This window comes from Paraburkholderia sp. Clong3, from assembly GCF_050436485.1.
In the GTDB taxonomy this organism is placed as follows: domain Bacteria; phylum Pseudomonadota; class Gammaproteobacteria; order Burkholderiales; family Burkholderiaceae; genus Paraburkholderia; species Paraburkholderia tuberum.
Genome location: NZ_JBNDMH010000002.1, coordinates 229,344 through 287,014, shown reverse-complemented (window position 1 = coordinate 287,014; position 57,671 = coordinate 229,344). Strand labels below are relative to the sequence as shown.

Annotated in this window: 45 protein-coding genes and 4 pseudogenes (1 of these 49 only partly in view); 28 read left to right on the top strand and 21 right to left on the bottom strand. The window is 65.1% G+C overall.

Annotated features, from left to right (window positions below; translation table 11 throughout):
* The first annotated feature begins 150 nt into the window (after positions 1-150).
* Positions 151-696 carry a LuxR C-terminal-related transcriptional regulator gene (locus OKW30_RS05635; RefSeq protein ID WP_018421157.1) on the top strand — a complete coding sequence of 182 codons (546 nt, stop codon included), beginning with the start codon at positions 151-153 and terminating at the stop codon, positions 694-696.
* Positions 697-740: 44 nt separating this feature from the next.
* Here the strand turns inward: OKW30_RS05635 and OKW30_RS05630 are convergent, their stop codons facing one another.
* Both OKW30_RS05630 and OKW30_RS05625 read right to left on the bottom strand, forming a co-directional pair.
* On the bottom strand, positions 741-1,172 hold the full coding sequence (locus OKW30_RS05630) for an acyl-CoA thioesterase (protein WP_090800991.1): 432 nt from the start codon (positions 1,170-1,172) through the stop codon (positions 741-743).
* A gap of 56 nt (positions 1,173-1,228) precedes the next feature.
* Entirely contained in the window at positions 1,229-2,005 is a 777-nt protein-coding gene (locus tag OKW30_RS05625) for an SDR family oxidoreductase (protein ID WP_018421159.1), read from the bottom strand.
* A 186-nt stretch (positions 2,006-2,191) separates the two neighbouring features.
* On the opposite strand from OKW30_RS05625, the pseudogene OKW30_RS05620 reads away from it, so the two are divergent.
* Positions 2,192-3,866: pseudogene (locus OKW30_RS05620) on the top strand (electron transfer flavoprotein-ubiquinone oxidoreductase).
* A gap of 175 nt (positions 3,867-4,041) precedes the next feature.
* Here OKW30_RS05620 and aroC read toward each other — a convergent pair.
* The 3 genes from aroC to OKW30_RS05605 all read right to left on the bottom strand — a co-directional run bounded on the left by aroC (position 4,042) and on the right by OKW30_RS05605 (position 7,913).
* On the bottom strand, positions 4,042-5,142 hold the full coding sequence (gene aroC, locus OKW30_RS05615) for a chorismate synthase (protein ID WP_429346208.1): 1,101 nt from the start codon (positions 5,140-5,142) through the stop codon (positions 4,042-4,044).
* A gap of 163 nt (positions 5,143-5,305) precedes the next feature.
* Positions 5,306-7,243, bottom strand: a complete 1,938-nt coding sequence (locus OKW30_RS05610) for an MFS transporter (RefSeq protein WP_429346207.1) — start codon at positions 7,241-7,243, stop codon at positions 5,306-5,308.
* 202 nt (positions 7,244-7,445) lie between these two features.
* Positions 7,446-7,913 carry a CBS domain-containing protein gene (locus tag OKW30_RS05605; protein WP_018421164.1) on the bottom strand — a complete coding sequence of 156 codons (468 nt, stop codon included), beginning with the start codon at positions 7,911-7,913 and terminating at the stop codon, positions 7,446-7,448.
* A gap of 272 nt (positions 7,914-8,185) precedes the next feature.
* Here OKW30_RS05605 and OKW30_RS05600 point away from each other — a divergent pair, with 272 nt between their 5' ends.
* The 3 genes from OKW30_RS05600 to OKW30_RS05590 all read left to right on the top strand — a co-directional run bounded on the left by OKW30_RS05600 (position 8,186) and on the right by OKW30_RS05590 (position 10,940).
* Positions 8,186-9,580 (top strand): O-acetylhomoserine aminocarboxypropyltransferase, encoded by a 1,395-nt coding sequence (locus tag OKW30_RS05600; RefSeq protein WP_429346206.1) that lies wholly within the window; start codon positions 8,186-8,188, stop codon positions 9,578-9,580.
* Positions 9,577-10,410 (top strand): alpha/beta fold hydrolase, encoded by an 834-nt coding sequence (locus OKW30_RS05595; protein ID WP_429346205.1) that lies wholly within the window; start codon positions 9,577-9,579, stop codon positions 10,408-10,410. Before OKW30_RS05600 ends, OKW30_RS05595 begins: the two co-directional genes overlap by 4 nt.
* A 209-nt stretch (positions 10,411-10,619) precedes the next feature.
* A complete protein-coding gene (locus tag OKW30_RS05590) occupies positions 10,620-10,940 on the top strand; it encodes an Mpo1-like protein (protein WP_184006183.1) in 321 nt (106 codons plus the stop codon).
* 35 nt (positions 10,941-10,975) lie between these two features.
* On the opposite strand, the gene OKW30_RS05585 is transcribed toward OKW30_RS05590, so the two are convergent.
* Positions 10,976-12,289 carry a YihY family inner membrane protein gene (locus OKW30_RS05585; protein ID WP_429346204.1) on the bottom strand — a complete coding sequence of 438 codons (1,314 nt, stop codon included), beginning with the start codon at positions 12,287-12,289 and terminating at the stop codon, positions 10,976-10,978.
* Positions 12,290-12,431: 142 nt separating this feature from the next.
* Here OKW30_RS05585 and wrbA point away from each other — a divergent pair, with 142 nt between their 5' ends.
* From wrbA to OKW30_RS05565, 4 genes are read left to right on the top strand one after another with little or no spacing between them, the layout of a single operon-like run.
* Entirely contained in the window at positions 12,432-13,034 is a 603-nt protein-coding gene (gene wrbA, locus OKW30_RS05580) for an NAD(P)H:quinone oxidoreductase (protein ID WP_090801006.1), read from the top strand.
* A gap of 10 nt (positions 13,035-13,044) precedes the next feature.
* Positions 13,045-13,626 carry a DUF2069 domain-containing protein gene (locus OKW30_RS05575; RefSeq protein ID WP_429346203.1) on the top strand — a complete coding sequence of 194 codons (582 nt, stop codon included), beginning with the start codon at positions 13,045-13,047 and terminating at the stop codon, positions 13,624-13,626.
* A 32-nt stretch (positions 13,627-13,658) separates the two neighbouring features.
* Entirely contained in the window at positions 13,659-15,077 is a 1,419-nt protein-coding gene (locus tag OKW30_RS05570) for an FAD-binding oxidoreductase (RefSeq protein ID WP_429346202.1), read from the top strand.
* Between the two features lie 52 nt (positions 15,078-15,129).
* Entirely contained in the window at positions 15,130-15,936 is an 807-nt protein-coding gene (locus OKW30_RS05565; RefSeq protein ID WP_429346201.1) for a metallophosphoesterase, read from the top strand.
* A gap of 43 nt (positions 15,937-15,979) precedes the next feature.
* Here OKW30_RS05565 and OKW30_RS05560 read toward each other — a convergent pair whose 3' ends face one another.
* Positions 15,980-16,132 carry a hypothetical protein gene (locus OKW30_RS05560; protein ID WP_167544144.1) on the bottom strand — a complete coding sequence of 51 codons (153 nt, stop codon included), beginning with the start codon at positions 16,130-16,132 and terminating at the stop codon, positions 15,980-15,982.
* Positions 16,133-16,358: 226 nt separating this feature from the next.
* Complete coding sequence (locus tag OKW30_RS05555; protein WP_184071131.1) at positions 16,359-17,297, bottom strand: LysR family transcriptional regulator; 939 nt, start codon at positions 17,295-17,297, stop codon at positions 16,359-16,361.
* Positions 17,298-17,452: 155 nt separating this feature from the next.
* Between OKW30_RS05555 and OKW30_RS05550 the strand changes: the two genes are divergently transcribed.
* From OKW30_RS05550 to OKW30_RS05535, 4 genes are read left to right on the top strand one after another with little or no spacing between them, the layout of a single operon-like run.
* Entirely contained in the window at positions 17,453-19,072 is a 1,620-nt protein-coding gene (locus OKW30_RS05550) for an efflux transporter outer membrane subunit (RefSeq protein ID WP_429346200.1), read from the top strand.
* Between the two features lie 8 nt (positions 19,073-19,080).
* A complete protein-coding gene (locus OKW30_RS05545; RefSeq protein WP_429346199.1) occupies positions 19,081-21,300 on the top strand; it encodes an FUSC family protein in 2,220 nt (739 codons plus the stop codon).
* Positions 21,290-21,490, top strand: a complete 201-nt coding sequence (locus OKW30_RS05540; RefSeq protein WP_018421177.1) for a DUF1656 domain-containing protein — start codon at positions 21,290-21,292, stop codon at positions 21,488-21,490. The genes OKW30_RS05545 and OKW30_RS05540 overlap by 11 nt, the downstream gene beginning before the upstream one ends.
* A gap of 13 nt (positions 21,491-21,503) precedes the next feature.
* Positions 21,504-22,397, top strand: a complete 894-nt coding sequence (locus OKW30_RS05535) for an efflux RND transporter periplasmic adaptor subunit (protein WP_429346198.1) — start codon at positions 21,504-21,506, stop codon at positions 22,395-22,397.
* Between the two features lie 261 nt (positions 22,398-22,658).
* Here OKW30_RS05535 and OKW30_RS05530 read toward each other — a convergent pair whose 3' ends face one another.
* Together OKW30_RS05530 and OKW30_RS05525 are read right to left on the bottom strand one after the other, a co-directional pair.
* Positions 22,659-23,477, bottom strand: a complete 819-nt coding sequence (locus OKW30_RS05530; RefSeq protein WP_184063622.1) for an ankyrin repeat domain-containing protein — start codon at positions 23,475-23,477, stop codon at positions 22,659-22,661.
* 14 nt (positions 23,478-23,491) lie between these two features.
* Positions 23,492-24,808 carry a hypothetical protein gene (locus OKW30_RS05525; RefSeq protein WP_429346197.1) on the bottom strand — a complete coding sequence of 439 codons (1,317 nt, stop codon included), beginning with the start codon at positions 24,806-24,808 and terminating at the stop codon, positions 23,492-23,494.
* Between the two features lie 115 nt (positions 24,809-24,923).
* On the opposite strand from OKW30_RS05525, the pseudogene OKW30_RS05520 reads away from it, so the two are divergent.
* A pseudogene (locus OKW30_RS05520) lies at positions 24,924-25,325 on the top strand (HlyD family efflux transporter periplasmic adaptor subunit); the annotation flags it as partial.
* 15 nt (positions 25,326-25,340) lie between these two features.
* Here OKW30_RS05520 and OKW30_RS05515 read toward each other — a convergent pair.
* The gene (locus OKW30_RS05515; protein WP_184071156.1) at positions 25,341-26,942 is read right to left on the bottom strand and encodes a methyl-accepting chemotaxis protein; all 1,602 of its coding nucleotides are present in this window, start codon (positions 26,940-26,942) and stop codon (positions 25,341-25,343) included.
* A 483-nt stretch (positions 26,943-27,425) separates the two neighbouring features.
* Here OKW30_RS05515 and OKW30_RS05510 point away from each other — a divergent pair, with 483 nt between their 5' ends.
* The 3 genes from OKW30_RS05510 (at position 27,426) to OKW30_RS05500 (ending at position 32,574) form a co-directional block, all read left to right on the top strand.
* Positions 27,426-28,691: an MFS transporter gene (locus tag OKW30_RS05510; RefSeq protein ID WP_184071138.1), complete on the top strand. Its 1,266-nt coding sequence runs from the start codon at positions 27,426-27,428 to the stop codon at positions 28,689-28,691.
* 728 nt (positions 28,692-29,419) lie between these two features.
* Positions 29,420-31,783 carry a UvrD-helicase domain-containing protein gene (locus OKW30_RS05505; RefSeq protein ID WP_429346196.1) on the top strand — a complete coding sequence of 788 codons (2,364 nt, stop codon included), beginning with the start codon at positions 29,420-29,422 and terminating at the stop codon, positions 31,781-31,783.
* Complete coding sequence (locus OKW30_RS05500) at positions 31,780-32,574, top strand: 5'-methylthioadenosine/adenosylhomocysteine nucleosidase (RefSeq protein WP_187631437.1); 795 nt, start codon at positions 31,780-31,782, stop codon at positions 32,572-32,574. The genes OKW30_RS05505 and OKW30_RS05500 overlap by 4 nt, the downstream gene beginning before the upstream one ends.
* A 56-nt stretch (positions 32,575-32,630) precedes the next feature.
* Here the strand turns inward: OKW30_RS05500 and OKW30_RS05495 are convergent.
* Positions 32,631-34,534: pseudogene (locus OKW30_RS05495) on the bottom strand (propionate--CoA ligase).
* Between the two features lie 271 nt (positions 34,535-34,805).
* Here OKW30_RS05495 and OKW30_RS05490 point away from each other — a divergent pair.
* Both OKW30_RS05490 and OKW30_RS05485 read left to right on the top strand, forming a co-directional pair.
* A complete protein-coding gene (locus OKW30_RS05490) occupies positions 34,806-35,291 on the top strand; it encodes a tlde1 domain-containing protein (protein WP_429346195.1) in 486 nt (161 codons plus the stop codon).
* A 1-nt stretch (position 35,292) separates the two neighbouring features.
* Complete coding sequence (locus OKW30_RS05485) at positions 35,293-35,535, top strand: hypothetical protein (RefSeq protein ID WP_184063607.1); 243 nt, start codon at positions 35,293-35,295, stop codon at positions 35,533-35,535.
* A 37-nt stretch (positions 35,536-35,572) separates the two neighbouring features.
* Here the strand turns inward: OKW30_RS05485 and OKW30_RS05480 are convergent.
* Together OKW30_RS05480 and OKW30_RS05475 are read right to left on the bottom strand one after the other, a co-directional pair.
* A protein-coding gene (locus OKW30_RS05480) for an IS3 family transposase (protein WP_429346194.1) occupies positions 35,573-36,750 on the bottom strand; the annotation gives its coding sequence in 2 pieces (ribosomal slippage) (positions 35,573-36,483 and positions 36,483-36,750; 1,179 coding nt in all).
* A gap of 114 nt (positions 36,751-36,864) precedes the next feature.
* Positions 36,865-38,049 (bottom strand): annotated as a pseudogene (locus OKW30_RS05475) (IS3 family transposase).
* 881 nt (positions 38,050-38,930) lie between these two features.
* Here OKW30_RS05475 and OKW30_RS05470 point away from each other — a divergent pair.
* Positions 38,931-41,810 (top strand): valine--tRNA ligase, encoded by a 2,880-nt coding sequence (locus tag OKW30_RS05470; RefSeq protein ID WP_429346193.1) that lies wholly within the window; start codon positions 38,931-38,933, stop codon positions 41,808-41,810.
* A gap of 61 nt (positions 41,811-41,871) precedes the next feature.
* Positions 41,872-42,753 carry a UTP--glucose-1-phosphate uridylyltransferase GalU gene (gene galU / locus OKW30_RS05465; protein WP_090801031.1) on the top strand — a complete coding sequence of 294 codons (882 nt, stop codon included), beginning with the start codon at positions 41,872-41,874 and terminating at the stop codon, positions 42,751-42,753.
* Positions 42,754-42,862: 109 nt separating this feature from the next.
* Here galU and OKW30_RS05460 read toward each other — a convergent pair whose 3' ends face one another.
* The 4 genes from OKW30_RS05460 to OKW30_RS05445 form a co-directional block, all read right to left on the bottom strand.
* Positions 42,863-43,090, bottom strand: a complete 228-nt coding sequence (locus OKW30_RS05460; protein ID WP_026225937.1) for a sulfurtransferase TusA family protein — start codon at positions 43,088-43,090, stop codon at positions 42,863-42,865.
* A 136-nt stretch (positions 43,091-43,226) separates the two neighbouring features.
* The gene (locus tag OKW30_RS05455; protein ID WP_429346192.1) at positions 43,227-44,297 is read right to left on the bottom strand and encodes a Gfo/Idh/MocA family oxidoreductase; all 1,071 of its coding nucleotides are present in this window, start codon (positions 44,295-44,297) and stop codon (positions 43,227-43,229) included.
* Positions 44,297-45,313: an inositol 2-dehydrogenase gene (gene iolG, locus OKW30_RS05450; RefSeq protein ID WP_429346191.1), complete on the bottom strand. Its 1,017-nt coding sequence runs from the start codon at positions 45,311-45,313 to the stop codon at positions 44,297-44,299. Before iolG ends, OKW30_RS05455 begins: the two co-directional genes overlap by 1 nt.
* Entirely contained in the window at positions 45,306-46,190 is an 885-nt protein-coding gene (locus OKW30_RS05445; RefSeq protein ID WP_429346190.1) for a MurR/RpiR family transcriptional regulator, read from the bottom strand. Before OKW30_RS05445 ends, iolG begins: the two co-directional genes overlap by 8 nt.
* A gap of 278 nt (positions 46,191-46,468) precedes the next feature.
* Between OKW30_RS05445 and OKW30_RS05440 the strand changes: the two genes are divergently transcribed.
* The 7 genes from OKW30_RS05440 (at position 46,469) to iolB (ending at position 55,514) form a co-directional block, all read left to right on the top strand.
* The gene (locus OKW30_RS05440) at positions 46,469-47,515 is read left to right on the top strand and encodes a sugar ABC transporter substrate-binding protein (RefSeq protein WP_429346189.1); all 1,047 of its coding nucleotides are present in this window, start codon (positions 46,469-46,471) and stop codon (positions 47,513-47,515) included.
* Positions 47,516-47,691: 176 nt separating this feature from the next.
* Complete coding sequence (locus OKW30_RS05435) at positions 47,692-48,882, top strand: ABC transporter permease (RefSeq protein ID WP_429293578.1); 1,191 nt, start codon at positions 47,692-47,694, stop codon at positions 48,880-48,882.
* Between the two features lie 13 nt (positions 48,883-48,895).
* Positions 48,896-49,702, top strand: a complete 807-nt coding sequence (locus tag OKW30_RS05430; protein ID WP_184071727.1) for an ATP-binding cassette domain-containing protein — start codon at positions 48,896-48,898, stop codon at positions 49,700-49,702.
* 86 nt (positions 49,703-49,788) lie between these two features.
* The gene (locus OKW30_RS05425; protein ID WP_184071725.1) at positions 49,789-51,813 is read left to right on the top strand and encodes a bifunctional 5-dehydro-2-deoxygluconokinase/5-dehydro-2-deoxyphosphogluconate aldolase; all 2,025 of its coding nucleotides are present in this window, start codon (positions 49,789-49,791) and stop codon (positions 51,811-51,813) included.
* Positions 51,810-53,789, top strand: coding sequence for a 3D-(3,5/4)-trihydroxycyclohexane-1,2-dione acylhydrolase (decyclizing) (iolD, locus tag OKW30_RS05420; RefSeq protein ID WP_429346188.1), 1,980 nt, complete (start codon positions 51,810-51,812; stop codon positions 53,787-53,789). The genes OKW30_RS05425 and iolD overlap by 4 nt, the downstream gene beginning before the upstream one ends.
* Before the next feature lie 19 nt (positions 53,790-53,808).
* Complete coding sequence (iolE, locus tag OKW30_RS05415) at positions 53,809-54,717, top strand: myo-inosose-2 dehydratase (RefSeq protein WP_429293581.1); 909 nt, start codon at positions 53,809-53,811, stop codon at positions 54,715-54,717.
* Positions 54,714-55,514, top strand: a complete 801-nt coding sequence (iolB, locus tag OKW30_RS05410; protein ID WP_184006209.1) for a 5-deoxy-glucuronate isomerase — start codon at positions 54,714-54,716, stop codon at positions 55,512-55,514. The genes iolE and iolB overlap by 4 nt, the downstream gene beginning before the upstream one ends.
* Positions 55,515-55,535: 21 nt before the next feature.
* On the opposite strand, the gene OKW30_RS05405 is transcribed toward iolB, so the two are convergent.
* The 3 genes in view from OKW30_RS05405 to OKW30_RS05395 are tightly spaced (each overlapping or abutting the next) and all read right to left on the bottom strand, a layout consistent with a single transcriptional unit that may run on beyond the window.
* Positions 55,536-56,261, bottom strand: coding sequence for an ABC transporter ATP-binding protein (locus tag OKW30_RS05405; protein ID WP_429346187.1), 726 nt, complete (start codon positions 56,259-56,261; stop codon positions 55,536-55,538).
* Complete coding sequence (locus tag OKW30_RS05400) at positions 56,258-57,058, bottom strand: ABC transporter ATP-binding protein (protein ID WP_429346186.1); 801 nt, start codon at positions 57,056-57,058, stop codon at positions 56,258-56,260. The genes OKW30_RS05405 and OKW30_RS05400 overlap by 4 nt, the downstream gene beginning before the upstream one ends.
* Positions 57,055-57,671 carry the 3' portion of a branched-chain amino acid ABC transporter permease gene (locus tag OKW30_RS05395; RefSeq protein ID WP_429346185.1) on the bottom strand. It continues 730 nt past the right edge of the window, so only the last 617 of its 1,347 coding nucleotides appear in the window; its start codon lies off the right edge, out of view; its stop codon occupies positions 57,055-57,057. Before OKW30_RS05395 ends, OKW30_RS05400 begins: the two co-directional genes overlap by 4 nt.

The window sequence follows — 57,671 nt, the reverse complement described above, 5'->3', positions numbered from 1 at the left end:
CGCAACGGGTGAACTTCACGTCGCCTCACGATACCGCTACGTCATTCTAGTCGTCCGCGGCTTGAGCCGCGTTGTCATCCGCCCGAAAGAGTACGCTGGGCCCGCCATGCGGCACAATACGCAAAAATACATAAGTACTTGCCGCCCCCCATGCCCGCCCTGGATTACCGCACTGCGTTTCACCTCGCGCCGATCGGACTCGTGCTGTCCCGCGAGCGGACCATCGAAGACTGCAACGACGAGCTAGCGTCGATATTCGGCTACGCGCGCGACGCGCTGATCGGTCAGTCGTTCCAGGTGTTGTATCCATCGGCGGACGAGTTCGAGCGGATCGGCGCGCGCATTCCGCCGATCATGACCGCGCAAGGCAGCTACGCGGACGACCGGATCATGAAGCGCGCGAACGGCGAGCTGTTCTGGTGTCACGTGACGGGCCGCGCGCAGCAGCGCACCGACCCGCACGCGGCGGGTGTCTGGACCTTCGAGGATTTGAGCGCAACCCGGCGGGTCGCGGTGGAGCTGACGCCACGCGAGCGCGAAATCGCCGCGCAACTGGTGACGGGCAAGACCAGCAAGCAGATCGGCCGCGTGCTCGACATCAGCCCGCGCACGGTCGACGTCTACCGCGCGCGGCTCATGCGCAAATACGATACGGGCAATGCGACCGAGCTGTTGCAGCGGCTGCTCGGGGACTGAGAGAGGGCGTTTGAAGCGCGCGACAGCGCTGTCAAGCCGCGCGCTCAGGCCGCCTTGACGAGCGCCGCGCTCTCGATGGCCGCGCGCAGTACGTCAGGCACCGGCACCGACTTGCCCGCCGCGTAGTCGATCCACACGCATCGCGCGGCGCCTCGCGCATAGAGCGTATCCGGCTCATCGGCGCGCAGGAGCTCGAAAGCCGTATCGAAGCTGCTGCGCCCCGGTGTCGCCACCGACATCCGGCCGATCACGTCCCCCGGATAGTGCAGCTGCTTCAGAAACTCCATCGACGCATTGACGATCACCGGCCCCTGCCCGTGCGCGCGCTGGCCGACGAAGTCCATGTGCTCGAACCAGGAAATCCGCACCTGCTCCATGTAGCGGAAATAAACCGTGTTGTTGACGTGACCGAAGGCGTCCATGTCGCCCCAGCGGATCGGCATCGTCATTTCGAAAACTGCGTGAAAATCGCTCATTCTGTACTTCCGTTCTTCCTTTTTCTGCCTGACTTTTGAAACTTTGGACGACCCGCTCACGCGAGTCCGAAGCCGTCGTCGGCGACGATCACCGAGCCGTTGATGAACTGCGATTCATCCGCCGCGAGCAGCAGGAGCAGCCCGTCGAGATCCTCCGGCTTGCCGACCCGATGACGCGGCAGCATCGCCACGAGTTTCTGGCCCTGATCGGTCGACCAGTGGTGATGGTTGATCTCGGTGTCGATATACCCGGGGCAGATCGCGTTCACATTGATGCCGTGCTTGCCCCACTCGAGCGCCATCGCCTTCGTCATGTGGACGACCGCGGCCTTGCTCATCGAATACAGGCCGATTTGCGGCAGCACGCGCAAGCCCGCCATCGACGCGATGTTGATGATCCGGTACGACGGCTTCTGCGCGTTGTTGCCGCGCATGATCATGCGCTTGGCGACTTCCTGCGCCACGAAAAACGCGCCGCGCGTATTCGTGTCGAACACGTATTCGAAGTCCGCCGGCGTGACCTCGGACAGCTTCTGCGTGGTCGACACGCCCGAGTTGTTGACGAGGATATCGATGGTGCCGGCCTCGGTCTCCGCATGCGCGACCGCCGACTTGATGCTCTGATAGTCGGTCACGTCGAGCGACACGACGTGCGCGGCGCCGCCGGACGCCTCGATTTCCGCGCGCAGCTCCTTGAGCCGCTCCGTACGTCGGCTCGCCAGCACGACCTTCGCGCCCGCCTGCGACAGCACCTGCGCGAAGCGCTTGCCCAGCCCGCTCGAGGCGCCCGTAATCAGCGCGACCTTGCCTTCCAGATTGATCGAACGGCCCATTGTCTTTCCTTGTTCGGTTGTGGTGACAACTGCGGTTGACGGGTTCGGTAGGACCCGACTAAGGGTCTATACCGTATCATGAAATAGTACGGTCGTGCTAATCTGTGGCTTTCGGGTTGCGGCGCGGGAATCGATCGCCCACAATACGAACCCGAAAAAAGCATTCTAACGGTAAGAGGAGCATCAATGACCCCCGCAAGTCTCATTGAGCAGTACGGCCCGCGCGAGTCGATGGAGTATGACGTCGTCATCGTCGGCGGCGGCCCTGCGGGCCTGTCGGCGGCCATTCGCCTGAAGCAGCGCGCCGCCGAACGAGGCGCTGACATTGGCGTGTGCGTACTCGAAAAAGGCTCTGAGATCGGGGCCCATATCCTCTCGGGCGCGGTGATGGACCCGCGCGCGATCACCGAACTGATTCCGGACTGGAAGGAAAAAAGCGCGCCGCTGACGGTCGACGTGACCGAAGACCGCTTCCTGTTCCTGTCGGAGACGGGCGCGAAGAGCGTGCCGACCTGGGCGCTGCCGGACAATTTCAAGAACCACGGCAACTACGTGATCAGCCTCGCGAACGTGACGCGCTGGCTGGGTCAGCAGGCCGAGGCGCTCGGCGTCGAGATATTCCCGGGCTTTCCGGCGGCCGAAGTGCTGTACAACGACGACGGCTCGGTCAAGGGCGTCGCGACCGGCAACCTCGGCATCGGCAAGGACGGCGAACCGACCGGGAACTTCCAGCTCGGCATGGAGCTGCACGCGAAGTACACGCTGTTCTGCGAAGGCGCGCGCGGCCACCTCGGCCGCCAGCTGAACGAGAAGTTCAAGCTGCGCGACGGCGTCGATCCGCAGGTGTACGGCATCGGTATCAAGGAGCTGTGGGAGATCGATCCCGCCAGGCACAAGCCGGGTCTGGTGATGCACACGGCCGGCTGGCCGCTCGAAAACGACACCTACGGCGGCTCGTTCCTCTACCACATGGACAACAACCAGGTCGTGGTCGGCTTCGTGGTCGGGCCTCGGCTATTCGAATCCGTATCTGTCGCCGTTCGAGGAATTCCAGCGCTACAAGACGCATCCGGCGATCCGCGCGATTCTCGAAGGCGGCAAGCGCGTGTCCTACGGCGCGCGCGCGATCACCGCGGGCGGCCTGATGTCGTTGCCGAAGCTGGTGTTCCCGGGCGGTGCGCTGGTCGGCGACGACGCGGGCTTCCTGAACGCGTCGCGCATCAAGGGTTCGCACGCCGCGATCAAGACCGGCATGCTCGCCGCCGATGCCGCGTTCGACGCCGTCCAGGCCGGCCGTCAGTCGGACGAACTGAGCGCCTACCCGGAAGCGTTCAAGACGTCGTGGCTCTACACCGAGCTGTATCGCGCGCGTAACTTCAAGCAGTGGATGAGCAAGGGTCTCTACCTTGGCACGCTGATGGTCGGTCTCGAGCAGAAGCTGCTCGGCGGCAACGTGCCGTGGACGCTGCATCATCAGCATTCCGATCATGAAATGCTGAAGCCGGCTTCGCAGTGCAAACCGATCACGTATCCGAAGCCGGACGGCAAGCTGACGTTCGACCGGCTGTCCTCGGTGTTCATCTCGAACACGAATCACGAGGAAAATCAGCCGGCGCACCTGACGCTGAAGGATCCGACTGTGCCGGTCAACGTGAACTGGCAGACCTACGCGGGACCGGAGGCGCGTTATTGCCCCGCTGCAGTGTACGAGTTCGTGAAGAACGACGATGGCAGCGAGCGGCTCGTCATCAATGCGCAGAACTGCGTGCACTGCAAGACCTGCGATATCAAGGACCCGACGCAGAATATCGTGTGGGTCACGCCGGAAGGCGGTGGCGGTCCGAACTATCCGAATATGTGATTGATGTGCCGTCTGCCTGTGCGGCGCTGCGCGATAACCGGCAGCGTCGCGCAGGCAAATTCCGATAGCGCGCTCGCGCTTTCGTCTGCGCGCATTCTTGCGCGTTTCGTTGGTCCCCTTCCCTATTCTTTTTTATGGCGGCTCGTTCGCCGCCAATCGCGGGACCGCGTCAGGGTTACGGCGCGCTCGCCGCGATCTTCGGCGTGCTCACGGCCACATCGCCGCATTGCGCGCGATGGCGCAGCGCGTGATCGATCAGCACGAGCGCAAGCATCGACTCGGCGATCGGCGTCGCACGAATGCCGACGCACGGGTCGTGCCGCCCGAAGGTCTCGACGATCGCGGGGTTCCCCGCCTTGTCGATCGAACGGCGCGGCGTGCGAATGCTCGACGTCGGCTTGATCGCGATCGACACCGTGATGTCCTGCCCCGTCGAAATACCGCCGAGCACGCCGCCCGCGTGATTGCCGGCGAAACCTTCCGGCGTCAGCTCGTCGCCATGCACCGAGCCGCGTTGCGCGACGCTCGCGAAGCCCGCGCCGATCTCGACGCCCTTCACCGCGTTGATGCCCATCATCGCGTGCGCGATGTCGGCGTCGAGGCGGTCGAACAGCGGCTCGCCGAGGCCGACCGGCACACCGGAGGCAACCACGTTGATGCGCGCGCCGATCGAATCACCGTCCTTGCGCAGCGCGTCCATATACGCCTCGAGCTGCGGAACGATCTCCGCATTCGGCACGAAAAACGGGTTTTCGCGCACCTGCGCCCAATCGACGAACGGCACGTCGATCTCGCCGAGCGCGGCCATATAGCCACGAATTTCGGTGCCGAACTTCTCGCGCAGCCACTTCTTCGCGACCGCGCCCGCCGCGACCGCCGGCGCCGTCAGCCGTGCCGACGAGCGGCCGCCACCGCGGTAGTCGCGAATGCCGTACTTTTGCCAGTACGTGTAGTCGGCGTGGCCGGGGCGGAACGTTTCCGCGATGTTGCCGTAGTCCTTGCTGCGCTGGTCGGTATTGCGGATCAGCAGCGCAATTGGCGCGCCGGTGGTTTGACCTTCGAACACGCCCGAGAGGATCTCGACCTTGTCTTCTTCCTGGCGCTGCGTCACGTGGCGCGACGTGCCCGGCTTGCGGCGATCGAGTTCGAACTGGATGTCGGCTTCGTTGAGCGCCATGCCCGGCGGGCAGCCGTCGATCACGCAGCCGATAGCGGGGCCGTGCGATTCGCCGAAGGTCGTGACAGTGAAAAGCGTACCGAGCGTGTTGCCGGACATGAGCGTCGTCCAAAGAAATACGGGGAGAACGCTATTATGCCAGCCCGCTCGTCTCGAAGCCGGGCCTGGCGACGGCGATGGCCGATCGGCCAGGGCGCACTCGGCCGAACGCGGGTGATGGTGGGCGAGCTCGCCATCTCGGCGTCCGCGCACCGGCCCACGGCTACTTGCGGGCGCCGCGCAGCTCGGTCACGATCCGCTGCAGCGTCTCCGGCGTCGCGAGCGCCGGGTCGATCGGCTCGCCGACGGCGAGGCTCAGCCGGCTCATCACACCTTTGCTGATCGGCCGCGGCCAGGTTGCGTCCACCGCGCGCGAAAACACGCTGCCCCACAGCCCGCGCAACGCCATCGGAATGACGGGCGCCGGCGTCCGCCTGACGATCTCGGCGACGCCGTGGCGAAACGGATTCAGCTCGCCGGTACGCGTCAGCTTCCCTTCGGGAAAGATGCAGACGAGTTCGCCGTCCGCGAGCGCCTGCGCGCACAGGTCGTACGCACGCGCGAGCAGCGCCGCGTCCTGATGCGCGGACGCGATCGGAATCGCCTTCGCGTGCCGGAACAGCCAGCCGACGAACGGCGAGCGGAAGATCTGGTGGTCCATCACGAAGCGGATCGGCCGCGGGCTTTCGGCCATGATGACGATCGCATCGACGAAACTGACGTGGTTGCACACGAGCACCGCCGCGCCCTGCTCCGGAATCCGCTCCGCGTGCACGAGCCGGATCCGGTAGAACGTATGCACGAGCAGCCACGCGATGAAGCGCAGCAGGAACTCGGGCACGACCGAATAGATGTAGCCCGCGACGACCACATTCAGAAGCGCGGTGACGAGGAAGATCGCCGGAATACTGAAGCCCGCGGCGGTCAGGCCCATCGCCATCAGCGCCGACACGATCATGAACAGCGAGTTGAGGATGTTGTTCGCGGCGATGATGCGCGCGCGATGGCTCGGCTGACTACGACTCTGGATCAGCGCATACAGCGGCACGCTGTAAAAGCCGCCGAACATCGCGAGCAGGAACAGATCGGCGAGCACGCGCCAATGCGCTAGCCGCGCGAGAAATTCGCCAACGCTGAGCAGATGCCCCGCCGGCGGCAGCGCGTGGCTCGCGAAAAAAAGATCGATCGCGAACACGCTCATGCCGATCGAGCCGAGCGGCACGAGGCCGACTTCGATCCGCCGCTTCGAGAGCCGTTCGCACAACAGCGAGCCGATGCCGATGCCGATCGAAAACGTGGCGAGCAGCACGGTCACGACGTCGGGATCGGCGGACAGCACGTCCTTCGCGAAGTTGAAGAACGACGCGAGGAACGTCGCGCCGACGAACCACAGCCACGAAATGCCGAGCAGACCAAGAAACACCGTGCGGTTTTCGTGCGCGAGCTTCAGATTGCGCCACGTTTCGCTGACCGGGTTCCAGTTGATGCGCAATCCGGGCTGCGGCGCGGGCGTAGCCGGCACGAAGCCCGACACGGCGCGCCCGATCAGCGCGATCGCGATACACGCGCAAGCGAGCACCACCGCGCCATGCTCGGCGAACCCCGCGCCCGCGCCGCCGACGATCGTGCCGATCAGGATCGCGACGAAGGTGCCCATCTCGACCATGCCATTGCCGCCGACCAGCTCCGCCTGCGACAGATGCTGCGGCAGATACGAGTACTTGACCGGTCCGAATACCGTCGAATGCACGCCCATCAGGAACGTGCACAGGTACAGCAACGGCGCGCTGTGCAGCCAGAACCCCGCGCCGCCGACCAGCATCACCGCGATCTCGAAAGTCTTGACGAGGCGCGTGAGCAACGCCTTGTCGTACTTGTCCGCGATCTGGCCGGAAGTGGCCGAAAACAGCACGAAAGGCAGAATGAAAATCGCGGAGATCAGGAACGCCGCGGTTTTCGGGTCGACCCCCGAAAACCGCGCCGCCTGATACGTGACGAGCGACGTGAAGCCGATCTTGAACACGTTGTCGTTCATCGCGCCGAGAAACTGTGTCCAGAAGAACGGCGCGAAGCGGCGCTGGCCGAGCAGGCGGAACTGGGATTCGTGCGCTTCGTGCGCGCGAGCGGCGCGGCGGGCGGCGGGCAACGGACGATCGTTCATGAAGTCAGGAGAACGGCGCGGAAAAATGGCGATGACGCGGGCGGCATGGCCGGCAAGCGGATCGCCGCGACTCGCGCACGCGGCTCCCGCAATCCGTCCGCACCAGCTCCAGACACAAAAAAAGCGCCCGCTTGCGCGCGCGCCCTGTCGGCGGATTCGCGCTCGCGGCGACGGCCGGAGCGCGACCTTCGAGCCACGCGCATCAACGCGCCGGCTGCTGGTCCTGTCCTTCCTGCTCTTCCGGCCAGTCGCGGATATAGGCCTTCAGCATGCGGTTCTCGAACCCCTGCTCCTCGACCACCGCCTTCGCGACGTCGTAAAACGAGATGACGCCCATCAGCGTGCGGCTTTCCATGACGGGCAGATAGCGCACGTGATGCTCGAGCATCATGCGGCGCACTTCGTTGACGTCGGTTTCGGGCGTGCAGGTGAGCGGATGGTCGTCCATCACCTTGCGGATCGTCGAGGTGCCGACGCTGCCGCCGTTCTCGCTCAAGGTCAGAATGATTTCGCGAAACGTCAGCATGCCGACGAGGTCGCCGTACTCCATCACGACGAGCGAGCCGATGTCGTGCTCGGCCATGGTATTGACGGCGTCATGCAGCGTGGTATCCGGCGTGACCGTAAAAAGGGTATTGCCCTTGACTTTAAGAATGTCGCTGACTCGCATGATCTATCTCCTGATACCGCTAATCTTGCAGTGCATGAAATGTTTTTTCGATCCTATCGGAAAGGCCCATAAAAGGAAAGCGGCCCGCCGGCCAAGGCGCGGCGGGCTTCGGAGACTCGAATTCGTCTGACTTCCAGATTGCGAGCATGCCCCGCTCCCGGCACGAGCCGCAGGAACCCGCGGGAAAACCGCGCTTGAAGCGGCGCGCGCCAATGGTAGGATGGCCGCCCACCCCGATCTTTCGCGAGGCCGTTCGCGGCCCGCCGCCCACGATGTCCGCCAACCGTTTCGATACGCTTGCGCTGCACGCCGGCGCAGCCCCCGACCCTGCCACCGGCGCGCGCGCGACGCCGATCTACCAGACCACGTCGTTTTCGTTCCGCGACTCGGATCATGCCGCCGCGCTGTTCAACATGGAACGCGCCGGCCACGTCTACTCGCGCATCTCGAATCCGACCGTCGCCGTGTTCGAGGAGCGCGTCGCCGCGCTCGAAAACGGCGCCGGCGCGATCGGCACCGCGAGCGGCCAGGCCGCGCTGCATCTGGCGATCGCGACGCTGATGGGCGCGGGTTCGCACATCGTCGCGTCGAGCGCGCTGTACGGCGGCTCGCACAATCTGCTGCATTACACGCTGCGACGCTTCGGTATCGAGACGACCTTCGTCAAGCCCGGCGACCTCGACGCGTGGCGCGCCGCGCTGCGCCCCAACACGCGCCTGCTATTCGGCGAAACGCTCGGCAATCCGGGCCTCGACGTGCTCGACATCGCCGCACTCGCACAGATCGCGCACGCGCACCGCCTGCCGTTGCTGGTCGACTCGACCTTCACGACGCCCTACCTGCTGCGCCCCTTCGAGCACGGCGCCGACCTCGTCTACCACTCGGCGACCAAGTTTCTCGGCGGCCACGGCACGACGATCGGCGGGGTGCTGGTCGACGGCGGCACGTTCGACTTCGAGGCTTCCGGCCGCTTTCCCGAATTCACCGAGCCGTACGACGGTTTCCACGGCATGGTATTCGCCGAGGAAAGCACCGTCGCGCCGTTCCTGCTGCGCGCGCGTCGGGAAGGCTTGCGCGACTTCGGCGCGTGCCTGCATCCGCAGGCCGCGTGGCAGCTGCTGCAAGGCATCGAGACACTGCCGTTGCGCATGGAGCGTCACGTCGTCAACACACGGCGCGTGGTCGAGTTTCTCGCCGGTCATGCGGCGGTCGAATCGGTCGCGTATCCCGAGTTGCCGACGCATCCCGACCACGCGCTCGCCAGGCGGCTGCTACCGCGCGGCGCGGGCGCCGTGTTCAGCTTCGACCTGCGCGGCGACCGCGCGGCCGGGCGCGCCTTCATCGAAGCGCTCACGCTCTTCTCGCACCTCGCGAACGTCGGCGACGCGCGCTCGCTGGTGATTCACCCGGCATCGACGACGCACTTCCGCATGGATGCCGCCGCGCTCGCCGCGGCCGGTATCACCGAAGGCACGATCCGTCTGTCGATCGGGCTCGAAGATCCGGATGACCTGATCGACGATCTCAAGCGCGCGCTGAAGGCCGCGCAAAAAACCGCGCAACCGGCGAGCGGCGGTCGTACCGCAACGCCGGGCAGCGCCTCACAACAGACCGCCACTGCCGCGCCCGCCGCCACGAGCACCCCCGCCCGCCCGGAGTCCGCATGATCGTCACCGTTCAAGGCAAACCGGCCTACGCCTACACCGGCGGCAAACCCTTCGACGCGAGCCTGCCAAGCGCCGTGTTCATCCACGGTGCCGAGCACGATCACAGCGTGTGGGCGCTGCAAAGCCGCTACTTCGCGCATCACGGCTTCGGCGTGCTCGCGGTCGATCTGCCGGGCCACCGACGCAGCGCCGGCCCCGCGCTCGGCAGCATCGCCGCGCTGGCCGACTGGCTCGCTGCGCTGCTCGACGCCGTGGGCGTCACGCGTGCGTTCGTCGCCGGTCACAGCATGGGCTCGCTGATCGCGCTCGACTTCGCCGGCCGCTATCCGCAGCGAGCAACGCATCTTGCGCTGCTCGCCACCGCGCTGCCGATGACGGTCTCCGACGCGCTGCTCGACGCCGCGCTCAATCGCGAGCCCGAGGCAATCGGCATGGTCAACCAGTGGTCGCATTCGACGCTCGCCGCGAAGCCCTCGTGCCCCGGCCCCGGTTTCTGGCTGCACGGCATGAACCAGCGGCTGATGGAGCACGTGTCGGCCAGCGGCGAGCCGCATCTGTTCCACACCGACTTCACCGCCTGCCATACCTATGCGGACGGCCACGCTCGTGCGGCGCAGGTGCATTGCGCCGCGCGCCTGATCGTTGGCCGGCGCGATGCGATGACGCCGCCGCGCGCGGCGAAAGCGCTTGCCGATGCGCTCGCGCAGGCGGGCACGCCGGTCGACACCGTCACGCTCGATGCGGGCCACGCGTTGATGACCGAGCAACCCGACGCGACGCTCGATGCGCTGTACGGCTTCGCTTCGCGGCCGCCGCACGAAGCGGGCTGAAGGGGCGCGCGATGGCCGCTCGCCGCGCGCCTCGGTGCTCCGCGGGCGGCCGTCGGGAATGCCGTTGCGAATCGCCACCGAATCACTATCGAACGACCACGATACCCACGCCGAACCCGCCGCGCCATCTGCCGAATGGCCAGGTTGCGCCAGGCAGGCGATCGCCGGAGAATGATTGGAGCTGTCTTTTTCAGCCTCCGGAGGCCGTCATGGCTCATACAGCACATACCGATCACTTCGCGAACTTCGCGGAGTTTTATCCGTACTACCTGAGCGAGCATCGCAATCTCGTGTCGCGGCGGCTGCATTTCGTCGGCTCGCTCGGCGTCATTGGCTGCCTCGCGATGGCGCTCGCCACCGGCGACTGGCTATGGTTGCCGGCGGCCGTGGTGTGCGGCTACGGCTTCGCGTGGGTCGGCCATTTCTTCTTCGAAAAGAACCGGCCTGCCACCTTCCGTCATCCGTTTTACAGCCTGATGGGTGACTGGGTGATGTTCAAGGACATCTGCGTGGGGAAGATTTCGTTGTAGTTTTATCGGGGCGGCCTCGAAGTCTGGCCGCCCTATCACGCTGCCTGGTGCGGCATCGAAGCCGCCGCGCGCTCGCCATCGCCGGGTCGCGCCGCCCGTGCCGCCGCGCGCGAGGAGAGCAACGCGGCGAGCGTCACCTTCAGCTGGTCGTTGTCGAGCGCGGCGAGCAGCATGCCGCCGTCCACGCGTGTGGAGTCGAGTTCGAGCTGATACGTAAGCTCCGCGCGGTCGATCACGAACAGGTCGTACAGCCGCTGCACGGTCACCTGCGCCGGGTTCGCGAGGAGCACGAAGTGCGGGCCGGTATGGTCCTCCTCCAGCCGCGCGATCCACTCGATCTCCTCGAGACGCTGCAACAGCATCAGCGTCGTATCCTTGTCGCGGCGAAGCATCCGGGCAAGCTCGGGCATCGTGTAGCCGCGTCTGCCGCCCTCACGCGCCTCGCACAGCCGCGCGAGCAATTCGAGCGAATCGAACAGATTGCTGCCATAGAACACGGGGCGGTGAAACTGGCCGATGCGAATCGCCGGCAACGCCGATGCGATCATCGCGCCGGTCAGCGTGATGAACCAGCACAGGTACATCCACACCAGGAACAGCGGCACCGCGGCGAACGCGCCGTACACCGCCGTATAGGTCGGAATACGGCGCACGTAGTAGCCGAAGCCGCGCTTGGCGAGCTCGAACGCGAGCGCGGCGATCACGCCGCCGATCACCGCGTCGCGCCATTCGACACGGCAGTTCGGCAGATAAACGTAAAGGATCGTGAACGCGAGCATCGTGAACGGCAGCGAGGCGCTCGCGAGCGCCCATGCGATCAGCGGTGTGATGCGCTGCGCGGCGCTAAACGACATCGATTGCGTGAACACATACGACGAGATGGACAGGCTCACGCCGATCAGGATCGGACCGAGCGTGATGATCGCCCAGTACACGAGAATGCGCTGCGCGACGGGCCGCGCCTTGCGCACGCGCCAGATCACATTGAACGCGGACTCGACGGTCATCATCGTCATCACCGCGGTGACGAACAGGATGATCATGCCGATCGTGGTCAGCCCTTTGGCCTTCGATGCGAACTGGTTCAGATACTTGAAGATCTGATCGTTCAGTTGCGCAGGCATCAGGTGGTCGGCAAGAAAAAACTGCAGCGACGCCTGGAACGAGCTGAAGATCGGAAACGCGGTGAACAACGCAAACGCGACGGTGGCGAGCGGCACGAGCGCGAGCATCGTCGTGAACGTCAGGCTGCCCGCGACCTGCGGAATCCGGTCCTCACCAATGCGTTGCGCCGCGAATTGCGCGAGCCGTTTGAGCGTGTCGAGATCGAAACGCACCCTAACCAACAAACCTGCCTCCTTGCTTGCCGAACCGTCAGACCGGGACTGCGGGAACTCCGCGCGGCGTTTGGCCGAAGCGCCTGGCCGAACGGCTATGAGCGGCCTGTGCAACTGACCGAACCCCTATAATACCCGTTCAATGATGAGGCCTATGAAAGACATTCTCGTGCTTTATTACAGCCGTCACGGCGCCACCCGCGAGCTCGCGCTGGCGATCGCGCACGGCGTCGACAGCGTCCCCGGCATGCAGGCGCGCGTGCGCACCGTGCCGGCGGTTTCCACGGTTTGCGAGGCGAGCGAGCCGGACATTCCCACCGAAGGACCACCGTACGTCGAGCTGCGCGACCTCGAAGAATGCGCGGGCCTCGCGCTCGGTTCGCCGACCCGCTTCGGCAACATGGCGGCCGCGCTCAAATACTTTCTCGACGGCACCACGCCGCAATGGTTATCCGGTGCACTGTCGGGCAAGCCGGCCTGCGTGTTCACGTCGACCGGCAGCCTGCACGGCGGCCAGGAATCCACGCTGCTGTCGATGATGCTGCCGCTGCTCCATCACGGCATGCTGATCGTCGGCATTCCATACACGGAGAGCGCGCTGTCCACCACGCAGACCGGCGGCACGCCGTACGGCGCGTCGCATTACGCGCGCGCGGGCACGACCGGCCATGGCATCTCCGCCGACGAACGGACGCTGGCGATTGCGCTTGGTGCGCGCGTTGGGCGCACGGCGGCGTCGATGTCCGAAAGGCCGTGAGCGTAAAGCCGTGAACGAACCGGATCCGCAACCCACCGAACGCGACGACGCCCGTCGTGACGCGGGTGGCGCTGAACTCGCGGCCACGAACTCCGGGGGCCACGCGAACGGGGCGCCCGCAAGCCTCGCGGCCAACGCGTCGGCATCTACGACCGTCGAGCCCGTGCAACCCAAAGCTGCCGCCGCGCTCGTCGCCGCTTTCACACTGGTCTCGATGATCGTGCTTGCCGTCGCATGGGAATGGTGGCTCGCGCCGTTGCGCTCTGGCGGCTCGCTGCTCGTGCTGAAAGCGTTGCCGCTACTCTCCGCGTTGCCGGGCGTGTGGCGACGTCGGCTTTACACGATGCAATGGGCGTCGATGCTGATCCTGCTGTATTTCGCCGAAGGCGTCGCGCGTGGCTGGAGCGATCATGGCTTGAGCGCGCGGCTCGGCTGGCTTCAGGCGGCGCTCGCCATGATCTTCTTCACCTGCGCACTCGCGTATGTCGGACCGTTCAAGCGCGCGGCGAAACGAGCCGCGAAGCAGGCCGCGAAGCAGGCTGCAAATCAGGCTGCAAAGCAAGCCGCCAGCGAACCGATCCCGCCCGCCTGAGGCCCAAGCCCCAACACCGTCAACCGATCCACATGACCCACACCGCTTTTCTCGCCGCCTGCCGCGACGCCATCGGCGCGACTTACGTACTGACCGATCCGCACGACACCGCTCCCTTTCTGACCGACTGGCGCCGCCGCTACACCGGGGCGGCCTGCGCGGTGCTGTGCCCGGCCACGTCCGCGGAAGCCGCCGCGCTCGTCAGGCTCGCGGTCGAACATTGCGTCGCGCTGGTGCCGCAGGGCGGCAATACCGGCCTCGCGGGCGGCGCGACACCCGACGCGAGCGGCGCGCAGGCGGTCATCAGCCTGCGCCGCCTGAATCGCGTGCGCGACATCGATCCGCACAACAACACGATCACGGTCGAAGCCGGCGTGATCCTCGCCGACGTGCAGAAGCACGCCGAAGCAGCCGGGCGTCTGTTTGCGCTGAGCCTCGCCGCCGAAGGCAGCTGCACGATCGGCGGCAATCTGTCGACCAACGCGGGCGGCACCGGCGTGCTGCGCTATGGCAACACGCGCGAGCTATGCCTCGGCCTCGAAGTGGTGACGCCGCAAGGCGAACTGTGGGACGGCCTGCGCGGGCTGCGCAAGGACAACACCGGCTACGATCTGCGCGACCTGTTCATCGGCGCGGAAGGCACGCTGGGCCTGATCACCGCGGCGGTGCTCAAGCTGCATCCGCAGCCGGCCGCGCGCGTCACCGCGCTCGCCGCGCTCGCGTCGCCGCATGCGGCGCTCGATTTTCTCGCGCTCACGCAACGCGTCGCCGGGCCGCTCCTGACCGGCTTCGAACTGATGTCGGATTTCTGCCTGCGCCTCGTCGGCCGGCATTTCGAGCAGATGCGTTATCCGTTCGCCGAACCACATGCGCAGGTCGTGCTGCTCGAACTGTCGGACAGCGAAAGCGAAGTGCACGCGCGCACGCTGTTCGAGGGGCTGATGGAAACCGCGCTCGAACAAGGTCTCGTGGAAGACGCCGTGGTGGCGGAAAACCTCGCGCAGTCTCGCGCGTTCTGGAATCTGCGCGAGCACATTCCGCTCGCCCAGGCCGAGGAGGGCCTGAACATCAAGCACGACATCGCGGTGCCGATTTCACGCATCGGCCACTTCATCGAAACGACCGATGCGGCAATCGCGCAAGCCGCGCCGGGCGCGCCCATGGTCACGTTCGGCCATCTCGGCGACGGCAATCTGCACTACAACGTGCAGGCGCCCGAGGGCGTCGATGCGAAGGCGTTTCTGCGGCAGTACCAGAGCCCGATCAACCGGATCGTCTACGACAGCGTCGATGCGCATCGCGGCAGCATCAGCGCGGAACACGGACTCGGCCAGTTGAAGATCGACGAAGCCGCCCGCTACAAGCAGGACGTCGAGGTGCGGATGATGCGCGCGATCAAGCAGGCGCTCGATCCGCTGAACCTGATGAATCCGGGCAAGGTGCTACGCTAATATCTGAAGCCTGCGCGATCCGGCGCGCAGGCGTTTTGCAGGAGTCGCGTCCGTGAAGATTCGCGTGCTGTCCGATCTGCATCTGGAAAACGACGAGCCTGAACTGATCCCGCATGCGCAGGCGGATCTCGTGGTGCTGGCGGGCGACATCCACAATCATGCGGCCGGCCCGCGCTGGGCCGCGCAGGCGTTCGACGACGCCGTGCCGGTCGTCTACGTGCCGGGCAATCACGAGTACTACGACGGTGAATTCGGCGCGCTGGAGAGCGCGATGCTCGACGCGGCCGCGCAGGTCGACAACGTGCATGTGCTGAACAACGCCGCGCTGGTCGACAGCCAGGGCCGCTGGCGCGTGCTCGGCACGACGTTGTGGACCGACTTCGCGCTGTACGGCGCGACGCCGGATGCAATCGAGGAATCGATCGTCGCCGCGCGCCGGGTCATGCTCGACTATCGCGGGCTGATCCAGATGAACTGGCCGCACGACCCGCGCGACGCCGCGCGCGACTTCACGCCCGCCGATTCGCTCGCGCTGCACCGGCATGCGCGCGCGTGGCTCGAAAGCGAGCTTGCCAAACCGTTCGCCGGCCAAACGATCGTGGTCACGCATCACGCGCCGCATCGGCTGAGCCTGGCCGGGCGTTTTGCCGAAGACCGCGTGTCGGCGGGCTTCGTCAACCATCTGCCCGAGCTCGTGCGCGCGCCTGTCGCATTGTGGATTCATGGCCACACGCATACGTCGTTCGACTACGTGGTGGACGGCACGCGCGTCGTGTGCAATCCGCGCGGCTATTTCGACCGGCGCACGCGCCAGTGGGAAAATCCGCTGTTTGCGTGGGACAAGGTCGTCGAGATCTAGCGGGTGCTAGCGGGCCTCTTGCGTCAGATCAACCCGCCGCCGCTCACCGCTCGCGCCGCGGCGCATCCTGTGACTCGACCTCGACCGGCACGAGCTGCGGCTGCTGTTCGCGCATGCGGCGCAGCAGATCGCGCGACGCGGCGACGCCGATCAGTCCAAACATGACGGCCAAGCCGATCATCAGGTGCGTATCCATGAATGTGTCGTCCTTCAGTGGTTGCGAGGCGCCGAACGGCGGCGAATCCAGCGCGTCCGGCCAGAGCGGCGACGCGTGACCGACACGTTAACAAATCGACTGCGCGGCAGAAGTAAAGAAATGTTGCGACGCGGCGCGTGTGTAACAGGCTGTCACGCCGCGTGCCGCACTCCGCGTGCCGCACTCCGCGTGCCGCTCGAACGTCAATGCATGACGAGCAGACCGGTCAGGTCCGCGCGAACTGCCGCAACTCCTCCTGATCCGCCGCCAGCGTCGAAGGCAACTCGTCGCGCAGGAATTCGACCCACGTGCGGATCTTCGCATCGAGATACTGCCGCGACGGATACAGCGCATACAGATTCATCTGCTGCGACGTATACCCGGGCATCAGCCACACCAGTTCGCCGCTGCGCAAACGGCTGATCGCCGAGTAGATCGGAATCAGCGCTACGCCCATGCCCTGGGCGACGGCCACGACCATCGCCTCGGCCACGTTCACCTGAAACGTCGCCGCGCCGAGCGAGACGACTTCCTCGCCGTGCGGGCCGTCGAAGGTCCATTTGTCCGGCGGATTCACCGGCGTCACCATCTGCAGGCAGGTGTGCTGCGCGAGGTCCGCGGGCCTTTGCGGCACGCCGCGCCGTTCGAGGTACGCCGGCGACGCGCACGCAATGCTGAACGCGCTGCCAAGGCGCTGCGACACCAGCCCCGAATCCGGCAGGCCGGTCGCGAGCGTCAGCGACACGTCGAAGCCTTCGTCGAGCAGATCGGGCATGCGCTGCGCGAGCGTCAGTTCGATATGCACGTCCGGGTAGCGCTGCTGGTAACGGCCCACGGCCGGCACCACGTAGTGCTGGCCGAAGCTCGTCATCGCGTGCACCTTCAGCTTGCCGGACGGACGCGCGTGCGCGTCGCTCGCCTCGGCCTCCGCCTGATCCACGTACGCGAGAATCTGCTCGCAGCGCTGCAGATAGCGCTCGCCAGCTTCGGTCAGCGCGATGCGGCGCGTGGTCCGGTTCAAAAGCCGTGTGCGCAGATGCGCTTCCAGATCCGAAACCGCGCGCGACGCGTAGGCCGTCGTCGTATTCAGATGCTGCGCGGCGCCCGTGAAGCTGCCCGCTTCGACGACGCGGACGAAAACGCGCATGTTTTGAAGCGTGTCCATACCTATCCTCAGAAATCGGCAGCGATTGTTACACGATCAGCAATGGCGATTGTCTCATGTCTGGTAAAAATGCCTTGCATCTTTACCGGTTATTCCGCAATCGATCAAAAAATATAATTGCGCACAAGCTTCTATAGTCAAATTTGGAGGAAATCGTGCAGTCTCCGGTACCCAAAGGGATCGCCGCACCCGCGGTTCTTACGATCCTATTAACAATCGCCGGATGCGCAAGTACCGGAGGCGTCGCGCCGCAAACGCACACGATCAATCCTGCGTCGCTCGATGCGGGCAACGCAATCCGCGCCGCCAACGCCGATGCGCAGTGGCCCGCCGCCGACTGGTGGCGCGCCTATGACGATCCGCAGCTGGACCGGTGGATCGCGGACGCGCAAGCCGGCAATCCCAGTCTCGCGGTCGCCCAGGCGCGCGTGCGTGAGGCGGCGTCGATGGCCGGCGTCGCGCGCGCGGCGCTCGCGCCGCAAGTCAACGGCAGCCTGTCGATCCAGCGCCAGCAGTGGGCCGACAACGTGTTCTACGGTCCGGGGCCGCTCGCCGGCGAGCAGTCGTGGAACAACACCGGCACGCTCGGCCTCGCGTATCACCTCGATTTCTGGGGCAAGGACAAGAACGCCGCCGAGCGCGCGCTCGACCTCGCGCACGCGAGCGCCGCCGACGCGCGCGCCGCGCAGCTCGAACTGCAGGCGAACGTCGTGCGCACCTATATCGAGATGTCGCTGAACTACGCATTGCTCGACATCGCGAAGGCCACGCTGCAGCAACAGCAGCAGATCGTCGACCTCGCGAACCGGCGCCTGAAGGGCGGCATCGGCACGCAGCTCGAAGTGAGCCAGGCCGAGACGCCGATGCCCGAGTACGAGCGCCAGATCGACGCGATCGAGGAGAGGATCGCGCTCGGCCGCAATCAGTTGGCCGCGCTCGCGGGCAAGGGTCCGGGCGCCGGCGACGCGATCCAGCACCCGGCGCTGTCGCTCGCCGCGCCCGCTGGTCTGCCGGCCGCGCTGCCCGCGGATCTGATCGGCCACCGGCCGGACGTGGTCGCGGCACGCTGGACGGTCGCCGCGCAGGCGCGCGGCATCGACGTCGCCAAGGCCGGGTTCTATCCGGACATCAACCTGCTCGCCTCGATCGGCGGCTATGCGGCGATGGGGCCGCTGTTCCAGTTCCTGAAGAGTCCGTCGCATAGCTGGAGCGTGGGTCCCGCGCTGACGCTGCCGATCTTCGACGGCGGTCGGCTGCGCTCGCAGCTCGGCGCGGCGTCGGCGGGCTACGACGAGGCCGTCGAGCGCTACAACCAGTCGATCGTGGGCGCGCTGAAGGACATCTCCGACCAGGTGATCCGCATCCGTTCGCTGACCACCCAGGCCGACGACGCCGACCGCTCGGTCGCCGCCGCGCGCAGGAACTACGAGCTGTCGCGCGAAGGCTACCGGCGCGGCTTGAGCGACTATCTGAACGTGCTGGTCGCGCAAAACCAGTTGCTGCGCGCGCAGGAAGGCGTCGCCAAAGTGCAGGCCGAGCGGCTCGGCGCGCATGCGTCGTTGATGACGGCGCTCGGCGGCGGTCTCGACGATCCGGCCAACGGTCCGCGGGATAACGAAACGTTGCCCGCGCATGGCAAGGGCAGCGGCGAGAGCAAGAGCGGCGCGGCGAGTAGCGACACGGCAACAGCGGATGCGAACGTCAACGCCAGGACCAACGCAGCCATCACCGCCACCACCGCCTCGCGCGCCCCGAACGCGCCCGCGTCCGAGTAAGGAAGGCCATGTCCTCCTCGCCCTCCCCGTCGAGCGCGCGCCCCGCCTCGTTCGCTGCGCTCTACGAAGCCGCCGCCCACTGGGCGCGCACCGACGGCCTCGTATGGATCTATCTGTTCAAGTCGCTCGCCGCGTGTTTCCTCGCGCTCGGCATCGCGATGAAGCTCGATCTGCCGCAGCCGCGCACCGCGATGACCACCGTGTTCATCGTGATGCAGCCGCAAAGCGGCGCAGTGTTCGCGAAGAGCTTCTATCGGATCTGCGGCACGCTGGTCGGTCTCGTCGTGATGCTCGCGCTGATCGGACTGTTCGCGCAGCAGCCGGAGCTGTTCCTCGTCACGACCGCGATCTGGGTCGGCATCTGCACCGCCGGCGCCGCGCGCAATCGCAACTTCCGTTCGTACGGCTTCGTGCTGGCGGGCTACACGGCCGCGCTGATCGGCATCCCCGCTTCGCAGCATCCGGACGGCGCGTTCCTGAGCGCGCTCACGCGGGTCGCGGAAGTGGTGATCGGCATCATCTGCGCGGGCGCCGTCAGCGGCCTTGTGTTTCCGCAGTTCGCCGGCCTGCAGATGCGCAGCACCGTACGCGCGAGATTCTCGGCGTTCGTCGAGTACGTGTCGGCGTCGCTTGCCGGGCGCAACGACCGCGCCCAGATCGAGGCGACCAATGCGCGCTTCGTCGCCGACATCGTCGGCTTCGAGGCCGCCCGCAGCATCGCCGTGTTCGAAGGCCCCGATTCGCGGATGCGCGGCGGGCGCCTCGCGCGTCTGAACAGCGAGTTCATGACCGCGTCGACGCGCTTTCACGCGCTGCATCAGCTGATGAACCGTCTGCGCGACAGCGGCACGCACGGCGCGGCGATCGCGATCGCCGCGCTCGAACCGTACTTCAAGGAGATCGCGCCGTTGCTCGCGAAGTCGGGCGAGCCGGTGCTGAGCGCGGCCGACGCCGCGCACGCCGCGGCCCAGCTCGACACCTACAGAAGCCAGTTGCCCAAACGCGTGCGCGCGACGCGCGACGAGCTCGAAACGCACCCCGACGCGCCGTTGCTCGATTTCGACACGGGCGCCGAGCTGCTGTACCGCTTCATCGACGACCTGCATGCGTACGCGGCGACCTATGCGTCGCTCGCCGTCGACAAGCACGCGCGCGAACGCTGGATCGAGCGCTACGAGCCGAAAACCAACGCGATCGCGGCCGGCGTCGCGGGCCTGCGCGCGGCCATCGTGATGATGGTGCTCGGGGCGTTCTGGATCGCCACCGCGTGGCCGAGCGGCTCGACGTTGACGCTGGTCGCAGCGGCCGTGTGCGCGCTCGCGTCGGCGTCGCCGGATCCGAAGCGCACCGCGTTCAAGATGGCCGGCGGCACGGTGCTCGCGACGCTGATGGGCATGATCGCGGTGTTCGGCGTGTATCCGCACATCGACGGCTTCGTGATGCTGTGCGTCGCGCTCACGCCGTTCCTGCTGCTCGGCGTGTTGATGACCACGCGTCCGACGCTCGCGGGCTATGGCGTCGGCTACTGCATCTTCTTCTGCTTCCTCGCCGGCCCCGACAACGTGATTCACTACGACCCGAGCGCGTTCATGAACGACGCGCTCGCGCTGGTGCTGTCGATGCTGGTGTCGTCGATCGCGTTCGCGGTGCTGCTGCCGCCGTCGACGCCGTGGCTGCGCAACCGCCTGCTCGTCGACCTGCGCCGCCAGGTGGTGCTGGCCGGCCGCGCGGGTCTGGCACGCGTGCGCTCGCGCTTCGAAAGCGGCGCACGCGATCTGATGTTCCAGATCAACGCGCTGTCGCAGAACGAGCCCGAAACGAAGCGCGACACGCTGCGCTGGCTGTTTTCGGTGTTGGAGGTCGGCAACGCGGTGATCGACCTGCGCCGCGAAATCGCGACGCTGCCCAACGAGCCGCGCTACCACCAAGCGGCACCGTGGCGCGTCGCGCTGCGCGCGCTGCGCGATGCGCTCGCGGCGCTGTTCGAGCGGCCGCGGCAGCAGCACTTCGCGCGCGCGCTCGCGGCGACCGCCGATGCGATCGCGCAACTGCAGCAGCTGATGGCCGGCTTCACGCCATCGCGTGAAGAACGCCATCAGCTGTTGCGCATCCTCAGTCAACTGCATTTCATCCGTACCGCGCTGCTCGATCCGCAGTCGCCGCTTGCCTCGGCGATCGGCGCGCGCGCGGACGCATCAGAAGAAAAAGGAGTTCCTCATGCCGCGTGATATCGCCGTGCTCGATGCCTATGTGCCGGCCATTGTGCTGCTGTTCATCGCGGGCGCCGCGCTGACCTGGCTCGTCGATCGCGTGATCGCCTATACGGGCCTCTATCGCGTGGTGTGGCACCCCTCCCTGTTCCGGGCCAGCTTGCTCGTGTCCGTGTGCGGCCTTCTCGGCCTCGCCGTTTATCGTTGATCAGAGTCGAAACATGACCATCCGAAATCTTGTGGGCTTCATCGCGACAGCCGTCATTTTCATCGTCGCGATCGTGATTGGCCGCGTGCTGTGGGTCCATTACATGGACGAACCGTGGACCCGCGACGGCCGCGTGCGCGCCGAGATCGTCAACGTCGCGCCGGACGTGTCGGGCGCGATCGTCGATCTGCCGGTCAAGGACAACCAGTTCGTGAAGCAGGGCGACCTGCTGATGCAGATCGACCCGTCGCATTACCAGATCGCGGTCGAGCAGGCGCAGGCCGCCGTTGCCGCGCGCAAGGCCGAATTGCAGATGAAGCGCGACGATGCGCAACGGCGTGCCGACATGGATTCGCAGGTGGTGTCGAAGGAAAGCCGCGAAAACGCGACGCATACCGCGTCCGCCGCCGATGCCGCCTATCAGCAGGCACTCGCCGCGCTCGACGCCGCGAAGCTGAACCTCGAGCGCACGCGCGTGGTGTCGCCGGTCGACGGCTACGTGACGAACCTGTCCGTGTTCCGCGGCGACTATGCGAGCGCGGGCGCCGCGAAGCTCGCGATCGTCGATAGTCACTCGTTCTGGGTGTATGGCTACTTCGAGGAAACCAAGCTGCCGCACGTGCGCGTCGGCGATCAGGCCGAAGTGCGGCTGATGAGCGGCGGCACGCTGCAAGGCCACGTGGAGAGCATCTCGCGCGGCATCTACGACCGCGACAATCCGCAAAGCCACGAACTGCTCGCGGACGTGAATCCGACCTTCAACTGGGTGCGCCTCGCGCAGCGCGTGCCGGTGCGCGTGCGGATCGACTCGGTGCCGCCCGACGTGATGCTGGCGGCGGGCACGACCTGCACGGTGGTGGTGCGGCCGGGGACGGGCTCCGGCTCCTCGTCGGCCAACGCGAGCTGACGCCCGCGCCGCCTTTTATAGCCTGAACTGCCCCACCATCGACTTCAGCCCGCGCGCCTGATCGTCGAGCGAGCGGGCCGCGGCGGTGGCCTCCTCCACCAGCGCGGCGTTCTGCTGCGTGCCCGGAGCCTATCCGCCTTTTCGTGTGCGAGTCGGTTTAAAAAATCCTACCCCCTCGCCAGCGTGAAGCGCTCGCCAAACAGGATGACAAACTGGTTCATCGCGGACTTCCAGTCGAAGGTTGCCCTTTCGGTCTCTGTGTCAAGGCAGCGGATGCTTGCTGTCATCGAGCCGTCGCGGAGGATTGGCTCCCCAACGTGCTTTTATCTGTTCCGGAGTCTCCGGAGGCCATTTCACGCCCATCTTGATGATGCGGTCCCGAATCTCGATTAGCTTTTTGTAGGTCGGGGAATTGGGCGCGAAGGTATTAATGTCATCCCATATCCCTAGTGGGAATGACTCGCCATTAATGTTGTAGGTGTTGGGGTTTGCCCCATGGTCCAGCAAGTAGTCAATTTGATCTAGCGCGCGATTTGCCAGCGCTTGATACAGCACTGAATTACGTAACGAATCGCGCCGGTTCACATCCGCGCCACGTTCCACCAGCAGCCTGAGCGAACCAGATGTCGACTCTCTTGCAACAAAGAAAATGATGGGTCTGCGGCCCTCGATCATGGTGTTGGGGTCAACCCCACCGTCCAGCATCGCGCGCAGGAATTCCGGATGGGAGCTGTTGAGCATGACCCCGAGGGGGCTGCCATAATCCGGTACTTCCTGCAAGGAATCGGCCCCGGCCCTCACCACCTCCGACGCAACCGCAAGCCGGTGCGGGTCGCGCTGCAACGCCTCCTGAAAGGCAAAAAACAGCATCGTCATGTTCTTGCGCCCAGGCGTCTTCAGGTCTGTCTTCGGGGCCAGTCGCCGGACCTGCTCCATATCACCTCGCTCGATGGCCTGCGCCAGTTCGAGTTGCGGGTCGCTAAAAAAATCAGTGGCGGGAAATTTTTTCATTGCATGAACCACAGGGGATAGCGCCAGTAACAGCACCGGCACGATAAGAATTCGGCTGAGTGTTTTCATCGCTTTCAGCCCCGTTATGACAGTGTTTCAAGTACGGAGATGTCCTCCGCCTTCTGCTGCTCGATGCCGTCTATTGCCTGCCAGATGAAGTGCCGCGACACCGGCGAGCCGCTGCCGGGCAGGGGATAGGCAGTACCGGCTGCACCGGGCAGGGGCGTCCACGTCTGTGCCACGGTCAGAATGTCGCCCTTCACATGGTACGCATTGATGTTCGATGGCGTGACCTGGCCGCCGTAATGTTGGACCGTCTTCGGGTGCAGGCCCGCTGCATTGAAGCTCCAGCAGTCCTTGCCGCTGGCGACGGATGCAGCCGAACACAGGCCACCGCCTAGCGAATGTCCGGCAATATCAATTGGCGCCTGTGTCCGGCGCATCTTCCATCCAATATCTACGGCTCGCTCATAGTAAGGCGATTTCATATCCACGCTTTGGCTGACGTTGTTCGACCAGTCGGCCAGGCTCGTCATTTCCGTTCCCTTGAAGGCGAGCGTGGGCTTCATATCGTTGCCGAAGACACGAGGATCGGGTTCGTATAGCTGCGCCCGGAAATTTGAACCTTCTATTTTCAGATCAAGAGGGTCAAGTCGATATTGATCAAGAAATTCCATATCCCCGCTGCGGTTCGCCCACCCTTCGGGCACCGGCCTGGACGGCTCGTAGACATGATCGGAGAGTCTGGCCTTCTCCACCGCGACATTGTTGCGGGCGAGCCGCTCAGCCGCTGTCCGCACGCGCCCTGACATGGCTGCATTGCCCGCCGCAATCAGCGCCTTGCGCGTCTGCCACCGCTGCGCCTTGGTCAGTGCCTGTGGTATCTCGATGCGCGGCGGTGTCGCCCGGGCTGCGCGCGCAGCGTCCAGCCGGGTTTGCCAGGTGGCCGGATCATACTGGACGGACAAAATGGGTTCGCCGTCCGGGTGACTACCTGTCCTCGCTACGGGATTCATTAACGGCGTGCTGCTGTACGGTGACGGAAACAGGCCATTACGCGGACCTTTAACGGCAAGCAGTTTGCCCCGGCGCACCTCTTCGAGCAGAGCAACGATGACCCGCCAGCCATCGGAGTCAGGATTCCGGTCCCGTACATCATGAAAAAACAGCCAGTGACTGTCGATGAGATTCTTGACCAGTTTCCGGTCCTCCTCCCACTTTCCGCGATTCAGTGTGGCGATAGCAAAAAATTCGCGGGTCTCCGCCCTGGCTCTCTGAAGGTCTGCGGCCTTGCCGAGGCACGCTTTATAGTGCCATTCGTCGCAGATGACGTACCAGGTACCCGGTGGCCGCTGGCAGAACAGCTCCAGGGAGTGCATCTCAAATACGGACAGGGACATAGGTGTGTCGATGGTCTATCTGAAGTCGCTGCCAGGATTGACAGCAGTCAGATGATTACCGTGCGACAGGCAGTCCGTACATGGGCGACGGCCCAAAATCTCCACAGCTTCGATGAACCTGTCCGTGTTCCGCGGCGACTATGCGAGCGCGGGCGCGGCGAAGCTCGCGATCGTCGACAGTCACTCGTTCTGGGTGTATGGCTACTTCGAGGAAACCAAGCTGCCGCACGTGCGCGTCGGCGATCAGGCCGAAGTGCGGCTGATGAGCGGCGGCACGCTGCAAGGTCACGTGGAGAGCATCTCGCGCGGCATCTACGACCGCGACAATCCGCAAAGCCACGAACTGCTCGCGGACGTGAATCCGACCTTCAACTGGGTGCGCCTCGCGCAGCGCGTGCCGGTGCGCGTGCGGATCGACTCGGTGCCGCCCGACGTGATGCTGGCGGCGGGCACGACCTGCACGGTGGTGGTGCGGCCGGGGACGGGCTCCGGCTCCTCGTCGGCCAACGCGAGCTGACGCCCGCGCCGCCTTTTATAGCCTGAACTGCCCCACCATCGCCTTCAGCCCGCGTGCCTGATCGTCGAGCGAGCGGGCCGCGGCGGTGGCCTCCTCCACCAGCGCGGCGTTCTGCTGCGTGCCCGAGTCCATCTGCGTGACCGCGAGACTGATCGCCTCGATACCGGCGCTCTGCTCGGACGACGCCGCCGAAATCTCGCCCATGATGTCGGTCACGCGCTTCACGGCCTTGACGACTTCGTCCATCGTCTGACCGGCGTCAGCGGCGAGCGTCGAGCCGTTGCCGACGCGCTCGACCGAAGCCTGGATCAAGCCCTTGATCTCCTTGGCGGCCGCCGCGCTACGCTGCGCGAGATTGCGCACTTCCGCCGCGACGACCGAAAAGCCGCGCCCCTCCTCGCCCGCGCGCGCGGCCTCGACGGCCGCGTTCAACGCGAGGATGTTGGTCTGAAACGCGATCCCCTCGATCACGCCGATGATGTCGCCGATGCTGCGCGCGCTGTCGTTGATGTCGTTCATCGTCGCGACCACGCGGCTCACGACCGCGCCGCCCTGCTCGGCGATCGCCGACGCGTTGTTCGCGAGCGTGCTCGCCTGCTTTGCGTTGTCGGCGTTCTGACGCACCGTCGAGGTCAGCTGCTCCATGCTGCTCGCGGTGCGCTCGAGCGCGAGCGCCTGCTGCTCGGTACGCTGCGACAGATCGAGATTGCCCATCGAAATCTGCGCGGACGCGGTCGCGATCGCATCGGCGCTCGACGCGATGTCGGCAACCGTCGTCGCGAGTCCGCTTTGCATGTCGGACAGCGCGAACAGCATGCTCGCACGGTCCTTGCCGCCGAGCGCGATGCGGTTCGACAGATCGCCCGCGGCGATGCGGCGCGCGATCTCCTTCGCGTACGCGGGCTCGCCGCCGAGCTGCGCGGTGAGCCGCCGCACGACCCACGCGGCGATGCCGAACGCGAGCACGATCAGTGCGAACGTCATCACCGCGATCATCACGAACGACGAGTGATAGATGAAACCGGACGCGTCGATCGTCGCCTTCGCGGCGGTGCCGCGCTGCGCGACGAGTTCGTCGACGAGCTTTTCGAGCTTGCCGGTTTCGACGAGCAGCGACACGTCCTGCGTGCCGACCTGCCAGTTCATCTGCGACAGATCGAGCGGCTGCGCTTTCACGAGCGTGACGAAGTCGCGCAGGTGACCGCTCCATGCCGCGACCGCCGCGGTGAACGCCTTCTGCGCACCGACCGCCTTCGCGTCCGACTTATCGACGTACTGCTGGAGCGTGCCCATCTGCTCGTTGAGACCTGCGAGGCCGCGCTCGATGTCGGCCCCGAGTTCGTCGCGCTCCTTCGCGGTGGTCGCGGTGAGCAGCATCTTTTGCGCGCGGCTCGCGCGCAGCATGTGGCCGCGCGCTTCCTCGGCGGCGCGGCTCGCGACGTGGCCCTGGTCGTAGATCGATTGCGCGGACGCGTTCAGCCGGCCGATCTGCAGCAGCGAAAACACGCCGATCAGCAGCGTGCCGGCGAGCAGAATCGCAAACGCGATCCGCAGCGTCGCCTTGACCGACAGGCCGTTGAACTTCGTTGCCGCTGCGCTGTGTGCCACTGCTTTCATCATCCCCGTCCCCACATGTCGACGCGCCGGACGGTCGGTTCCGGCATCACCACTTATCTCTCCGGGTCTACGGCAGCGCGCCCCGCGATCTTGAATTTCGCTTGTGCAGGCCGGGGCGGGTCGTGCGCCGCTTGCCGTTCCCGGTTCCATGTTCGACGCGCTGCTTCGTGAGCCGCGCAAATCGCGAGCGCTTTATACCGTGGCCAAAAACTCGCCAAAAAAAGTTTCTTCAGGCAAAGAGCTGACAATTCGTCCTTTCACCGCCGAATGAAAAGTCATCCGCCCCCTTGTCCGATTCGCGACAAAACTTGTCCTTACAATTCGCTTCGGCCACATTAAACTTCGGCTAAATATTCAAAACGCCGGTTGCCGCGACGAAACGCCGCAGTGCTTCGCGGAACGCGCCTACGAGGCGTGCTGCCCGCACCGGTTTTCGGTGCCGATCTTTCATTCCACCGTTTTCCCGATCTTTTTTTCTAGCGTATGGAAACGAGCCTCGATAAAAGCGCCCTTGCCGGCGCATCCGCCACGGGGGCGAGCGCGTCCCCGGCCGCCGCTGCGCCGGCGGCCGCCAAGGTCCAGCGCACGGTGTATTCCGTGCTCGGTGCGATCAGCTTTTCGCACCTGCTCAACGACATGATCCAGTCGCTGATCCTCGCCATCTACCCGATGTTCAAGGACAACTTCTCGTTGTCGTTCGGGCAGATCGGTCTGATCACGCTGACCTACCAGATCACCGCGTCGCTGCTGCAGCCGCTCGTCGGCAGCTATACCGACAAACATCCGAAGCCGTACTCGCTGCCGGTCGGCATGGGCTTCACGCTGACCGGGCTGCTGCTGATGTCGGTCGCGCCGAACTTCGGCGTGCTGCTGGTCGCCGCGGCGCTGGTCGGCTGCGGATCGTCGGTGTTCCATCCGGAGTCGTCGCGAGTCGCGCGGATGGCCTCGGGTGGCCGTCACGGGCTCGCGCAGTCGTTGTTCCAGGTCGGCGGCAATGCGGGTTCGTCGCTCGGGCCGCTGCTCGCCGCGCTGATCGTGATTCCGCACGGGCAACGCAGCATCGCGTGGTTCTCGGCGGCGGCGCTCGTCGCGATCGTCGTGCTCACGCAGATCGGCCGCTGGTACAAGCGTCATCCGTCGGTCAGGAAGGCGCGCGGCCAGGGCGCGCACGTGACGCTGCCGCGTAACAAGATCATCCTGGCAATGAGCGTGCTGGTGTTGCTGGTGTTCTCCAAGTACTTCTATCTCGCCAGCATCAATAGCTATTTCACGTTCTATCTGATCGACAGGTTCCATCTGTCGGTGCAGGCCGCGCAGATCCATCTGTTCGTGTTCCTCGCGGCGGTCGCGGCGGGTACGGTGATCGGCGGGCCGATCGGCGACAGGATCGGGCGCAAGTACGTGATCTGGGTGTCGATTCTTGGCGTCGCGCCTTTTACGCTGCTGTTGCCGTATGCGAATCTGTTCTGGACTGGTGTGCTGACGGTTGTTATTGGGGTGGTGCTCGCCTCGGCGTTCTCGGCGATTCTTGTTTATGCGCAGGAGTTGATTCCTGGGAAGGTTGGGATGGTGGCTGGGTTGTTCTTTGGTTTTGCCTTTGGGCTTGGCGGCGTGGGCGCCGCCGTGCTTGGGGAACTCGCTGACGCTACCAGTATTGCGTTTGTTTATAAGGTTTGTTCGTTTTTGCCGTTGATTGGGGTGCTCACTGTTTTGTTGCCGGATGTTGAGGGGAAGCGGGTTAAAGGGTGAGGGTGAGCGCGTGCCGCGGGGTTGGGGCTTTTTCCTTATCGTGTGGTGTTGGCCTTTCCTTGCTGACTTGTCGGTTTATTAGCGTTGCCCCTGTGCGGGGCGGCACCTACTTTCTTTGCTGCTGCAAAGAAAGTAGGCAAAGAAGACAGCTAAAACCGCCAACTCTTAAGCGGGTCCCTCGGTCCGCATGAGGTAGTGGTGCATCTGGAATCCGTGCTCCCGCACATTCGGCGCCAGTGACAAGGCGGTCATTCTTCCGGCGGCGCTGCGCGCGCCGAAACCCCGTTCAAAAACCACCGGTTGTTTCGGCGCATCGCCGAGGCGCAGCCGAGGGCCCCCGCTGCGCGGGCAAAACCATTGGTTTCCTAGGCAGACCCGTCCGCGACGCACGTAGTGCGGAGTGGGAGGGATGATGGCCTTGTCACGAACGGGGAATGTGCGGGGGCACGGATTCCAGATGCACCACTACCCCTTCCAAGCCAGGGGACCCGCTTAAAAGTTTGCGGTTTGAGCTGTCTTCTTTGCCTACTTTCTTTGCAGCAGCAAAGAAAGTAGGTGCCGCCCCGCACAGGGGCAACGCTAATAAACCGATAAGTCAGCAAGGAAAGGCCAACACCGCCAGAACAACGAAAAAAACCCAACCCATATCCAGAAGAACAAAAAAACCAAAAAAAGCGCCGCCCCCGCCGGGGCATATAATGTCCCCCGAACTGCGCCTAAGCAAAAAAATGCCCGACCTCCTCTCGAATCTAAACCCCGAACAACACGCCGCCGTAACGCTCCCGAATGAGCCCGCCCTGATCCTGGCGGGCGCCGGCAGCGGCAAAACCCGCGTCCTGATCACCCGCATCGCGTGGCTGATTCAGCAAGGCCTCGCGTCCCCCGCGACCGTCCTCGCGGTGACCTTCACGAACAAAGCCGCCCGCGAAATGATGGCGCGCCTCTCGGCGCTATTGCCGATCGACACGCGAGGCATGTGGATCGGCACGTTCCACGGCCTGTGCAACCGTATGCTGCGCGCGCATCACCGCGACGCCGGGCTGCCCGCCACGTTCCAGATTCTCGATACCGCGGACCAGCTGTCGGCGATCAAGCGCCTGATGAAGGGCCTCAACATCGACGACGAAAAGTACCCCGCGAAAAATCTCCAGTACTTCATCAACAACGCGAAAGAGCAGGGCCTGCGCCCCAAAGACGTCGACGCCACCGACAACTTCAACCGCAAGTTCGTCGAACTCTACGAAGCCTACGATCAGCAATGCCAGCGCGAAGGCGTCGTCGACTTCCCCGAACTGCTGCTGCGCTGCTACGAACTGCTCGCGCACAATCCGCCGCTGCGCGCGCATTACCAGGCGCGCTTCAGGCACATCCTCGTCGACGAGTTTCAGGACACCAACAAGCTGCAATACGCCTGGCTGAAGCTGCTCGCGGGCCAGCACAACGCAATCTTCGCGGTCGGCGACGACGACCAGTCGATCTACGCGTTCCGCGGCGCGAACGTCGGCAACATGCGCGACTTCGAGCACGAGTTCAACGTGCGCAATCTGATCAAGCTCGAGCAAAACTATCGTTCGCACGGCCATATTCTCGATGCCGCCAACCAGCTGATCGCGAACAACTCGCGACGCCTCGGCAAGAATCTGCGTACCGACGCGGGTCACGGCGAACCGGTGCGCGTCTACGAATCGGCGACCGATTCGCAGGAGGCCGGCTGGATCGTCGAAGAGATCCGCGCGCTGATCAACACCGGCTTGTCGCGCAGCGAAATCGCGGTGCTCTACCGCAGCAACGCCCAGTCGCGCACGATCGAGCACACGCTCGTCAACGCGGGCATCGCGTATCGCGTGTATGGCGGCCTGCGCTTTTTCGAACGTCAGGAAGTCAAGCACGCGCTCGCCTACCTGCGCCTGATCGACAACCCGAATGACGACACCGCGTTCGGCCGCGTCGTCAATTTCCCGACTCGCGGCATCGGCGCGCGTTCGATCGAACAGCTCGCCGACGCGGCGCGTCTGTACAACTGCTCGATGGCCGCGGCGATTCCGTACGTCGCCGGCAAGGCCGGCTCGAGCCTCGCCGCGTTCGCGAACCTCGTCGGCAAGATGCGCGCCGACACGCAGCAGATGAGCCTGCCGGAGACCGTCGAGTACGTGGTCCGCGCGAGCGGTCTCGCCGACTTCTATCAGAACGAGCGCGAAGGCCAGGAGCGGCTCGAGAACCTGCAGGAACTCGTCAACGCGGCCGCCGCGTTCGTCAGCGAGGAAGGCTACGGGCTCGATACGCCCGCGCGCTCGATTCCGCTGCGCCCAGGAGCCAGCGCCGCGCCCGAACTCGCGGTCGCGACCGACGATCCGACCACGGTGGTCCTCGACGCGCCGGGCATCGCCGATCCGGCGCAAAACCCCGACACGATGACGCCGCTCGCGGGCTTTCTGTCGCACGCATCGCTCGAAGCGGGCGACAACCAGGCGCAGGCCGGCCAGGAAGCGGTGCAGCTGATGACGGTGCACGCGGCAAAGGGGCTCGAATTCACCGCGGTGTTCATCACCGGCCTCGAAGAGGGGCTGTTCCCGCACGAGAACAGCGCGATGGAGGCCGACGGCCTCGAAGAGGAGCGGCGTCTGATGTACGTCGCGATCACGCGCGCGAAGGAGCGGCTGTACCTGTCTTTCGCGCAGAGCCGGATGCTGCACGGCCAGACCCGCTACAACATCCGCTCGCGTTTCTTCGACGAATTGCCGCAGGAAACGCTGAAGTGGCTGACGCCGAAGGTCGAGGCGGGCTCGCGCTGGGGCGGCCGCTCGGACAACGCCGGCTACGGGCGCGACTGGTTCGCGCGGCCGGGGTACGGCGGCGGTTCGGCGTCGACGGCGGCGGTGACCGCCGCGCCGGCGCCCGCGTTCGCGAACGAGCAGCGCGCGGCCGACACGGGCTTCCGCGTCGGCCAGCAGGTGTTTCATACCAAGTTCGGCGAAGGCACGATCACCGCACTCGAAGGCAACGGCACCGACGCGAAAGCGCAGGTCCGCTTCAAGCGGCACGGCGAAAAGTGGCTGGCGCTGGCGGTGGCTAAATTGCAGGCGGTCGAATGAGCACGCCCTTGAATCTCAGCCACGATGCGCGGCGGCCGCTCGGCGTTCTGGCCGCGTTACCGCAGGAACTCGGCGACCTGATCGAAGCGATGCGCGCCGAGTCCGGCGTGCGCACGGTCACGCACGGCCAGCGTGACTACCACGTCGGCACCGTGCACGGCACGCCGTGCGTCGTCACGCTCGCGCGCGTCGGCAAGGTCGCGGCGGCCGCGACGGTCAGTGCGCTGATCCACGCGTTCGATGTCGAGGCGATCGTGTTCACCGGTGTCGCGGGCGGTGTCGGCGGCGACGTGCATGTCGGCGATATCGTCGTTGCGAGCGCGCTGATGCAGCACGATGTCGACGCGTCGCCGCTCTTTCCGCGCTTCGAGGTGCCGCTGCTCGGCATGTCGCGCTTCACCACCGATGCGGCGCTCGCCGACCGTCTAACCGCCGCATGCGAGCAGTTCGTCGCCGAGGAAGGCGCGGCGTGCGCGGCGCGCTTCGGCACGCGCGCGCCGCGCGTGCATCGCGGCTTGATCGTCAGCGGCGATCAGTTCGTCGCGAGCGCGGCGGCCGTCGCGGCGTTGCGCGACGCGCTGCCCGACGCGCTCGCGGTCGAGATGGAAGGCGCGGCGATCGCGCAGGTCTGCTACGAGTACGGCGTGCCGTGCGCGGTCGTGCGCACGATCTCCGATACCGCCGACGACCACGCGCCCGGATCGTTCATGTCGTTCCTGACCGGGATCGCGGGCACGTATTCGAACGCGATTCTCGCGCGCTTTCTCGGCACGCGAGACAGCGCGGGCTGAGCGCCCGCTTGTTCGTCCGCTTGTTCGTCCGCCTGGTCGCCCGCTGATCGGCCCGCTTATTCCTTCCTGCCGTCGCCGAGCGCGTCGCGCACCTGCTGCAGCGCGGCCGGATCTTCGATCGTCGGCAAATCGCCCGGCTCGCGCCCTTCGGCGAGCGCCGCGATAGCGCGGCGCAACAGCTTGCCGGAGCGCGTCTTCGGCAGCATCGATACCATCACCACGCGCGCGGGCCGCGCAAGCGAGCCGAGATGGCGGTCGACCGTCATCGCCAGCTCGGCTTCGAGCCGCGCGCGCTCGCTCGGGTCGCCTTCTCCCTGCGCGCCGCGCAACACGACGAAGGCCATCGCCGCCTGACCCTTGACCGGATCGGTCACACCGACCACCGCGACTTCCGCGACAGCCGCATGGCTCGACAGCGCCTCCTCGATCTCGCGCGTGCCGAGGCGATGGCCCGCGACGTTGATGACGTCGTCGGTGCGGCCGAGGATCGTCACGTAGCCGTCCTCGTCCTGCACGCCCCAGTCGAACGTCGAATACACCTGCTGGTTCGGCACGCTCGACCAGTAGGTGCCGACGAAGCGCTTGTCGTCGCCCCATACCGTCGACATGCAGCCCGGCGGCAGCGGATAGTCGAGCGTCAGCACGCCTTTCTCGCCGGGCGCGAGGGCTCGCCGGTCAGCTCGTCGCGCACGGTCAGGCTATAGCCGATCGAGGGCACGCCCGGCGAACCGAGCTTGGTCGGCAGTGCCTCGATGCCGCGCGGAATCGCGAGCATCGGCCAGCCGGTTTCGGTCTGCCAGTAGTTGTCGATCACCGGCTTGTTCAACGCGTTGGAGATCCATTCGGCGGTCGGTTCATCGAGTGGTTCGCCGGCAAGAAACAGCGTGCGCAGGCTCGACAGATCGGCTGCCTTCATCAGCGCCGGGTCCTGCTTCTTCAGCACGCGTATCGCGGTCGGCGCGGTGAACATCAGGTTGATCTTGTGGTGTTCGACAAGCCGCCACCAGATGCCGCCGTCCGGGCGAATCGGTGTGCCTTCGTACATCACGGTGGTCAGCCCCGCGATCAGCGGCGCGTACACGATGTAGCTGTGGCCGACCACCCAGCCGACGTCGGACGCGGTGAACATGGTGTCGCCGGGCTTGCCCTCGAAGATGTATTCCATCGATGCCGCGAGCGCGACCGCATAGCCGCCGACATCGCGCTGCACGCCCTTCGGTTTGCCGGTCGTGCCCGACGTGTAGAGCACGTACGACGGCTCGTTCGATTCGAGCCACTCGCACGGGACGTGGGCGTCGAAGAACTGTTCGCGCAGCGGCTCGTAGGCGACGAGGTAGGGCGCGTTCAGTCGCGCGGGCGCAAGCTGCCGGTCGATCAGCAGCACATACGGTGTCTTGTGCATGGCGCGCGCGAGCGCTTCGTCGACGAGCGGCGTGTAGTCGACCACCTTGCCGCCGCGCGCGCCGGCGTCCGCAGTGACGATCAGCACGGGCTTCGCGTCGTCGATACGCGCGGCGAGGTTCGGCGCCGCGAAGCCGCCGAACACGACCGAGTGGATCGCGCCGAGCCGCGCGCAGGCGAGCATCGCGAACAGCGCCTCGGGGATCATCGGCAGATAGATCAGCACGACGTCGCCGCGCTTCACGCCGAGCGAGCGCATGACGGCGGCCATCCGGTTGATTTCGGCGTACAGATCGGCATACGTGTAGTGCCGCTCGATGCCGGTTTCGGTCGATACGTAGACGAGCGCGTTCTGCTGCGCGCGTTCGGCCAGATGCCGGTCGACCGCGTTATGGCAGAGGTTCGTGCGACCGCCGACGAACCAGCGCGCGAACGGCGGCTTCGAGCGGTCGAGCACGGTGCCGAATGGCGTGTGCCAGTGAATGCGCTGGGCTTCTTCGCGCCAGAAGGCTTCGGGGTGGTCGATCGAGCGGCGGTGGAAATCGCGGTAGCGGGTCATCGGCGGCGATCCTCGTGCGGCGGGAGTGGACGGGGTTGGATGAAACGGAATCGCAAATTGCGCGCCCGGTGCGGCGCTGGTTATGCGCACAAGCATAGCCACGGGCGGGAGGGGGGGCAAGCGGGTTCGCCGTAAGGGCGAAGGGCAACAGAAGAAAGTCGTTGTTCGTCATTTTCATCCGTCGCCCATTTGTTGTTTCTGCTCCGCCAGGTAAGGTAGAGGCGATCAACGTGACAGGTCGTGGTCGTTTCCCCCAGATATTGAGGTTTGTATGTCCGATCGATACGCCTCGGAGCGTGGTAGTCCGCGTGTTCCAGCTTGCGCGAGGTCTCAAGTATTTCTAAACTTCAACGGTCGTTTTTTGACCATGAGTGGTCCGACTTCCCGTATCTATGCCCCCGTGTCCGGAAGAACGGATAGCGGCGGAAAATTCGATTATTCGTCGATGCGTCAGCGCAAAGATGGTGTGGGTCCAATTCCCCCCGGCCAATATTGGATTGAGCCTTCGCAGATGTGGGAGAACCATTGGTACAACTTTGCCCCGCGTGCTGCCTGGGGTGATCATCGGATCACGATTCATGTCTATCCCGGAACACAGACGTATGGACGGGGCGGCTTTTTTATCCACGGCGGCACGCATGCGGGTAGCGCGGGTTGTATCAACCTGCATGCCGGGATGGAATCTTTCGTACGCGACCTGAAGGAGGCGGCTACGTCGTCGCCAGATTGCTACATTCCCTTGACGGTTAGGTACTGACATGCGGAAGTCCAGCATCGCCCGTTTTCTCGCTGGCGTAGTTCTGCTTGCCCTTGTCGTTGCGGTTGCTGCGTTTAACGTGATTAACCTGGACGAAGCGTATGGAAGCGGCGAGCCCTATTATTCGCGCACGACGAACATGGACAAGTGGAGCGATCCTTTGCCGGTGCTGGCTGTTGTCGACGGTGTTGCGGTTATCGTCATTGCGGTGGGTTTTTTGCTGTGGAGGCGGATGCGGGGCTAAGGCGAGGGTGGTGTTCTTTGCGGTGTTGGTGTAGTGGTCAAGTTATTTCGGACAGGCAGATAGGTTCTTTCACTGTCGGTTTCGCCTCATAGGCGGCGGGCGACAGATAGCCCAAAGTCGAGTGCAGGCGTACTGCATTGTAGAAACCGATGATGTACTGGTTGATGTCGCGCCGTGCCTCGTCGTGGTTGGCGTACTGACGCTGCCACACTCGTTCCATCTTCAGGTTCAGGAAGAACCGCTCCATCACCGAATTATCCCAACAATTTCCCTTGCGGCTCATGCTGCAAACCACGTGATGCTGCCTGAGCAAGGCCTGGTATTCATCGCTCGCATACTGGCTGCCCCGGTCCGAATGCAGGACCAGTCCCGGCGCTGGCCGACGCTGCTGCAGCGCCATGGTCAACGCCGACATGACCAGTCCGGCCGGCATGATGGGCGCCATGGACCAGCCGACCACCTTGCGTGAGTACAGGTCCAGCACGACCGCCAGATACAGCCAGCCCTGCGCCGTGCGGATATACGTGATGTCCGAAACCCACGCGCGATTGGGCTCGGCCACGTCAAACTGCCGGTCGAGCACGTTCTCTGCCACAGGTAGCGTATGCCTGCTGTCGGTCGTTGAGACGAACTTGCGCTTCCAGCTCGTGCGCAGACCTACTTCGCGCATCAGCGTACGCACCCGGTAGCGCCCGATACGTAGCCCTTGCTCCCGAAGCGCATGCATCACACGCCGGCTGCCGTAGCTCGCGCCGCTGGCGGTGAATGCCGCCTTGACGTGGGTCTGTTCCTGCAGGCTCTTTGCGCTCGGTCTGGCGCGCCGGTGCGCATAGTAGCCAGAACGGCTCACCTGCAAAACCCGGCAGGCGTGACTGACCGATACGGCCTCCTGTTGCAAGTGAGTTACCACGCGGTAACTCACTTCAGTTCCCGTGCAAAGAAGGCCGACGCTTTTTTTAGCAGCGCATTGTCCTCGCGCAATTGCCGGTTCTCCGCCTCGAGTTGCCGGATGCGCTGCTGTTCCGCCGTCAGCGGTTTGCCCTCGCCAGGGCCGCCAGCACGCTCCGCGTCGTACTGAGCCACCCAGCGCCGCACGGCTGTCTCAACCAGGTCCATCGACCGGCACACTTCGCTGACCGATAACCCCTGGTCCCGTACCATCCGTACCACTTCCAGCTTGAAGCTGGCGTCAAATTGTCGGCGCCTTCTTGTCATCTTGCTCTTTTTCCTCGTCGATTCCGGATTGTCCTCCTATCGACCTGTCCGAGGAAATTAGACCATCACATGGCCTTTCCTTGCTGACTTATCGGTCTATTAGCGTTGTGGTGGTCAAGTAATTTCGGACAGGCAGATAGGTTCTTTTGCTGTCGATTTCGCCTCGTAGGCGGCGGGCGACAGATAGCCCAAAGTCGAGTGCAAGCGCACGGGGTTGTAGAAGCCGACGATGTACTGCGTGATGTCCTGCCGTGCCTCGTCGTGATTGGCGTACCGGCGCTGCCATACGCGCTCCATCTTCAGGTTCAGGAAGAAGCGTTCCATCACCGAATTGTCCCAACAATTTCCCTTGCGGCTCATGCTGCAAACCACGTGATGCCGCTTGAGCAAGGCTTGATATGCGTCGCTTGCATATTGGCTGCCACGGTCCGAATGCAGGACCAATCCCGGCACTGGCCGGCGTTGCTGCAACGCCATGGTCAGTGCCGACATGACCAATCCGGCCGGCATGCTGGGTGCCATGGACCAGCCCACGACCTTGCGCGAGTAAAGGTCCAGCACGACCGCCAGATAAAGCCAGCCCTGGGCCGTGCGGATATACGTGATATCCGAAACCCACGCCCGATTCGGCTCAGCCACGTCAAACTGACGGTCCAGCACGTTCTCGGCCACCGGCAACGTATGCTTGCTGTCGGTCGTCGAAACGAACTTGCGCTTCCACGTCGTGCGCAAGTCCGCTTCGCGCATCAGCGTGCGCACCCGATGGCGGCCCGTGCGAAGCCCTTGCTCGCGTACGGCATGCATCACACGCCGGCTGCCGTAGCTCGCGCCGCTGGCAGCAAATGCTGCCCTGATGTGGGTCTGCTCATGCAGGCGCTTTGGGCTCGGCTTGGCGCGCCGGTGCGCATAGTAGCCCGAGCGGCTTACCCCCAATACCCGGCACGCGGCACGCGGCACTGACCGATACGGCCTTCTCTTGCAAGTGGGCTACCGCGCGGTAACTCACTTCAGTTCCCGTGCAAAGAAGGCCGAGGCTTTTTTTAGCAGGGAGTTGTCTTCACGCAGTTGCCGGTTCTCCGCCTCCAGTTGCCGAATGCGTTGCTGTTCGGCCGTCAGCGGCTTGCCCGCGCCAGCACCGCCCGCGCATTCCGCGTCGTACTGCGCCAGCCAGCGCCGTACCCCCGTCTCGCCAAGGTCCATCGACCGGCAAACCTCGCCCACCGACAAGCCTTGGTCTCGTATCATCTTCACCACTTCCAGCTTGAAGCTGGCATCGAATTGTCGGCGCTTCCTTGTCATCTAGCTCTGTTCCTCGTCGATTCCGGATTGTCCTCCTATCGACCTGTCCGAGGGAATTAGACCATTACACGTTGCCCCTGTGCGGGGCGGGGCTTTTTTCGTTGTTCTGGCTTTGTTGGCCTTTCCTTGCTCACTTATCGGTCTATTAGCGTTGCCCCTGTGCGGGGCGGGGCTTTTTTCGTTGTTCTGGCTTTGTTGGCCTTTCCTTGCTCACTTATCGGTCTATTAGCGTTGCCCCTGTGCGGGGCGGCACCTACTTTCTTTGCTGCTGCAAAGAAAGTAGGCAAAGAAGACAGCTCAAACCGCTAATTCTTAAGCGGGTCCCTCGGTCCGCATAAGGTAGTGGTGCATCTGGAATCCGTGCTTCCGCACATTCGGCACCAGTGACAAGGCGGTCATTCTTCCGGCGGCGCTGCGCGCGCCGAAACCCCGTTCCAAAACCACCGGTTGTTTCGGCGCATCGCCGAGGCGCAGCCGAGAGCCCCCGCTGCGCGGGCCAAACCATTGGTTTCCCAGGCAGACCCGTCCGCGACGCACGTAGTGCGGAGTGGGAGGGATGACGGCTTTGTCACGAACGGCGGAATGTGCGGGGGCACGGATTCCAGATGCACCACTACCCCCTCCAAGCCAGGGGACCCGCTTAAGAGTTGGCGGTTTGAGCTGTCTTCTTTGCCTACTTTCTTTGCAGCAGCAAAGAAAGTAGGTGCCGCCCCGCACAGGGGCAACGCTAATAGACCGATAAGTGAGCAAGGAAAGGCCAACAAAGCCAGAACAACGAAAAAAGCATAACCCCTGTCCACACCGGCCGCCGGCCGGCAAAAAACCTCGTCCAGCTATAATCAACCCTTCCCCGCCTCCAAAATCCTACCTTTAACAGAAACATGAGCGACACCCCGAGCGACCCGACCTCGACGCTTGCAAAAAGCTTCGAACCCCACACCATCGAAGCCCACTGGGGCCCTGAATGGGAAAAGCGCACCTACGCCGCGCCCTCCTTCGACGCGAACCGCAAGGATTTCTCGATCCAGTTGCCGCCGCCGAACGTCACGGGCACGCTGCACATGGGCCACGCGTTCAACCAGACCATCATGGACGGCCTGACCCGCTATCACCGCATGCTCGGCGAGAACACGCTGTGGGTGCCGGGCACCGACCACGCGGGCATCGCCACGCAGATCGTCGTCGAACGCCAGCTCGACGCGCAGGGCGTGTCGCGCCACGACCTCGGCCGCGAGAAGTTCGTCGAGCGCGTGTGGGAGTGGAAGCAGCAATCCGGCTCCACGATCACGAATCAGGTGCGTCGTCTCGGTGCATCGATCGACTGGTCGCACGAATACTTCACGATGGACGACAAGACGTCGGCCACCGTGCGCGACGTGTTCGTGCGTCTGTATGAACAGGGCCTGATCTATCGCGGCAAGCGCCTCGTGAACTGGGACCCGGTGCTGCTCACCGCCGTATCCGACCTCGAAGTGGTCAGCGAAGAAGAAAACGGCCACCTGTGGCACATCCACTATCCGTTGACCGACGGCTCGGGCCATCTGACCGTCGCCACCACCCGTCCGGAAACCATGCTCGGCGACACCGCCGTGATGGTGCACGCGGAAGACGAGCGCTACGCCCACCTGATCGGCAAGACCATCACGCTGCCGCTGTCGAACCGCGAAGTGCCGATCATCGCCGACGATTACGTCGACCGCGAATTCGGCACAGGCGTCGTCAAGGTCACGCCCGCGCATGATTTCAACGATTATCAGGTCGGCCTGCGCCACAAGCTGCCGCAAATCGAAATCCTCACGCTCGACGCGAAGATCAACGACAACGCGCCCGAAAAATACCGCGGCCTCGACCGTTTCGAAGCCCGCAAGCTGGTGGTCGCCGATCTCGAGGCGCTCGGTGCGCTCGAATCGGTCAAGCCGCACAAGCTGATGGTGCCGCGCGGCGACCGCACCGGCGTCGTGATCGAGCCGATGCTGACCGACCAGTGGTTCGTCGCGATGAGCAAGCCGGCGCCCGAAGGCACGTTCAATCCGGGCAAGTCGATCACCGAAACCGCGCTCGACGTCGTGCGCAGCGGCCAGATCAAATTCGTGCCGGAAAACTGGACCACCACGTACTACCAGTGGCTCGAAAACATCCAGGACTGGTGCATCTCGCGTCAGCTGTGGTGGGGTCATCAGATTCCGGCGTGGTACGGCGAGAACGGCGAAGTGTTCGTCGCCAGGACCGAAGAGGACGCGCGCGCAAAGGCCGTCGCGGCCGGCTACACGGGGGCGTTGAAGCGCGACGAAGACGTGCTCGACACGTGGTTCTCGTCCGCTCTGGTGCCGTTCTCGTCGCTCGGCTGGCCGAACGAAACCGAAGAGCTGAAGCACTTCATGCCGTCGTCGGTGCTCGTCACCGGCTTCGACATCATCTTCTTCTGGGTCGCGCGCATGGTCATGATGACCACGCACTTCACGGGCAAGGTGCCGTTCGAAACGGTCTATATGCACGGTCTCGTGCGCGACGCCGAAGGCCAGAAGATGTCGAAGAGCAAGGGCAACACGCTCGACCCGATCGACATCGTCGATGGCATCGACCTCGACGCGCTCGTCGCGAAGCGCACCACCGGCCTGATGAATCCGAAGCTGGCCGCGTCGATCGAGAAGAAGACCCGCAAGGAGTTTCCGGACGGCATTGCGGCGTTCGGCACCGACGCGCTGCGCTTCACGATGGCGTCGATGGCCACACTCGGCCGCAACGTCAATTTCGACCTCGCGCGCTGCGAAGGCTATCGCAACTTCTGCAACAAGCTGTGGAACGCCACGCGCTTCGTGCTGATGAACTGCGAAGGCCACGACTGCGGTTTCGGCCAGCCGGCGCAATGTGGCGAATGCGGGCCAGAAGGCAATCTGCATTTCTCGCAGGCCGACCGCTGGATCGTGTCGCAACTGCAGCGCGTGGAAGCGGAAGTCGTCAAGGGTTTTTCCGACTATCGTTTTGACAATGTGGCCAACGCCATATACAAGTTCGTATGGGACGAATATTGTGATTGGTACGTCGAACTCGCCAAAGTGCAGATCCAGACGGGGCAGCCGAACCAGCAGCGTGCCACGCGGCGGACGCTTTTGCGTGTGCTCGAAACGGTGCTGCGCCTCGCGCATCCGGTGATCCCGTTCATCACCGAAGCGCTGTGGCAGAAAGTGGCGCCGCTCGCGGGACGCTACCCGGAAGGCAAGGCCGAGGGCGAGGCGTCCATCATGGTGCAGCAGTACCCCGTCGCGGAGCCGTCGAAGCTCGATGAAGACGCCGAGCGGTGGGCGACCGACCTCAAAGCGGTGATCGATGCATGCCGTAATCTGCGCGGAGAAATGAACCTGTCGCCGGCGGTGAAGGTGCCGTTGCTCGCCACCGGCAATGCGGAGCGTCTTCGTACTTTCGCGCCTTACGCTCAGGCACTTGCGCGTCTGTCCGAGGTGCAGATCATCGCCGACGAGGCCGCGCTCGACGCCCAGGCGGATGGCGCGCCTATTGCTATCGTAGGAACGGACAAGCTCGTGTTGAAGGTCGAAATCGACGCAGCGGTCGAACGCGAACGCCTGTCGAAAGAGATCACGCGGTTGAGCGCCGAAATCGTCAAGTGCAACGGTAAGCTACAGAATCAGGCCTTCGTTGCGAAGGCGCCGGCGGCGGTCGTGGAACAGGAGCAGAAGCGGCTGGTCGATTTCGAAGCCACGGTCGGCAAGCTGAAAGCCCAACTGGCCCGCTTGCCGGCCTGACCGACGCGCCCGCCCCCTCAACGGCGGGCAAGGATTTAACCAGAGGACTCAGGGTATTCACATGCTAAAAGTTACGAAGGCGGTCTTTCCGGTAGCCGGTCTTGGCACCCGCTTCCTCCCCGCCACGAAGGCTAGCCCGAAGGAGATGCTGCCGATCGTCGACAAGCCGCTAATTCAGTACGCGGTCGAAGAGGCGATGGCGGCCGGCATCACCGAAATGATCTTCGTCACGGGCCGCAGCAAGCGCGCGATCGAAGACCATTTCGACAAGTCCTATGAGATCGAGGCCGAACTCGAGGCGCGCGGCAAGGACAAGCTGCTCGAACTCGTGCGCAGCATCAAGCCGAGCCACGTCGACTGCTTCTACGTGCGCCAGGCCGAGGCGCTGGGCCTCGGCCACGCCGTGCTGTGCGCCGAGAAGCTGGTAGGCGACAACCCTTTCGCCGTGATTCTCGCGGACGACCTGTTGTACGGCACGCCGCCCGTGATGACGCAGATGATCGAGGTGTTCGATCACTATCACAGCTCGGTGATCGGCGTCGAAGAGATCCCGCCGCAAGATACAAAATCGTACGGCATCGTCGACGGCAAGGAATGGGAAGACTCGATCATCAAGATGTCGGGCATCGTCGAAAAGCCGGAGCCGGGCGTGGCGCCGTCGAACCTCGGCGTGGTGGGCCGTTATGTGCTGAAGCCGCGCATCTTCGATCACCTGCGCTCCATCAAGCCGGGCGCGGGCGGTGAATTGCAACTGACGGACGCGATCCAGTCGCTGCTCGCCGACGAACAGGTGCTCGCGTACAAGTATCACGGCACACGTTTCGACTGCGGCAGCAAGCTGGGCTACCTGAAGGCGACCGTCGAGTTCGCCCTGCGTCACCCGGAAGTAGCCGCCGATTTCGAAGAATATCTGCGTACCCGCTCGCCGGTTCTCGAAGGCTGACGTCGAAAGTCCGGTCGAAAGTCCGGCTGAAACGAAGAAGGCGCTGTACCCCGAATAATGGGGACAGCGCCTTCTTTTACATCGAACGGACAGTTTTACCGGATGCAGCTCAACGACGCCGCATCAGAAACGTAAACACCTTGTCATGCGCCGAGCTTTCGACGATCTCGTTGCCGGTCTGCTTCGCGAACGCGGCGAAATCGCGCTGCGAGCCGGGATCGGTGGCGAGCACCTTGAGAATCTGGCCGCTTTCCATGTCGGCGAGTGCCTTTTTGGCGCGCAGGATGGGCAGCGGGCACATAAGCCCGCGCGCATCGACTTCCTTGTGAATCTGAATTTGCATCGACGATGACCTTCGGGACGGGGCGTCGCTGACGACGCCGGACAGAGGGTCAAATTCTACAGCAGGCGGAGCGGCGGCGCCGGGCATCGCCACGACGCCCATTTCCACGCGCGAGCCGTGCCGCGCGCCGTTACAGCGTCACCGCCTCACCGCGTTGCAGCGACTCGCGCAGCGCCACGCCGATACGCGTCGCTTCGAGCGCATCGGCGAGCGTCGCGCCACGCTGTGCCGCATCGCCCTTCCCCGGCCCTTTTTGCACCGATGCAACGAACGCGCGTGCCTCATGCAGAAACGCGTCCTCGAACCGGTCGAAAAAGTTTGGCGTGCACTCGTTGCGAATGCCGGTCGCGTCGTAGATCTCGACGCGGTTCGCGCGCGGATTGCGGCCGATCGTCAGCGCGCCCGCCGTGCCGATCACTTCGCTGTGCGTATCGTTGCCGTGCGCCTGGGTGCGCGACGCGTAGAACATCGCGAGCTTGCCGCCCTCGAATTCGCAGATCGCGACACCGTTGTCGACGTCGCCGAATTCGCGCAGACCCTCGTGCAGCGCGACCGTGCCCGCCGCGAACACGCGCGTCGCGCGCGGCTTGCCGAGCAGCCAGCGGGCGACGTCGATGTCGTGCACCGTGCAGTCGAGAAAGATGCCGCCCGAGGTCGCCGCGAAGCGCACGAAGAAACCGTCGTCGTCGTTTTTATCGGTGGTTTGCGAGCGCACGAGGAACGGCCGGCCGATCTGGCCGGCGGCGATTTTATCGAACGCGTCGCGGTAGCTCGGATCGAAGCGGCGCATGAAGCCGATCGTCGCCTGCAGGTGCGGATAGCGCGCCGCTTCGGCCAGCACGCGCTCGCATTCGGCGACATCGAGCGACAACGGCTTTTCGCAGAACACATGCTTGCCGGCGCGCAATGCGTCGACGATCTGCTGCGCGTGCAGCGACGACGGCGTGACGAGCCATACCGCGTCGACGTGCGGATCAACGAGCAGGTCCGCGTAATCGGCGTAGAGACGCGGCTCGTGCGGCGACCCATGCATTGCCCCATGCATCGCATCACGCGCCCATGCGAGTTCATCTTCGAGCGGACTGCACGCGGCCGTGAGCGTCGCGCCCGGCACGCGATACGCGAGATTCTCCGCATGCCGCTTGCCAAGCCGCCCAAGGCCGACCACGCCGATCCGCAAGCGCTCCGTGGCGGGCTTCATCACGCTGCCTCGCCGAGTTTGATCGCACGGCCCTCGCGCCACGACCGCGTCGCGGCTTCCGCGAGTTCGAGCGCTTTCAGGCCATCCGCGACGGTCGTGCGCACCGGCTTGCCATGCGTGAGCGCGTCGAAGAAATGCGCGATTTCGAGCGCGTAGGCCGCGCGATAGCGTTCGAGAAAGAACGCCTCGGGCACGTCGGTCGATACTTCCGTCTTCGAGTACGCGGTGACTTCGGTGGGCCGAACGTTGCCCGCCTGCAGCATGCCGGTGCTGCCGAGCACTTCGAAGCGCTGGTCGTAGCCGTAGGCAGCGCGCCGCGCGGTGTTGATCTGGCACAGCCGCCCGCGCTTCGTGCGGATCGTCACCGCGGTCGAATCGATGTCGCCCGCGTCGGCGATCGCGGGGTCGGTGAGGCAACTGCCGGTGGCGTGCAGCGTGTCGGCTTCGTCGTCGAGAATCCAGCGACAGATGTCGAAGTCGTGAATCAGCATGTCCTTGAAGATGCCGCCCGAGTGCCGGATGTACTCGAGCGGCGGCGCGCCCGGATCGCGGCTCGTGACGACGAGCATTTCCGGCGTGCCGATCTCGCCCGCGTCGAGACGCGTTTTCAACGCGGAAAACGTCGGATCGAAGCGCCGCTGAAAACCGATCATGCACACGACACCGGCGCGCTCCACCGCTTCTGCGCACATCCGCGCGCGCTCCAACGTGAGATCGACCGGCTTCTCGCAGAACACGTGCTTGTTCTGCGCGGCCGATTTGACGATCAGGTCCGCATGCGTGTCGGTGCTCGAACAGATCACGGTCGCGCCGATCGATGCATCGCCGATCGCGCCGTCGCTATCCGCAACCTGCGCGCCATGCTGCGCGGCGAGCGCGGCGGCCGCCTCGCGATTCACGTCGACCACGTATTTGAGCCGCACGCCGGGCTGCCGCGCGAGATTCGCCGCATGGATCTTGCCGATGCGCCCCGCGCCGAATACGGCGACGTCGATCGTGTTTACCGCGTCAGTCATCGTAGCCTCCAGTGTCGTTGGATTCTTCAACGTTCAGTTCGAGCTTGTACGCGAGCGCGATGAAGAGCGCCTGGCACAGGCAGATCGTGCTGGTCAGCGAGCGGAACGCGAACGCGCTGCCCTCTTTCACGTACAGCTGCGTGCTGGCGTAGCGTGCGAGCGGCGACAGTTGGCTATCCGTAATGACGAGCGTCTTCGCCTGATGATGATGCGCGACGCGCAGACAGTACTGCGTCTCCTTGCCGTATGGGGCGAAGCTGATCGCAATCACCACGTCGCCCTTCCTGACGCTGCGGATCTGCTCGCGATACATGCCGCCGAAGCCAGACACCAGATGCACGCGCTTGTGCGTGTGCTGCAACGCATAGACGATGTAGCTCGCGACCGGAAACGAGCGCCGCACCCCGATCACGTAGATGTTGTCGGCCTGCTGCAGCATCTTCACGGCGGCGTCGAACTGCTTGTCGTCGAGGCCCGCTTCGAGTTCTTCGAGGCCGCCGCGCGACGCGGCGATGAACTCGCGCGCGACCGCGCCGCCCGACAAGGTGCCGGGCTTCTCGTCGATCAGCTTGCGGATGCGCTGCTGATAGCTCGACGACGACACGCCCCGCCCCGTATACGCCTGACGAAACACCGCCTGCAGATCCGAAAACCCGGAAAAGCCGAAACGCTGCGCAAAGCGCACGACCGCCGACGGATGCACGCCGCAGCTCACGGCGATATCGCTCGTGCGATCCATCATCACGCTCGAGCGATGCTGCTCGATGTACGTCGCGACGCTTTTCAACTGCCGCGGCAGCGACTCGTAGGTATCCGCGATGCGCTGCATCAATTCGTCGACGCTCGGCACCGCTTCTTCGGTGATCTGTTCCGCCATGACAGCCTCTCGGGGTTTCCTGCAATGCGGCAGACGCGCCCGCGGCCCGCCGCAACGTGCATCCGACGTTGCCGAGTATAGGCGGCCGCCCCGTCAAATGGAACGTATTTTCCATTTTTATTTCTCATGAAATTTTCTTTGCAAGGCTTCGGAAGATGACCTACTCTTTTGGTCGTGAGCGATGGCGCTTCGGCCTCGTTGTGTGGGTCATCGGAATGGAAAGCCGCCCGCCAGTCGCTCCCTCAATAACGAACGACAGACCGAGAAAGGTGGAGACAATGAGACTTTGCAGAGGCAAGGCAACGCTCAGGATTCTGGTGACGGCGTTGACGTTGGCGACGGGATTCGGCGCGACCTCGGCCGCCCGCGCGGCGGACGCCCACTTCGTGCTGATCAGCCACGCGCCGGATTCGGACTCGTGGTGGAACACGATCAAGAACGCGATCAAGCAGGCCGACGAGGACTTCAACGTTCAGACCGACTACCGCAATCCGCCGAACGGCGACATCGCCGACATGGCGCGTCTCGTCGAGCAGGCGGCCGCGCGCAACTACGACGGCGTGATCGTGTCGATCGCCGACTTCGACGTGCTGAAGAGCTCGATCGCGAAGGTCACCGAGAAGCACATTCCGCTCGTCACGATCAATTCGGGCACCGAGGAGCAAAGCGCGAAGCTCGGCGCGATCATGCACGTCGGCCAGCCCGAGTTCGCGGCCGGCAAAGCCGCCGGAGAAAAGGCCAAGGCCGCCGGCATCAAGTCGTTCCTGTGCGTGAACCACTACGCGACGAACCCGGCTTCGTTCGAACGCTGCCGCGGCTTCGCCGAAGCGATCGGCGCCAACTTCAAAACCTCGACGCTCGACACGGGCCAGGACCCGACCGGCGTGCAGTCGAAGGTCAGCGCGTTCCTGCGCAATCATCCGGATACCCAGGCGGTGCTGACGCTCGGTCCGCTGTCGGCCGATCCGACGCTGAAGGCGCTGCAGCAGATGGGCCTCGCCGGCAAGATCTGGTTCGCGACGTTCGACTTCGACAGCGACATCGCGAAGGGCATCCAGGACGGCACGATCCAGTTCGCGATCGACCAGCAACCGTACTTGCAGGGCTATATCCCGGTTGCCGTACTCGTGATCGTGAAGAAGGACCACACCACCGATCCGGCCAAAATCCGCGAGATCCTGCAGGCGAATCCGAAGTTCAAGGAGCGTCTTGCCACTTATGGGCTCACGCCGTCCTACGGGCCGCGCAATATCGGCTCGGGCCCGGGCTTCATCACGAAGGCCAACGTCGACAAGGTGCTGAAGTACGCCGGCCAGTACCGCTGAACGCACGGCAACGCATCGCATCGCGCGCCTAAGCCGCCGCGCCGGCGGCAAGGTTGAAAAGGCAGTGACCGGCGGGACGCATGGCGTCTTGCCGGCGCCCGCCCGCTCAGCGGATTCGCAAACGCCCACGGCATTGCGCCGACCCGCCGGTCGCGGGCGTATCAAGGAGAGCTTCAATGGGTGTCGCCGACCTGTTTCATCCCCATCACCGCAAGCAACCGCCGCCTGATCCGCAGGACCCGGCGAAGTCTGCTGCGACGACCGCCCCGCAATCCGCTGCCGTCGACGAACGCGTGCGCGAGGAATCCTGGTTCCGCCATCTGCTCGGCCGACCGGAATTCGCGGCGCTCGCCGGCACCGTGATGGTGTTCATCGTGTTCGGCGTGGCGGCCGGCAACTCGGGGATGTTCAACCTCGACGGCGTGATGAACTGGTCGCAGGTCGCCGCCTATCTCGGTCTGATCTCGGTCGGCGCGTGCCTGCTGATGATCGCCGGCGAGTTCGATCTGTCGATCGGTTCGATGATCGGCTTTGCCGGCATGATGGTCGCGCTGCCGACCATGTACTTCCACTGGCCGATCTGGCTCGCGATCGTGTTCGCGTTCGTCGGCTCGATGCTGCTCGGCGCGCTCAACGGCTATCTGGTGATGCGCACGCGCCTGCCGTCGTTCATCGTCACGCTCGCGTTCCTGTTCATACTGCGCGGTCTCACGCTCGCGCTATCGGTGATGTTCGCCGATCGCACCATCATCTCCGGCGTCGGCGACGTCGCGCGTCAGGACTGGTTCGCGCACACGTTCTTCCAGGGCGTCGCGTTCAAAGGTCTGTTCGTGTGGCTCGGCCACCTCGGCCTCGTGAAGCTGCTCGACAACGGCACGCCGCTCGTGCCGGGCATTCCGAAGGTGCTGCTGTGGTGGCTCGTGCTCGCCGTGGTCTGCGCGTTTACGCTCGCCAGGACGCGCTTCGGCAACTGGATTTTCGCGGTCGGCGGCGATGCCAACGCGGCCAAGAACGTCGGCGTGCCGGTGCGCCGCGTGAAGATTTCGCTGTTCGTGCTGACCGCGTTCTGCTCGGCCCTGTATGCAGTACTTCAGGTGTGCGACATCGGTTCGGCCGCGGCCGACCGCGGTTTGCAGGCGGAGTTCGAGGCGATCATCGCCGCGGTGATCGGCGGCACGCTGCTGACAGGCGGCTACGGCTCGGTGATCGGCGCATGCTTCGGTGCGCTGATCTTCGGCGTCGTGCAGATCGGCATCACGTACACCAACGTCGATTCCGACTGGTTCCGCGTGTTCCTCGGCGTGATGCTGCTGTTCGCCGTGCTGTTCAACCACTACGTGCGCGGCCGCGTCGCGGCATCGCGCTAGACGGAGGTTCACGATGAGCACCCCCGAACAGAACACCGACGACATCATTTTGTCGCTGGAAAACGTCAGCCGTTATTTCGGCAACATCATCGCGCTGAACGACATCACACTGCGCCTCATACGCGGCGAAGTGCATTGCCTGCTCGGCGACAACGGCGCCGGCAAGTCGACGCTGATCAAGACGCTCGCTGGCGTGTATCAGCCGAGCAAAGGCACCTACCGGGTGGACGGCAAACCGGTGCACTTCACGTCGCCGAAAGACGCGCTCGATCTCGGTATCGCAACCGTCTACCAGGATCTCGCGCTGGTGCCGCTACTATCGGTCGCGCGCAATTTTTTCATGGGCCGCGAGCCGCAGAAAAAGCTGTTCGGCCTTCTGAACGTGATGGACCTCGAAACCTGTGCAACCACCGCGCGCGACAAGCTCGCCGAAATGGGCATCAACGTGCGCGACCCGCATCAGCCGATCGGCACGATGTCGGGCGGCGAGCGTCAATGTCTGGCGATTGCGCGTGCGATCCACTTCGGCGCGCGCGTGCTGATTCTCGACGAACCGACCGCCGCGCTCGGCGTCAAGCAGAGCTTCAACGTGCTGAAGCTGATCCACAAGGCGCGCGCCAGAGGCATCTCGGTGATCTTCATCACGCACAACGTGCACCACGCGTATCCGATCGGCGATTCGTTCACGCTGCTCAATCGCGGCCGCTCGCTCGGCACGTTCACCAAACAGACGATCAGCAAGAACGAAGTGCTCGACATGATGGCCGGCGGCGCCGAGATGCAGAAGATGATCGGCGAACTCGAAGGCGCGACGATCTGACCGATTCGCGCGGCACGTCCAGCCTCGGCGCGTTTCGCCCGGCTGGCCGACGCGCGCCCACCGCGCACTGTTACTCAGGACTATTCATGGCTCACTCCAGCACCTCCAGCGGTAACGCAGCGGACAGCCGGTTCGCGCCGGGGCGCGCCCGCGACATCGTGTGCCTCGGCCGGCTGGCCGTCGATCTGTACGCGCAGCAGGTCGGCGCACGGCTCGAAGACGTGTCGAGCTTTGCGAAGTATCTCGGCGGCTCGTCGGCGAACATCGCGTTCGGCTGCGCGCGGCTCGGGCTTGCCGCAGCCATGCTGGCGCGCGTCGGCGACGATCACATGGGGCGCTTCCTGACGGAGACGCTCACGAAGGAAGGCTGCGACGTGAGTCGCGTGCGCATCGATCACGATCGGCTGACCGCGCTCGTGCTGCTCGGACTGAAGGACCGTGACACCTTTCCGCTGATCTTCTACCGCGAGAACTGCGCGGACATGGCGGTCGACGAGGCCGACTTCGACGAGGCGTTCATCGCGTCGTCGAAAGCGCTGCTGATCACCGGCACGCATTTCTCGACCGAGCAGGTCAATCGCACGAGCCGTCGCGCACTCGACTACGCGCGCCGCAACGACGTGCGCACCGTGCTCGACATCGACTACCGCCCGGTGCTGTGGGGACTCACGGGCAAGGCCGACGGCGAGACGCGTTTCGTGGCGAGCGAAGGCGTCAGCGCGCATTTGCAGCGGATTCTGCCGCTGTTCGATCTGGTGATCGGCACCGAGGAAGAGTTTCGCATCGCCGGCGGCAAGGCCGACCTCGCCGACGCGCTCGCGATGGTGCGCGCGGTGACGCCGGCCACGCTCGTGCTGAAACGCGGGCCGCTCGGCTGTCAGATCATCGACGGCGAGCTGCCTGCATCGCTCGACGATGCGCCGATTCACGGCGGCGTCGAAGTCGAAGTGCTGAACGTGCTCGGCGCGGGCGACGCGTTCGCTTCCGGCTTCCTGTCCGGCTGGCTGCGCGATCAGCCGCTCGACGCCTGCGCGCGCGCCGCGAATGCGAGCGGCGCGCTGGTCGTGTCTCGGCACGGCTGCGCCCCGGCGATGCCGACATCGGCCGAACTCGACTACTTCCTGCGCGAAGCGCAGGCCGATCCGCAACGCATGCGCCGCCCCGATCGCGATGCGAAGCTCGCAAGACTGCATCGCGTGTCGCCGGCGCGCAAAGCGTGGCACGAGGTGCTCGGCTTCGCTTTCGATCATCGCAACCCGTTCTTCGAACTCGCGCAGCAGACCGGTGCCGACGAAGCGCGCATTGCCCGGTTGAAGGGCTTGTTCGTCGAAGCGGTCGCGCAAACCGAACGTGCATTGAACTTGCAGGGACGCATCGGCGTACTGATCGACGACCGCTATGGTCAGGACGCGCTGAATGCCGCGACCGGTCGCGGCTGGTGGATCGGCCGCCCGGTCGAACTGCCCGGCTCCGTGCCGCTCGTGTTCGACCATGGTCGTTCGATCGGCACCACGTTGATCGCGTGGCCGCAGGAACACGTCGTGAAATGCCTCGTGCAGTTTCATCCCGACGAGCCGATCGAGCAGCGGCTCGAACAGGAGGCGCAACTGCGCGCGCTGTATGACGCGACCCAGGCAAGCGGCCACGAACTGCTGCTCGAAGTGATTCCACCGAAGCATGCGTCGCTGCCGCAGGGACCGGACATCGTATATCGCGCGTTGAAGCGCCTGTACAACCTCGGCATCTACCCCGAGTGGTGGAAGCTCGAACCGATGGACGCCGCGCAATGGCAGGCCATCGACGCGCTGATCGCCGGGCGCGATCCGTATTGCCGCGGCGTCGTGCTGCTCGGTTTGTCGGCGGCTGTCGAGCAGTTGAGCGAAGGCTTTCGCGCGGCGGCGCAAGCGGCGACGTGCCGCGGCTTCACGGTCGGCCGCACGATCTTTCACGAACCGAGCCATGCGTGGCTCGCCGGTGAAATTGGCGACGACGACCTGATCGCGCGCGTGCGCCTCACGTTCGAAACGCTGATCGCCGCATGGCGCGGTGCGCGCGGCGAACCGGCGGCGCATGGTACACCTCATCACGCTCATCAGGAGCAGGCAGCATGAACGAGCGCATCATGCATGACGACACCCCATCCGCCAGCGGCGCGACGCAAGCGCACGCGCCTGCGCGCACCGGCGGCACGATTCGCCTGACGATGGCGCAGGCGCTCGTGCGCTATCTGGCCGCGCAACGCGTCGCCAGCGAAGACGGCACCAACGTCGAACCGCTGTTCGGCGGCGTGTTCGCGATTTTCGGTCACGGCAACGTCGCGGGCATCGGCGAGGCGCTGTATCAGCATCGCGACGCGCTGCCGACCTTGCGCGCGCACAACGAGCAGGCGATGGCGCACAGTGCGATCGCCTACGCGAAGGCGCACTTTCGCCGCCGCATGATGGCCGTGACGACGTCGATCGGCCCGGGCGCCACCAATCTGCTGACCGCGGCCGCGCTCGCGCACGTGAACCGTTTGCCGGTGCTGCTGTTGCCCGGCGACATCTTCGTGTCGCGCGCGCCCGATCCGGTCTTGCAGCAGGTCGAGGATTTCAACGATGGCGGCGTGTCCGCGAACGACGCGTTCAAGCCGCTGTCGCGCTACTTCGACCGCATCGTGCATCCTGCGCAATTGCTGAGCGCGCTGCCGCGCGCGATCCGCGTGCTCACCGATGCCGCGTTGTGCGGCCCCGTCACGCTGGCGCTGCCGCAGGACGTGCAGGCGCAGGCGTGGGACTTCCCGGAGGACTTTTTCACGCCGCGTGTCGTGCGCTTTCATGCACCCGCGCCGCGTAGCGACGATATCGACGCCGCGTGCGCGCGCTTGCGGCACGCGAAGCGTCCGTTGATCGTCGCGGGCGGCGGCGTGCTGTACAGCCGCGCGGCCGATGCGCTGCACCGCTTCGCGAGCGCGCATGGCGTGCCGGTCGCGGAAACGCAGGCCGGCAAAAGCTCGCTCGCGTGGAACGATCCGCTGAATGCAGGCGCGCTCGGGGTGACCGGCTCAGCGGCTGCCAACGCGCTTGCGCATGACGCCGACTGCGTGCTCGCGCTCGGCACGCGGCTGCAGGACTTCACGACCGGCTCGAACACGCTGTTCACGCAAGCCGACGTGATCGCGATCAACGCGAACGGATTCGACGCGCTCAAGCATCGCGGCTTCGTCGTCGAAGCCGATGTGAAGCTCGCGCTCGCTGCGCTAACGGGGCCGCTGCAAGGCTGGCACGCCGAGCGCAGCTGGACCGCGCGCGCACACAAGCTCGCGGCGAGCTGGCGCGACACCGTGCAAACGCTCACCCATGCGCCGCAACGCGACGCGGTACTGCCCTACGAGGGCGACGTGATCGGCGCGGTGCAGCGTTCGAGCGCGCACTCGCCGACCGACGACATCGTCGTCTGCGCGGCCGGCACGCTGCCCGCCGATCTGCACAAGCTATGGCGCGCGGGCCGTCCCGGCGCGTATCACGTCGAATACGGCTATTCGTGCATGGGCTACGAGATCGCGGGCGGCCTCGGCGTCAAGCTCGCGCGGCCCGAGCGCGAGGTGATCGTGATTCTCGGCGACGGCAGCTATCTGATGATGAACAGCGAGATCGCGAGCTCGGTGATGCTCGGCGCGAAGCTGATCGTCGTCGTGCTCGACAATCGCGGCTTCGGCTGCATCAATCGACTGCAACAGGCTTGCGGTGGCGCACCGTTCAACAATCTGCTCGACGATTGCGTGCACGCACCGGAAGGCGCGCCGCGCATCGACTTCGCCGCGCATGCGCGCGCGCTCGGCGCGCAAGCCGAGCATGCGCGCAATCTCGCCGAGCTCGAAGCGGCACTGCAACGCGCGCGCGCGGCGCGAGGCACGTACGTGATCAGCATCGACACCGACCCGGCTCGCACCACCGAAGACGGTGGCTGGTGGTGGGAAGTCGCGGTGCCCGAAGTGTCGACGCGCACCGAGGTGCGCGAGGCCCGCGCGAAGTACGACGCGCAGCTCGCCGCGCGCGCGGCGCCGCCCGCGACGCCTGCGCCGTCACAGGGCGCCGATCGCGACTGAGAACCATGAGGACTCCGGCATGACTGCTTTCGACGTACGCATCGGCATCAACCCGCTGTCGTGGATGAACGACGACCTGCCGTCGCTCGGCGGCGAGACGCCGCTCGAAGTCGCACTGACCGAGGGTCGCCAGATCGGCTATCAGGGCTTCGAACTCGGCAACAAGTTTCCTCGCGAGCCGCAAGCGCTGAAAACGCTGCTCGCGCAATACGACCTCGCGCTCGTGTCCGGCTGGTACTCGGGACAACTGGCCAGGCGCAGCGTCGCCGAAGAAATCGACGCGGTCGGCCCGCATCTGGAGTTGCTCGCGCAGAACGGCGCGACCGTGATGGTGTATGGTGAAGTCGCCGATTCGATCCAGGGCGCGCCGCGCCCGCTGTATCAACGGCCGCGCTTTTTCGGCGACGCGCAATGGGCCGGCTACGCGGCACGCGTCGATGAATTCGCGCGTTATACGCTGAGTCGCGGCGTGCGGCTCGCCTATCATCATCATATGGGCGCGTACGTCGAAACGCCTGCCGACGTCGATCAGTTGATGGCGCGCACAGGCGACGCGGTCGGCCTGCTGTTCGACGCCGGGCACATCACGTTGGCGGGCGGCGATCCGTTGGCCGTGCTCGACAAACACATCGCGCGCGTTTGCCACGTGCACTGCAAGGACGTGCGCCCCGCCGTGATGAAGCTCGCACGCAATCGCAACTGGAGTTTTCTCGATGCGGTGATCGCCGGTGCGTTCACGGTGCCCGGCGACGGCGCGGTCGATTTTCCGGCGCTGATCGACCGGTTGAAGCGGCACGGTTATTGCGGCTGGCTCGTCGTCGAGGCGGAGCAGGACCCGGTGGTCGCGCCGCCGTTCGACTATGCGCAGAAGGGATATGGAACTTTGCGGGCGCTCGTCGATGCGCCGCTCGGCAAGGAGGCAGCATGAGCTTATTAGTGAAGGCAGAGCGCGAAGGCCAGACGATCGCGCGCGTGACGCCGCAGTCGGCCTGCTGGCGCTATGTGGGATTCGCCGCGTACCGGCTCGGCGCGAACGAACTCGTCTACGTGTTCGAGCCGGCGCGCGAAGCGTGCATCGTCGTGCTGAGCGGCGCGGTCGATATCGAAACGCCGGGCACGACGTGGAGCTCGCTCGGTTCACGCGACAGCGTGTTCGAAGACGCGGCGCCGTACGCGGTGTATGTGCCGCCGAATGTGCGCGCGACGGTGCGCGCATGCCGCGACGCGGAGATCGGTGTCGCGAGCGCGCCGGCCAAGGGCGAGTATCCGGCGCGGCTGATCGAGCCGGCGTCGATGAAGCGCTCGACGCGCGGTAAGTCGCTGAATACGCGTTACGTGTGCGACATTCTTCCGCACACCGAGCCGGCGGAATCGCTGCTGGTGGTCGAAGTGAGAACGCCGGGCGGTCACGCGTCGAGCTACCCGCCGCACAAGCACGACACCGACAATATCCCGCTCGAAAGCTCGCTCGAAGAAACCTATTACCACCGGCTCGATCCGCCGCAAGGCTTCGCATTCCAACGCGTGTACACCGACTCACGCGATATCGACGAATCGATGGCCGTCGAGGATCACGACGTCGTGATGGTGCCGCGCGGCTATCACCCGGTGATCGTGCCGTACGGCTACGACTCGTATTATCTGAACGTGATGGCGGGCAGCCAGCGGGTCTGGCATTTCCATAACGATCCGGCGCACGAATGGATCATCAACAAGGATGCTTGACTAACTTGTCCGTGTCGCGCGTCAGCCAACCCCGAGCCATTCGCGCATCACGTCGTCGCGCGACATAAACGACGCCGGCGCGCCGTCGAACACGATCTCGCCGTGCCCCATCACCGCGACGCGGCACGCGATGTCCCGCGCGATCACGAGCCTCTGCTCGATCAGCAACATCGCGACGCCACGCTCGCGCAGCGCGTGCAGACAGGCGGCGACCTGCTGCATCACGAGACTCGCGAGCCCTTCGCCGGGCTCGTCGATCAACAGCAGATCGGGATCTCCGAGCAGCGCCCGCGCGAGCGCGAGCATCTGTTGCTCGCCGCCTGACAGCGCGCCGGCGCGCGTGCGCTTGCGCCCGGCGAGCACCGGGAACAGCGCGTACGCGTCGTCGAGCGTGAAGCGCGGCGCGCGGCCGCGCGCACGCGATGCGGCAGCCGGCGCAATGCCGAGCAGCAGGTTTTCATGCACGCTCAGCGCGGCGAACACGTCGCGATGCTCGGCCACATAGCCGAGCCCGAGCCGCGCGATCTCGAACGTGCGCCGACCGGCGAGCGAACGCCCCGCGAAACGCAGTTCGCCCTCGCAGCGCACGAGGCCCATGATCGCGCGTGCGAGCGTCGAGCGGCCCGAGCCGTTGCGGCCGACCAGCGCGACCACTTCGCCGGGCTCGATGCTCAGCGTGACGCCGTGCAACGCCTGGCTCGCGCCATACCACGCATTCAGGTCGCAAATGTCGAGCAGCGCGCTCATCGGCCTGCTCCGTGGTCCGGTTCATCACCCGCCCGCGCGCGTGAGCCGACGTCGAAGCGTTCACCCAGATACGCGGCCCGTACCGCCGCGTCGGCGCGAATCGCGGCCGGCGATCCACTTGCGATGATGCGCCCTTGCACCAGCACCGAAATGCGATCGGCGATCGCGAACACCGCATCCATATCGTGCTCGACCATCAGCAGCGTGCGGCCGGCGGTGGTGTCGCGGATCAGCTCGATCGCGCGTGCCGCTTCCGCGCGGTTCATGCCCGCCGTCGGTTCGTCGAGCAGCAGCGTGTGCGCGCCGCCCGCGAGCGCGATGCCGAGGTCGAGCGCGCGCTGCTCCGCGTAGCTGAGCGTGCCGGCCGCGACGTCGCGGCGCGCGCCGAGGCCGACCGCGTCGAGCACGTCGGCGGCGCGCGCATCGACCGCGGCCGTGCCGGTCAGACGCTGCCACCAGCGCGTGCGATCGCGCTCGGCAAGCTGCGCCGCGCAGCGCAGGTTGTCGAACACGGACAGCCGCGCGAACACGCTGGTGCTCTGAAAGCTGCGCGCGAGGCCACGGCGCGCGATCGCGGCCGGCGCGAGCCGCGTGATGTCCGCGCCGAACAGGTGGATACGCCCCGCGCTCGGCCGCGCGCCGCCCCCGATCAGGTTGAACAGCGTGGACTTGCCCGCGCCGTTCGGGCCGATCAGCGCGTGCCGCTCGCCTGGCTCGATCGCGAGATCGACGCCGCGCAGGATTTCCGTCGAGCCGAAACGTTTTTCGATGCCGTAGAGCGCGAGTGCGGGGATCATCGTGCGGCTCCGGGGAATCGTGCCGCGCGTGCGTGGCCCGTGACGCGCGCATGCGCGCGCAGCGCATGGCGCGTGGTCAGCGCAGCCAGAGCGGCGAGCGCAACGAGCGCCAGCGCAAGAGGAAGCGGCGACAGCGGCGGCGCGACGGTGACATCGGTACCCGCGCCAGCGCCCGCACCTGCCCCGGCGCCGAACCATGCGCCGAACAACCCACCTGAAACCGCACCTTCGTCCGCGCCGAACTGCGCCGCATAGGCCCACTGCACCGCGAACACGATGGCCGCGAGCCACAGCACCCCCGCCGCCGCGCTCCACCAATACGCGGCGCGGCAACGTCGCCAGCCGTTGGCGGCAATCCGCGCCGTCTGCCGCGAGGCAAAGCCGGCGAGCCCATCCGGCGCGGCCAGCACGACGACGACGAAAAACAGCCCGAGATAGAACAGCCACGCCCGCGTGACACCGGCGACCACCACGCTGAAAAACGTCAGCACGATCGCCCCCGCGACCGGCCCGAAGAACGCCGCCGTGCCGCCGATCACGGTCGCGATCAGCACCGCGCCCGAGCGCATCATGCCGACGCTCTCAGTCGATACGAGCTCGATATTGATCAGCC

Coding starts and splice junctions, on each gene's coding strand:
- OKW30_RS05590 (WP_184006183.1), top strand. CDS start 10,620: ATGGCTCATACAGCACATACCGATCACTTCGCGAACTTCGCGGAGTTT.
- OKW30_RS05470 (WP_429346193.1), top strand. CDS start 38,931: ATGAGCGACACCCCGAGCGACCCGACCTCGACGCTTGCAAAAAGCTTC.
- OKW30_RS05490 (WP_429346195.1), top strand. CDS start 34,806: ATGTCCGATCGATACGCCTCGGAGCGTGGTAGTCCGCGTGTTCCAGCT.
- OKW30_RS05535 (WP_429346198.1), top strand. CDS start 21,504: ATGACCATCCGAAATCTTGTGGGCTTCATCGCGACAGCCGTCATTTTC.
- OKW30_RS05525 (WP_429346197.1), bottom strand. CDS start 24,808: ATGTCCCTGTCCGTATTTGAGATGCACTCCCTGGAGCTGTTCTGCCAG.
- OKW30_RS05515 (WP_184071156.1), bottom strand. CDS start 26,942: ATGAAAGCAGTGGCACACAGCGCAGCGGCAACGAAGTTCAACGGCCTG.
- OKW30_RS05435 (WP_429293578.1), top strand. CDS start 47,692: ATGGGTGTCGCCGACCTGTTTCATCCCCATCACCGCAAGCAACCGCCG.
- OKW30_RS05570 (WP_429346202.1), top strand. CDS start 13,659: ATGACCCACACCGCTTTTCTCGCCGCCTGCCGCGACGCCATCGGCGCG.
- OKW30_RS05540 (WP_018421177.1), top strand. CDS start 21,290: ATGCCGCGTGATATCGCCGTGCTCGATGCCTATGTGCCGGCCATTGTG.
- OKW30_RS05405 (WP_429346187.1), bottom strand. CDS start 56,261: ATGAGCGCGCTGCTCGACATTTGCGACCTGAATGCGTGGTATGGCGCG.
- wrbA (WP_090801006.1), top strand. CDS start 12,432: ATGAAAGACATTCTCGTGCTTTATTACAGCCGTCACGGCGCCACCCGC.
- OKW30_RS05605 (WP_018421164.1), bottom strand. CDS start 7,913: ATGCGAGTCAGCGACATTCTTAAAGTCAAGGGCAATACCCTTTTTACG.
- OKW30_RS05500 (WP_187631437.1), top strand. CDS start 31,780: ATGAGCACGCCCTTGAATCTCAGCCACGATGCGCGGCGGCCGCTCGGC.
- OKW30_RS05425 (WP_184071725.1), top strand. CDS start 49,789: ATGGCTCACTCCAGCACCTCCAGCGGTAACGCAGCGGACAGCCGGTTC.
- aroC (WP_429346208.1), bottom strand. CDS start 5,142: ATGTCCGGCAACACGCTCGGTACGCTTTTCACTGTCACGACCTTCGGC.
- OKW30_RS05400 (WP_429346186.1), bottom strand. CDS start 57,058: ATGATCCCCGCACTCGCGCTCTACGGCATCGAAAAACGTTTCGGCTCG.
- iolE (WP_429293581.1), top strand. CDS start 53,809: ATGACTGCTTTCGACGTACGCATCGGCATCAACCCGCTGTCGTGGATG.
- OKW30_RS05635 (WP_018421157.1), top strand. CDS start 151: ATGCCCGCCCTGGATTACCGCACTGCGTTTCACCTCGCGCCGATCGGA.
- iolB (WP_184006209.1), top strand. CDS start 54,714: ATGAGCTTATTAGTGAAGGCAGAGCGCGAAGGCCAGACGATCGCGCGC.
- OKW30_RS05630 (WP_090800991.1), bottom strand. CDS start 1,172: ATGAGCGATTTTCACGCAGTTTTCGAAATGACGATGCCGATCCGCTGG.
- iolD (WP_429346188.1), top strand. CDS start 51,810: ATGAACGAGCGCATCATGCATGACGACACCCCATCCGCCAGCGGCGCG.
- iolG (WP_429346191.1), bottom strand. CDS start 45,313: ATGACTGACGCGGTAAACACGATCGACGTCGCCGTATTCGGCGCGGGG.
- OKW30_RS05610 (WP_429346207.1), bottom strand. CDS start 7,243: ATGAACGATCGTCCGTTGCCCGCCGCCCGCCGCGCCGCTCGCGCGCAC.
- OKW30_RS05510 (WP_184071138.1), top strand. CDS start 27,426: ATGGAAACGAGCCTCGATAAAAGCGCCCTTGCCGGCGCATCCGCCACG.
- OKW30_RS05455 (WP_429346192.1), bottom strand. CDS start 44,297: ATGAAGCCCGCCACGGAGCGCTTGCGGATCGGCGTGGTCGGCCTTGGG.
- OKW30_RS05485 (WP_184063607.1), top strand. CDS start 35,293: ATGCGGAAGTCCAGCATCGCCCGTTTTCTCGCTGGCGTAGTTCTGCTT.
- OKW30_RS05545 (WP_429346199.1), top strand. CDS start 19,081: ATGTCCTCCTCGCCCTCCCCGTCGAGCGCGCGCCCCGCCTCGTTCGCT.
- OKW30_RS05625 (WP_018421159.1), bottom strand. CDS start 2,005: ATGGGCCGTTCGATCAATCTGGAAGGCAAGGTCGCGCTGATTACGGGC.
- galU (WP_090801031.1), top strand. CDS start 41,872: ATGCTAAAAGTTACGAAGGCGGTCTTTCCGGTAGCCGGTCTTGGCACC.
- OKW30_RS05445 (WP_429346190.1), bottom strand. CDS start 46,190: ATGGCGGAACAGATCACCGAAGAAGCGGTGCCGAGCGTCGACGAATTG.
- OKW30_RS05440 (WP_429346189.1), top strand. CDS start 46,469: ATGAGACTTTGCAGAGGCAAGGCAACGCTCAGGATTCTGGTGACGGCG.
- OKW30_RS05555 (WP_184071131.1), bottom strand. CDS start 17,297: ATGGACACGCTTCAAAACATGCGCGTTTTCGTCCGCGTCGTCGAAGCG.
- OKW30_RS05595 (WP_429346205.1), top strand. CDS start 9,577: ATGATCGTCACCGTTCAAGGCAAACCGGCCTACGCCTACACCGGCGGC.
- OKW30_RS05560 (WP_167544144.1), bottom strand. CDS start 16,132: ATGGATACGCACCTGATGATCGGCTTGGCCGTCATGTTTGGACTGATC.
- OKW30_RS05505 (WP_429346196.1), top strand. CDS start 29,420: ATGCCCGACCTCCTCTCGAATCTAAACCCCGAACAACACGCCGCCGTA.
- OKW30_RS05600 (WP_429346206.1), top strand. CDS start 8,186: ATGTCCGCCAACCGTTTCGATACGCTTGCGCTGCACGCCGGCGCAGCC.
- OKW30_RS05430 (WP_184071727.1), top strand. CDS start 48,896: ATGAGCACCCCCGAACAGAACACCGACGACATCATTTTGTCGCTGGAA.
- OKW30_RS05530 (WP_184063622.1), bottom strand. CDS start 23,477: ATGAAAACACTCAGCCGAATTCTTATCGTGCCGGTGCTGTTACTGGCG.